Origin of the sequence: Halostagnicola kamekurae (assembly GCF_900116205.1) — an archaeon.
GTDB classification, from domain to species: domain Archaea; phylum Halobacteriota; class Halobacteria; order Halobacteriales; family Natrialbaceae; genus Halostagnicola; species Halostagnicola kamekurae.
Genome location: NZ_FOZS01000004.1, coordinates 172,800 through 230,470 on the forward strand (window position 1 = coordinate 172,800; position 57,671 = coordinate 230,470).

Annotated in this window: 38 protein-coding genes and 5 pseudogenes (1 of these 43 only partly in view); 24 read left to right on the forward strand and 19 right to left on the reverse strand. The window is 58.0% G+C overall.

The features are described 5' to 3' along the window. Window positions 1-908 precede the first annotated feature (908 nt). Window positions 909-1,226, forward strand: a pseudogene (locus BM348_RS17035) (PEP/pyruvate-binding domain-containing protein); the annotation flags it as partial. 718 nt (window positions 1,227-1,944) lie between these two features. Here the strand turns inward: BM348_RS17035 and BM348_RS17040 are convergent. Continuing rightward, the gene (locus BM348_RS17040) at window positions 1,945-2,799 is read right to left on the reverse strand and encodes a VOC family protein (RefSeq protein WP_092906748.1); all 855 of its coding nucleotides are present in this window, start codon (window positions 2,797-2,799) and stop codon (window positions 1,945-1,947) included. A 619-nt stretch (window positions 2,800-3,418) separates the two neighbouring features. Between BM348_RS17040 and katG the strand changes: the two genes are divergently transcribed. Then, window positions 3,419-5,575: a catalase/peroxidase HPI gene (gene katG, locus BM348_RS17045; RefSeq protein WP_092906750.1), complete on the forward strand. Its 2,157-nt coding sequence runs from the start codon at window positions 3,419-3,421 to the stop codon at window positions 5,573-5,575. Window positions 5,576-5,695: 120 nt separating this feature from the next. On the opposite strand, the gene BM348_RS17050 is transcribed toward katG, so the two are convergent. The 7 genes from BM348_RS17050 to BM348_RS17085 all read right to left on the reverse strand — a co-directional run bounded on the left by BM348_RS17050 (window position 5,696) and on the right by BM348_RS17085 (window position 14,074). Beyond that, window positions 5,696-6,715 (reverse strand): AI-2E family transporter, encoded by a 1,020-nt coding sequence (locus BM348_RS17050; protein ID WP_092906752.1) that lies wholly within the window; start codon window positions 6,713-6,715, stop codon window positions 5,696-5,698. A 980-nt stretch (window positions 6,716-7,695) separates the two neighbouring features. Continuing rightward, window positions 7,696-8,286, reverse strand: coding sequence for a hypothetical protein (locus tag BM348_RS17060; protein WP_092906754.1), 591 nt, complete (start codon window positions 8,284-8,286; stop codon window positions 7,696-7,698). A 101-nt stretch (window positions 8,287-8,387) separates the two neighbouring features. Beyond that, window positions 8,388-8,972 carry a hypothetical protein gene (locus tag BM348_RS17065; protein WP_139231223.1) on the reverse strand — a complete coding sequence of 195 codons (585 nt, stop codon included), beginning with the start codon at window positions 8,970-8,972 and terminating at the stop codon, window positions 8,388-8,390. A 209-nt stretch (window positions 8,973-9,181) separates the two neighbouring features. After that, window positions 9,182-9,751: a DUF7344 domain-containing protein gene (locus BM348_RS17070; protein WP_092906758.1), complete on the reverse strand. Its 570-nt coding sequence runs from the start codon at window positions 9,749-9,751 to the stop codon at window positions 9,182-9,184. A 1-nt stretch (window position 9,752) separates the two neighbouring features. Continuing rightward, window positions 9,753-11,309, reverse strand: coding sequence for a signal peptidase I (locus tag BM348_RS17075; protein WP_092906760.1), 1,557 nt, complete (start codon window positions 11,307-11,309; stop codon window positions 9,753-9,755). An 84-nt stretch (window positions 11,310-11,393) separates the two neighbouring features. Beyond that, window positions 11,394-12,527 carry a DUF5305 domain-containing protein gene (locus BM348_RS17080; RefSeq protein WP_092906762.1) on the reverse strand — a complete coding sequence of 378 codons (1,134 nt, stop codon included), beginning with the start codon at window positions 12,525-12,527 and terminating at the stop codon, window positions 11,394-11,396. Between the two features lie 140 nt (window positions 12,528-12,667). Then, window positions 12,668-14,074, reverse strand: a complete 1,407-nt coding sequence (locus tag BM348_RS17085; RefSeq protein WP_092906764.1) for an MEDS domain-containing protein — start codon at window positions 14,072-14,074, stop codon at window positions 12,668-12,670. A 209-nt stretch (window positions 14,075-14,283) separates the two neighbouring features. Between BM348_RS17085 and BM348_RS22585 the strand changes: the two genes are divergently transcribed. The 7 genes from BM348_RS22585 to BM348_RS17120 all read left to right on the forward strand — a co-directional run bounded on the left by BM348_RS22585 (window position 14,284) and on the right by BM348_RS17120 (window position 23,752). After that, window positions 14,284-15,360 (forward strand): DUF7504 family protein, encoded by a 1,077-nt coding sequence (locus tag BM348_RS22585; RefSeq protein WP_092906766.1) that lies wholly within the window; start codon window positions 14,284-14,286, stop codon window positions 15,358-15,360. An 83-nt stretch (window positions 15,361-15,443) separates the two neighbouring features. Then, window positions 15,444-16,013 (forward strand): response regulator transcription factor, encoded by a 570-nt coding sequence (locus tag BM348_RS17095; protein WP_092906768.1) that lies wholly within the window; start codon window positions 15,444-15,446, stop codon window positions 16,011-16,013. 383 nt (window positions 16,014-16,396) lie between these two features. Then, a complete protein-coding gene (locus tag BM348_RS17100) occupies window positions 16,397-17,386 on the forward strand; it encodes a hypothetical protein (protein ID WP_139231224.1) in 990 nt (329 codons plus the stop codon). 199 nt (window positions 17,387-17,585) lie between these two features. Next, window positions 17,586-18,635: a two-component system sensor histidine kinase NtrB gene (locus BM348_RS17105; protein ID WP_092906772.1), complete on the forward strand. Its 1,050-nt coding sequence runs from the start codon at window positions 17,586-17,588 to the stop codon at window positions 18,633-18,635. Window positions 18,636-19,198: 563 nt separating this feature from the next. Further along, window positions 19,199-19,744 carry a hypothetical protein gene (locus BM348_RS17110; protein WP_092906774.1) on the forward strand — a complete coding sequence of 182 codons (546 nt, stop codon included), beginning with the start codon at window positions 19,199-19,201 and terminating at the stop codon, window positions 19,742-19,744. A gap of 323 nt (window positions 19,745-20,067) precedes the next feature. Further along, entirely contained in the window at window positions 20,068-21,501 is a 1,434-nt protein-coding gene (locus BM348_RS17115; RefSeq protein ID WP_175507233.1) for a response regulator, read from the forward strand. A 118-nt stretch (window positions 21,502-21,619) separates the two neighbouring features. Beyond that, window positions 21,620-23,752: a PAS domain S-box protein gene (locus tag BM348_RS17120; RefSeq protein WP_217642038.1), complete on the forward strand. Its 2,133-nt coding sequence runs from the start codon at window positions 21,620-21,622 to the stop codon at window positions 23,750-23,752. A gap of 1,071 nt (window positions 23,753-24,823) precedes the next feature. Here BM348_RS17120 and BM348_RS17125 read toward each other — a convergent pair. Further along, the gene (locus tag BM348_RS17125; protein ID WP_092907222.1) at window positions 24,824-26,059 is read right to left on the reverse strand and encodes a methylaspartate ammonia-lyase; all 1,236 of its coding nucleotides are present in this window, start codon (window positions 26,057-26,059) and stop codon (window positions 24,824-24,826) included. 419 nt (window positions 26,060-26,478) lie between these two features. Between BM348_RS17125 and BM348_RS17130 the strand changes: the two genes are divergently transcribed. The 5 genes and pseudogenes from BM348_RS17130 to BM348_RS17150 all read left to right on the forward strand — a co-directional run bounded on the left by BM348_RS17130 (window position 26,479) and on the right by BM348_RS17150 (window position 32,659). Beyond that, window positions 26,479-27,243: an IclR family transcriptional regulator gene (locus tag BM348_RS17130; protein ID WP_092906780.1), complete on the forward strand. Its 765-nt coding sequence runs from the start codon at window positions 26,479-26,481 to the stop codon at window positions 27,241-27,243. A 197-nt stretch (window positions 27,244-27,440) separates the two neighbouring features. Continuing rightward, window positions 27,441-29,210, forward strand: coding sequence for a Na+/H+ antiporter NhaC family protein (locus tag BM348_RS17135; RefSeq protein ID WP_175507234.1), 1,770 nt, complete (start codon window positions 27,441-27,443; stop codon window positions 29,208-29,210). 205 nt (window positions 29,211-29,415) lie between these two features. Then, on the forward strand, window positions 29,416-30,402 hold the full coding sequence (locus tag BM348_RS17140; protein WP_092906782.1) for an asparaginase: 987 nt from the start codon (window positions 29,416-29,418) through the stop codon (window positions 30,400-30,402). Window positions 30,403-30,747: 345 nt separating this feature from the next. Beyond that, window positions 30,748-31,373: pseudogene (locus BM348_RS17145) on the forward strand (IS6 family transposase). A gap of 311 nt (window positions 31,374-31,684) precedes the next feature. Next, window positions 31,685-32,659: an ABC transporter substrate-binding protein gene (locus BM348_RS17150; RefSeq protein WP_092907226.1), complete on the forward strand. Its 975-nt coding sequence runs from the start codon at window positions 31,685-31,687 to the stop codon at window positions 32,657-32,659. 470 nt (window positions 32,660-33,129) lie between these two features. On the opposite strand, the gene BM348_RS17155 is transcribed toward BM348_RS17150, so the two are convergent. Next, entirely contained in the window at window positions 33,130-34,380 is a 1,251-nt protein-coding gene (locus tag BM348_RS17155; protein WP_092906784.1) for a serine hydroxymethyltransferase, read from the reverse strand. A gap of 102 nt (window positions 34,381-34,482) precedes the next feature. Here BM348_RS17155 and BM348_RS17160 point away from each other — a divergent pair. Both BM348_RS17160 and BM348_RS21485 read left to right on the forward strand, forming a co-directional pair. Then, a pseudogene (locus BM348_RS17160) lies at window positions 34,483-34,815 on the forward strand (Rid family hydrolase). A gap of 62 nt (window positions 34,816-34,877) precedes the next feature. After that, window positions 34,878-35,039, forward strand: a complete 162-nt coding sequence (locus BM348_RS21485) for a hypothetical protein (RefSeq protein ID WP_175507235.1) — start codon at window positions 34,878-34,880, stop codon at window positions 35,037-35,039. A 77-nt stretch (window positions 35,040-35,116) separates the two neighbouring features. On the opposite strand, the pseudogene BM348_RS17165 reads toward BM348_RS21485, so the two are convergent. After that, a pseudogene (locus BM348_RS17165) lies at window positions 35,117-35,407 on the reverse strand (molybdopterin dinucleotide binding domain-containing protein); the annotation flags it as partial. A 19-nt stretch (window positions 35,408-35,426) separates the two neighbouring features. After that, window positions 35,427-38,000 carry a GcvT family protein gene (locus BM348_RS17170; RefSeq protein ID WP_092906786.1) on the reverse strand — a complete coding sequence of 858 codons (2,574 nt, stop codon included), beginning with the start codon at window positions 37,998-38,000 and terminating at the stop codon, window positions 35,427-35,429. A 432-nt stretch (window positions 38,001-38,432) separates the two neighbouring features. On the opposite strand from BM348_RS17170, the gene BM348_RS17175 reads away from it, so the two are divergent. Beyond that, a complete protein-coding gene (locus tag BM348_RS17175) occupies window positions 38,433-38,876 on the forward strand; it encodes a GlcG/HbpS family heme-binding protein (RefSeq protein ID WP_092906788.1) in 444 nt (147 codons plus the stop codon). A gap of 550 nt (window positions 38,877-39,426) precedes the next feature. After that, entirely contained in the window at window positions 39,427-40,584 is a 1,158-nt protein-coding gene (locus tag BM348_RS17180) for a glutathione-independent formaldehyde dehydrogenase (protein WP_092906791.1), read from the forward strand. A gap of 225 nt (window positions 40,585-40,809) precedes the next feature. On the opposite strand, the gene BM348_RS17185 is transcribed toward BM348_RS17180, so the two are convergent. From BM348_RS17185 to BM348_RS17195, 3 genes are all read right to left on the reverse strand, one after another. Next, window positions 40,810-41,928: a CobW family GTP-binding protein gene (locus BM348_RS17185; protein WP_092906793.1), complete on the reverse strand. Its 1,119-nt coding sequence runs from the start codon at window positions 41,926-41,928 to the stop codon at window positions 40,810-40,812. 358 nt (window positions 41,929-42,286) lie between these two features. After that, window positions 42,287-42,712, reverse strand: coding sequence for an EamA family transporter (locus BM348_RS17190; protein WP_092906795.1), 426 nt, complete (start codon window positions 42,710-42,712; stop codon window positions 42,287-42,289). Window positions 42,713-42,922: 210 nt separating this feature from the next. Next, complete coding sequence (locus BM348_RS17195) at window positions 42,923-43,933, reverse strand: aromatic ring-hydroxylating oxygenase subunit alpha (protein ID WP_092906797.1); 1,011 nt, start codon at window positions 43,931-43,933, stop codon at window positions 42,923-42,925. A 1,109-nt stretch (window positions 43,934-45,042) separates the two neighbouring features. Between BM348_RS17195 and BM348_RS17200 the strand changes: the two genes are divergently transcribed. Beyond that, window positions 45,043-45,840 (forward strand): hypothetical protein, encoded by a 798-nt coding sequence (locus tag BM348_RS17200; protein WP_092906799.1) that lies wholly within the window; start codon window positions 45,043-45,045, stop codon window positions 45,838-45,840. A 93-nt stretch (window positions 45,841-45,933) separates the two neighbouring features. Here the strand turns inward: BM348_RS17200 and BM348_RS17205 are convergent, their stop codons facing one another. The 3 genes from BM348_RS17205 to BM348_RS17215 form a co-directional block, all read right to left on the reverse strand. Beyond that, a complete protein-coding gene (locus tag BM348_RS17205) occupies window positions 45,934-46,293 on the reverse strand; it encodes a hypothetical protein (protein WP_092906801.1) in 360 nt (119 codons plus the stop codon). A 52-nt stretch (window positions 46,294-46,345) separates the two neighbouring features. Beyond that, the gene (locus BM348_RS17210) at window positions 46,346-47,479 is read right to left on the reverse strand and encodes an aromatic ring-hydroxylating oxygenase subunit alpha (protein WP_092906803.1); all 1,134 of its coding nucleotides are present in this window, start codon (window positions 47,477-47,479) and stop codon (window positions 46,346-46,348) included. 460 nt (window positions 47,480-47,939) lie between these two features. Further along, on the reverse strand, window positions 47,940-49,163 hold the full coding sequence (locus BM348_RS17215) for a hypothetical protein (protein ID WP_092906805.1): 1,224 nt from the start codon (window positions 49,161-49,163) through the stop codon (window positions 47,940-47,942). A 233-nt stretch (window positions 49,164-49,396) separates the two neighbouring features. Between BM348_RS17215 and BM348_RS17220 the strand changes: the two are divergent. Continuing rightward, window positions 49,397-49,993, forward strand: a pseudogene (locus BM348_RS17220) (anthranilate synthase component I); the annotation flags it as partial. Here the strand turns inward: BM348_RS17220 and BM348_RS17225 are convergent. Further along, entirely contained in the window at window positions 49,928-50,917 is a 990-nt protein-coding gene (locus BM348_RS17225; RefSeq protein WP_092906807.1) for a succinylglutamate desuccinylase/aspartoacylase family protein, read from the reverse strand. The pseudogene BM348_RS17220 and the gene BM348_RS17225 sit on opposite strands and share 66 nt — an antisense overlap. Window positions 50,918-51,006: 89 nt before the next feature. Here BM348_RS17225 and BM348_RS17230 point away from each other — a divergent pair, with 89 nt between their 5' ends. The 4 genes from BM348_RS17230 to ilvA all read left to right on the forward strand — a co-directional run. Beyond that, entirely contained in the window at window positions 51,007-51,744 is a 738-nt protein-coding gene (locus BM348_RS17230) for a creatininase family protein (protein WP_092906809.1), read from the forward strand. 1,001 nt (window positions 51,745-52,745) lie between these two features. Beyond that, window positions 52,746-53,684 carry a bifunctional methylenetetrahydrofolate dehydrogenase/methenyltetrahydrofolate cyclohydrolase gene (locus tag BM348_RS17235; protein ID WP_092906811.1) on the forward strand — a complete coding sequence of 313 codons (939 nt, stop codon included), beginning with the start codon at window positions 52,746-52,748 and terminating at the stop codon, window positions 53,682-53,684. Between the two features lie 180 nt (window positions 53,685-53,864). Then, window positions 53,865-56,420 carry a GcvT family protein gene (locus BM348_RS17240; protein ID WP_092907228.1) on the forward strand — a complete coding sequence of 852 codons (2,556 nt, stop codon included), beginning with the start codon at window positions 53,865-53,867 and terminating at the stop codon, window positions 56,418-56,420. Window positions 56,421-56,451: 31 nt separating this feature from the next. Continuing rightward, on the forward strand, window positions 56,452-57,671 hold the 5' portion of the coding sequence (ilvA, locus tag BM348_RS17245) for a threonine ammonia-lyase (protein ID WP_092906813.1). It continues 25 nt past the right edge of the window; the window shows 1,220 of its 1,245 coding nt (coding positions 1-1,220); the start codon lies at window positions 56,452-56,454; its stop codon lies beyond the right edge, outside the window.

Consider the following 57,671-nt stretch of genomic DNA (forward strand, 5'->3'; position numbering starts at 1 on the left):
CTTTTGGAGCAACTCATCCGGAACTCACGCTACAGCCTTGCCCATTTTAACAACCATGGGGAAGGAAACACTTAAGTCGTGTCGTACTCATTTAATGTTCGTTGGCAAGCGCCAACAGTAGCAATCTGGTCATCCTCCCAAACCTGACCGGTAGCTACCGAACATGACACGAACCGGCGCGTGTCGATCGCGCCGGAATTTGCGTTCTGCGCGACTGTTCTGCGGCTTCGAATACCAGTGTCGTCACAGTAGTCGAGTCGCTCTCATCGAACGATCAACCGCCGCTCGAACGCATCCGGGTGGATGGCGGAGACTCACGACGGCGTTCGACGACGAACTCGGACTGTGCGAAGAGGATTCGTAGTCGGAACGGAGAGTGGCGACAGATTCGACCTATCAAAGATTTCCATAGTAACCCGCTTTGGTAGTATCGCCGATGACCAAAGCTACAGAACCACAGTGGCCGACAGAATATCGACCGGCACGGTAGCTCACGACGGATTACGTCTGGAAACATGGGTAGCGATTGATCAGTCCGAACTGATAACTCGAGCGACTCGAACAGACAGTAATTAAAACACGACCGATGGGTACTACCCGACAGATCGCATTGTGGCTGTGCAGTATCCGCGTTTCTAGCGCCGGAAAACGTTGGGAGATACTACTAATCGTGCCCTCCACGATCGGTTTGGAATTTCCGAATAGTAGCCTTTGAAAACAAGACTGTTTAGTTAATACTGGCTCGACTCGTTCGAACTAAATCAACTATTTACGCTCATATGAACGTAATTACACTGTAGTGGGATTCGTTTTTAGCGAATGTCAGAAGGTGGCCTGGACACGAAGTCTGGTTTCGATACCGATCCTGCCTAAAAAGCGATGGTGACTACACACTCGAGCGATCGTCTACAGCGAGGAGAACGGATTCGATCACAACGCCGGACGACGGAATCGAGGAGGCAACCGTCGAAGACGACAAGCAAGACGTACCCTCGCTGACGGCCAACGAAATCATCGATCTGACCGACCTGGCGAAGTACATCGAAAAGTACTACCACGAACCGAAGGGCATCGAGTGGGCGGTCGCAGAACATAACGGCGATAACCAAATATTCATCTTACAAAGTCGGCCGAAGAGGGCGTGGAAACAGGAAGACGGACATCAGAGCGCCGACAGCGAACGCGACACGAACGATGCGGCGAATCAGGTCCTCGATAATCTGTAATCGGTTCCGTTTGGTCCCTCTCTCGTCGGAGACCGTCGATATGGACGATCACCAGCGGTGATCGAAGGGGAATCCGAGCTCGTCCACCCCAGCGGCCCGAGAGACCCTATCAAATTGTAGTTCGTGAACCGAGGTGAATCATTGGTACCAATGATGGAACTCGTAGACAGCATATAGCCAAACTCATAATATTAATACACAATATCTATTCTATATGTGTTTGATATCCTATATTATATATCTACTGGAAAAAGCGGATAGAAAAATCGGTCAACAATCGAGTGGCGACAAGACGTTCGAATCCTCTATGACCGATTGGACGGTGATTCAAACCGACTGTCCGCGATGTTCGGTGTCCGTGCTGTCAGTCCCTCGAGTAACGCCTTCCGAAAGCGAGGGAGATGTCGCCGTGTCGCTTTTCTCGCCGATAGGACACGTGATTTCGAGCAGTACCGCTCGAGTGACCTCCTCGATTCTATCACATTTCCTTTGCAGCCGAAAAGAGCTATTAGAGGTATATTTTAAGTGATATACTTATAAATTAGTAATTTATATTATGTTGTATTTCAGTAGCGTTCGTCGAAACGGAGGCCAACTCCTCCGCATGGAACCAGTCGCCTTGCACACTGCTCCGGTATCCCCAATACGACGAGGGTGACCCGTTCGTTCGGAGATGGGGATCCGCGTGAACCCACGAGGCCGAAGGCCTCACCACGAATTACGCCGAATCGACTCGAATGCGAATCTCGATTTCGTCGGGGTCGTGAACCACGAGATCGCCATCCGTCTCGGTCACCGGTATTCCACGTTCTTCTAATCGCGATCGAACGGCGGTGAGCGCCTCCCGCTCCGGAATTATCACCTCGAACCACGACAGCCCGCGGCCATCGACGGGCGCCGTTCGTTGTTGCCAGGTGTTCGCGCCGATGTGGTGGTGATATCCCCCTGCAGACACGAAGGCAGCGGCGGGGACGGTCGTTTGTACGTCGAATTCCAGCGTCTCCACGTAGAAGTCTCTAAAGGCGTCGAGCGACGTGACCTCGAGATGGATGTGACCGATATCCGTCCCAGGAGGTGTCCGGGCGGCACCTGTGCCAGCGGCTTCGATAGTATCGAGAGCGAGCGGTTCGGTGCCGATCCGAACGCTGTCGTCGTCGCTGCGAGGCCACTCCTCGCGCGGGAGGTCGCGATAGATCTCGATCCCGTTCCCCTCCGGGTCGGTCAGGTACAGCGCTTCGCTGACCCAGTGATCGGATGCGCCGGTGAGCCGGGAGTTCTCCCGGATCCGGGCCAGCGCGTCGCCGAGTGCCGCCCGCGAGGGAACTCTGAAGGCCGTGTGGTAGAGTCCGGCGCCCGATCGCCGGCGCTCGGCCGCGTCTGGGTCCGCTTCCAAGACGAGCAGCGGTGTGTCCGCGACGCCGAGAACCGAACGTGTCTCAGATTCGTCGAGCACGCCGAGGCCGACTACGGTTCGATAGAACTCGGTCACCTCGTCGCGGTCGTTGACGCGCAACGCCGTTCGTCCGATACGCGTCTCCTGGGGGAGTGTCTCCGAATTCGGTGAGTCCTTCATAGTACTATCGTAGGGTTCGACGAGGAAGGCGAGGACGTCAGTTGTCGTCTCCCGTGTCGAGTGGCTCCCTCCGATCGGCCGACGGTCGCTTGCACAAGCCGGGCGGTCGGATTGGCTCGAGAGGACGATACAGTGTTGGTGAGTTCTGTACGGTTCTCACCGGCATCTCGCACCGTTTCGGCGTCGGTCCCGACGACGCCAACTCCGCGGACGACGAGCGAACCAGTCACGGACGGCCCTGCATCGCCAGTGACACCGGGGACGATCTCCGTCGGGATTTGCAGTTCCATTACGGTACCCCGTTCGTTCCAGACCTGTATATAGCTCAGGCAACAACGGTGTAACCAGGCGCTGGCGACGCCACTGCCATCAGCCCGTCACTGTCGAAGATACCGATGTAGACGGCGGTACGTAGATATTCGAGGACGCTCACCATCGAGTCGACGATCGCCGAGACGAGAACGGGGATAGTGACGTCGTCGACGACCCCTTCCTCGAGCGGAAAACCAGCGTCTCGTTATTGTCGTGCTCTAAGAAACGGCGTCGGAAAAGAGTCAGCCCCGCCGTAGGGTTACCCGCTATGGACAATCTTAATAGGAAAACTCCCCGCTGTATAGATATGACGTGGTCCAATCAGGAGTGGTGGCCAGATCTGTTACGACTGGACGTCCTCGACGACAACACTGCGGAGACGAATCCGTACGGTGAGGACTTCGACTACGACGAGGAGTTCGAGCAACTCGACCTCGACGAAGTAAAGTCGGACATCGAGGACGTGATGACGGACTCTCAGGACTGGTGGCCGGCCGACTACGGCCACTACGGGCCGTTTTTCATCCGGATGGCCTGGCACAGCGCCGGGACGTACCGGACCGCCGACGGTCGCGCCGGGGCCTCGGGCGGCCTCCAGCGCCTCCCGCCGGAGAGCAGTTGGCCGGACAACGTGAACCTCGACAAGGCGCGCCGGCTGCTCCAGCCGGTCAAAAAGAAGTACGGCAAGAAGCTCTCGTGGGGCGACCTGATCGTGCTCGCGGGGAACGTCGCACTCGAGTCGATGGGCTTCGAGACGTACGGCTTCGCCGGCGGGCGCGAGGACGCGTTCAAGTCAAACGAGGCCGTCGAGTGGGGGCCCGAGACCGAGTGGGAGACGACCTCTCCCGAGCGCTTCGAGGGTGACGCGGAGGTCGGTGCGCTCAAGAACCCGCTGGCGAACACCGTGATGGGGCTCATCTACGTCAACCCTGAGGGTCCCTACGGCGAACCGGACGTCGAGGGATCCGCGAAGAACATCCGCGAGGAGTTCAGCCGAATGGCGATGGACGACGACGAGACCGTCGCGCTCATCGCCGGCGGTCACACGTTCGGAAAGGTCCACGGCGCGGACGAGCCCGAAGAGCACCTCGGACCGGAACCCGAGGCCGCACCGATCGAAGAACAGGGCCTCGGCTGGGATCACGACTTCGAGGAGAAACCGGGGATGATCACCAGCGGCATCGAAGGCCCCTGGAACGACACGCCGACCCAGTGGGACATGGGGTACATCGACAACCTGTTAGAGCACGACTGGACGTCCGTCAAGGGACCCGGCGGTGCCTGGCAGTGGCGGCCGGTCGGCGACGACGTCGACTACGCGCCCGGTGCGCAAGACTCCTCGGAGACCGAAGAGCCGATGATGCTGACGACGGACGTCGCCCTGAAGCACGACGACGACTATCGAGAGATCCTAGAGCGGTTCCAGGAGAACCCCGACGAGTTCCAGGAAGCGTTTTCGCGGGCGTGGTACAAGCTCCTCCACCGCGACATGGGCCCACCCGAGCGGTACCTCGGCCCGGAAGTCCCCAACGAGACGTTCACCTGGCAAGACCCCGTTCCGGACGCCGAGTACGAGCTCGTCGGCGACGAAGAGATCGCGGAACTCAAAGAGGAACTCCTCTCCTCGGAGCTCACGCGCTCCCAGCTGGTCAAAACCGCGTGGGCGGCGGCGTCGACGTACCGCGACAGCGACAAGCGCGGCGGCGCGAACGGTGCGCGCATCCGGCTCGAACCACAGCGAAGCTGGGACGTAAACGAGCCCGACGAACTCGAGACGGTGCTCGAGACCCTCCAGGCAATCAAGGAGGACTTCAACGGCTCTCGAGCCGACGACGTGCGGATCTCGCTTGCGGACCTCATCGTGCTCGGCGGGAATGCGGCCGTCGAGGAGGCCGCGGCCGCCGCCGGCTACGACGTGACAGTGCCGTTCGAACCCGGCCGGACGGACGCGACCCAGGAGCAGACCGACGTCGAGTCGTTCGAGGTGCTCGAACCGAAGGTCGACGCGTTCCGGAACTACCTCGGCGGCGAGTCCGACGACCTCTACGACTATCCCGAAGAGCGGATGATCGACAAGGCGGAGTTACTCAACCTGTCCGTTCCGGAACTGACGGTGCTCGTCGGCGGGATGCGCACGCTCGGTGCGACCTACCGGGACACCTCTCGCGGCGTCTTCACGGACGAGCCGGGCACGCTAACGAACGACTTCTTCGTGAACCTCCTCGATATGGGCTACGAGTGGGAGCCCGTCGACGAGGATCGTGAAATATTCGAAGTCTGCGACCGCGAGACGGGCGACCTCGAGTGGGAAGCCACGCGCCTCGACCTGATCTTCGGCTCGAACGCCCGTCTTCGAGCCACCGCAGACGCTTATTTCGCCGACGACGCCGAGGAGCAGTTCGTCGAGGACTTCGTCGACGCGTGGCACAAAGTGATGTCCCTCGATCGATTCGACCTCGAGTAACGAGCCGACAACTATACCCGCCTTCTGATGTCGCAGTTTCTGTTCGATGACTTCGATGGGTCGTCTTCTCGACGGCGCTGGAACGAGACGGAAACGCTCGGAAGCGACACTCTGAACTAGTTAGTTAGCAACGTCGGTCTCTTCGAGCCGGGTCCAGTTATCCAGGCCGACTCGGAGGGTGGCTTTGAGCGCGCCGAGGACGACGGGGCCGAAGAAAAGCCCCATGACCCCGAACGCGTAGGCCCCACCCAGGATACCGAGGAGGATGACGGCGGGATTGAGGTTCGCGTACCTCTCGACGGCAAACGGGCGGAGATAGTCGTCGGTAACCCCGACGACGATAACGCTGTAGACGAACAGCCCGACGGCGAGCAGCGGTTCGTTGGTGAGGAACAGATACACTACCGCCCCGCCCCAGATCGGAATCGCGCCGACGAGCGGAACCATAGCGAAAACGATCATAACCGCGGTCCAGAACGCCGCATTCGGGACGCCGGTTGCAGCGAGCCCGATTCCGGCGACGGTCCCCTGGACGACGGCGACGAAGACGTGCCCGAAGAGAACGCCCCACATCACGTCGTCGATTTCGCTACGAAGGTCGCGCTGGATGTCCATCGGAAGCGGAACCGTTCGGTGAAACCACTCGAGCAGTTCGGTGCCGTCTTTGAGGAGATAGTAGACGAGAAAGACCGCCAGTGCGATCCCGATGAGGTGAAATGTGATCGCACCCACCGTTTCGGTCGACCGTTCTATCACCGTCGTTCCGATTCTCTGTCCGAGGCCGACGAGTTCGGAAGCGATATCGATTTCCTGACCGGTAACGTTCTCGAGTCGGGATTCGATCAGTTCGATCTCCAGCGCGTCAGCGTCGAGATCCTCACGGATTCGCTCGACGTTATCGGCAACAGTCATGAGAACGACGACGAACGGCGTGAGGAATCCCGCAACTGCCAGGACGACGAGGGAGATCGCGGCTACCATCGGCGAAACGTACGCTTCGAGGCGGATCTGTACCGGATAGAGGACGAACGCGAGGAGGACGGCACCGAGAACGTATTGGAGAAACGGCTGAATCAGTAATCCCGACAGCACGAGGAGGGACGTGATGAGAGCGAGGAGAAAACCCTTGCTGATGTTCATGCGTGACAATCAGGTAACCACTAATAAAAAGATTGACTCCGGTGATGGGCGGTGTTCAGATGCGGATGGATAGTGAGGCAGTACGTATTCGACGTATTCTGTGCCAGAAAACACACGCCTCAATAGCAGTATTAGTCGTAGTATCGAACAGATCAACTGAGAATAAATTTCGTGAGAAGCGACCCCGTGATCGCTGATGAAGCTCGCTAACCAGTTGCATCTTCCTGTATTACCATCTTTATATACTATTTCTATTATTGGTATGTTTGATGTAGAACGAGTACGATCCGCCATTCACGACCGGGTTGACAATCCGACCCACAGCCCGACGCCGGTCTAAGTCCGAATCACATTGGAGTTGCTGAAACTGCGATTCGACTCGATGACGAGCTATACTGGCAACACGCTACTGCCGATTCCGAAACAAACGAATCACTTCATCCGATGTTCGAACTACTCGAACATACGTTATTTCGCTCGTTTTTCGCGGAGTTCCGCGAAAAACACGACATCGACGATGCTGCGTTTCTCGTTGATACCACGGTACCGCCGAAAGACCTGTCAACGGCACGGGCCCCGATCCCAGTATGAACGCCGCGGGCCCCGGAATACTGTCAAACATATATTTATTAGAACATAACGACAAACTTCTTTGTTTTCAAATGCTTCAGCAATGCCAACGCAGAAACTGCGATTGGCTCACCTCGTTCGTCTTCGCGCGGAATCAGCTTGTCCGAACACGACCGGCGTCACAGCAGACACCGTGACAAGTTGCTTCTCGTCGGTGTGTCGTTCGGGTGCCACGGCATCGAGTCTGTACGTCGCTTTCGTATTGATTGCACGAGAGACCGATCTCCCGAAGTGAGTATTGTATACCGGTTATCGACGTGAAGATGGCTGAATCTGACCTTCGAACGGAAGCGACGTCCGAACATCACGAACGACTTCGCCGCGAGCCGATCGTCGTGATCTCCGCGCAACTATTCGGTAGATGGTAGTTGGACTGTCAGCCCGAACGTTTCGATCGTTTCGAGCGTGCCTGACTGGTGCGAATCGAGTTCGATACCGACACAGATAGCCTCGCGGGGCCCGAGCCGTATCGGTTCAGCATCCAGGAGATCCCATCCGCTCTCGTTCCGCAAGGGAATCGTGTACGGAAACCGAATCGCATCGGTCTGTCCCATTCTCGCGCCCTCGGTCCCCGCCGAGTCAGTATAGAGGTTCAGCAGTATCTCGACCGTCGCTCCGTCTGTCGTGGGATCCCCGACCCCGCCGAGATTTGCGATGACGAACGCTGCCCGTTCGGTACGGAGTCGGCCGCGACTATCCAGCCCGCCGATGCGGGTCACCGAATCGTCGTTGAGAGAATCGACACTGATAGTCTCGAGCAGGCCGTTGTCGTCTCCTTCGACTACGTTCGACTCGACGACGCCGATATCGTTGTTCTCGAGATCGCCGAGCCGATGAGCGGGGTTATCGGGATCGACGATGGTGCGGACGCTGACCTGGTCGGACATCTGCCGACCGACAGTGGATGTTCGAACCCAGTTGCCGGTCTCTTGTTCGTTCACACTCGTGAACGCGCCGCTAGCTAGCAAACCACTGCTGCCGAAGAGAAGTGTCGACAGGCCAAGGAAAAAATTGCGGCGCTTCATGGGGCTTTTCGGGTCGTTTAGTCCTCTGAGTTCGCGTGGACCGTGATACTGTAAACCTCGTCGTCGTCAGGCTCCTCGTACCCACCGTCACCAGTGTCGACTTTCAGACCGACATCGAGATCTGACTCACCGACTTCGACGGTGGCCGCGTTCTCCTGGTCCAATGGGGCGTCATCGTCTGTTCCCTGGTAAAAAGTAACACCAGCGATGTCATGTGAAAAGTGCACTGACACGTCCTCAGTTCCGTTATTTCCGATCGTGAAGAGAGCATCGAACGTCGTGGTCGCGTTCTCGTTGAGTCCAGCGCTTTCGGTATCGTCGCCGGCTCCGATCGAAATCTGCACGACCTGGGCTTCGTCTTCCTCACCGCTCATCTCTACGTACTGGCTATCCTCGGGAACAGTGAACTCGAGGAGCGCCTGACTATCGTCGGCGACTTCGACGTCGAAATCACGTTCTGCTTGGACCGTGTCAAACGCACCCGAGGCACCGATCAGTCCGACTCCACCTGCGAGCGTTCCAAGTCCAAATAGCGTTTTACGGCGGGTAACTCTCATATGACGAATGAGAGATGTCCGTGCGAGCACTTTAATCACTTTCATTGTAAATGTTCGCGGGCGCTGCCTGAAGCGCCGCAGGTGCAGGCTGAACGGCTATCTGGCTGGGCCTGTACCGTATCGAAGACCAATCAAACACGGCATTTGCGCTTGACACTGGTACAACTGTAATCAGTATGACTGCAGCAACACCATTCCTCGAACGAACTGCGCCAAACCTGTTATTTGGAGCGGGGTTTTGACTGTCGTCTGTCTTACTCCCCGTCGTCGAGCTCGAGCGACCGATCCGAGTGACCGAACTGTACTTGCTTCGAAGTTCGATGCTGAATCAGCGACGAGCAGATGAATACGAGAAGTATACCACCGATCAGAGCGGGGTATGAAACCTGCTCTGGAAGGACGCCAACCGACTTTAGCAGTACCAGCCCGCTGCTAATTACCGATATACCGAGATAATAGATGCTCCACGAGATATCGGAGTCAGCTATCAATTCGATGTGGAGATCGAGGTTTCGCGCTTTCTCCGTGGCGTCGATGGATTTGTCGTCGATCTCGAGCAATCCCGCTCGCTCGAGTTTTGGAAGGTGATGTTGACTGAGCGATGTGTAAACGCGTTTCCGTTCCGTCTGTGTGACCGCCGAGAGCGGCTTGTCGTATTCCCAGGCGGCAACCTGCGAAGCGAGATCCGAAATGGAAACCTTCCCCTCCGATTGTAAACAGATTTGGAGGGCATACCGTCCTCGGTGGCTTCCGAGAGCGTCGAACAGAACGTTCTGTCGTTCGTAACTCGGCGTTTCTTCTTTGTCGTGTTTCTGCTGACTCATGCTAGTGATCACCGCCGATTTCGTCGTCCGAAACCGTTTCGTGGTTTCTGGCGTTCGCCCGCCGATCACGATTTATCTGATCCACTCGAAGTACCGGTGGCGCGTGTTCCCCAAGCACCCGTTGACATTCGACTCGCGTGTAGTGATCCTCGGACGAACGCTCGAGAAACGTCCGAAGGAGTCCGCTCGTCCAGGTCTCCCCGTCCAACCCGACCTCGCTCGGAGCTGTCTCGAGAACTCCATCGAGCCATTCATATCGGCGAATTGAGGGCTGATCGAGGGTAGACTCGACCGGCGGAGTTGACTCGTCCCGTACTGGTGGTGGCGCTGTGACGGTCGGAGTCGGCTCCTCGCGTTCCCATCTGGGACTCGGAACCGTCCGTTTCGATCGACTACGCACGGTCCACGGGAGTCGCCGTTTGAACTGCTGTCGTATCGAGAGCCCACGGGACCGGGAACGGAGACGGAGCCGTCCCGTTCCGATCGCTAGCATTCCGGTGATCGACACGACGAGAGCGACCGGGAGATTTATCGCCACCAGTGCAACGACCGGGTGGACACCGTGGAGTGTCGCGATCAGGGACGGTGGGAGCAAGACGACGTACCGACTTTCTTTGACGTACCGATAGTGCGTTCCAGTTTCCGCAGGAGCGTCCATCGTAACCGAAACGTTCGCCGTCGACTGTCTCGAGACGTACTGCTCCGGCTGAGAGATATGAACGCCGTCCCCTGCCGGTTCTAAGATTGCGAACACTGGGATCTGTCCGCCGTTTTCGATCGAGTATGTCACGTCGTCGGACGTTCCTGCTTCGATTATCTGTTCGTCGGTGTCGTCCGGGTTCGCAGAGCTAACGATCTCGTACTGATACACCCCTGATGGCAACAACATCGACAGGTTGAGTGGCACGATGACGACCAGTATCACGACGAGAACGACGAGAGTCCCGTCTCGAGTTATTTTCCGCTGTGAACGCGCTCCCCGATGGTCGGTCGCTGTGGTTCCAACTGACGTGAGAACCAAAAAGAGTAGACTCACACCCAACAGACCGGTCACGAACGTCTGGTTTCCGGGGGATTCGAGTCCAACCGTCGAAAATAGCCTGTTTTGAAGTGTCTCAGTCGCTCCTGAAACCATCTCTTTCGCGGTCCCTAACTCGGGTATCGTAACGAGTTCACCGCCGATCGTGAGCCCGACAGATTTGATTTGCCCCTCCTGAACTGGAGGCTCGTCGCTTTCTTGATCAGTGAAGGGATTCGCATCCCCTTTCGTGATATATCCCTCCTCGGTGATATCGTCGACGCGGTGGGTCGTCAGGCCACCCCCGTCACCGAGTTCTTCGGCCTCGAACAGGATTACGTCGCCCTCCTCGATTTCACCGGCGAACTGGGACGGGACCGCAACGTAGCCGTCCCCCGGTTCTAACGTCGGTTCCATACTTCCCGTTTCGACGAATACGAGCATCGGTTGCCCCAACAACTGCCCGAGAAGTAACAGTGCGATGAGAACGAGGAGCAAGAGAAACAGGCCAGACTGAACCCGCCGCTGTATCGAACTCATGTGTGGTGTCGACTCCCTCCAGTGGGACGAGATCGAATCTGGCGAGCGTCGTCCGTCGGCGTGTTCCCCTCGAACCGGAACCGATTAGAACTCATACTGTTCGAACTCGTCGATGGTCTCGTCGGCGTAGTTGAGCAGCCAATCTCGAGCGGGTGAACCCGGATGGACGTAGATGTAGCTGTACTCTTCGTCGAGGACCGTGCTGACACCGAGTTGCTGATCTTCGATCACTCGTTTGTTCGTATCGATAGCGACGTCGATCAATCCCGTGAGATTGTCGACGAGTATCGTCGATTCGTACTCACGTTCGGATGGGAACGTTCCCGTCGTGATCCACTCGTCGAACCGCTCGCGATCGCGTTCGAACTCCAACTGTTCTCGTTCCGCGTCAGTGATCTCGAGTGCGCCCGTGTTGCGTGCGACGAAAAGCCCAATGAGACCGACCAAACTGGTAGCAAATACCACGACCGATCCAACCGATTGGAGCGGTGACGGCGGGACTTGGGTTCTGACCCGCTCGGTCGTCGGGTGCGTTTCGTCGATACCGCCGACTTCGGTGACGCTGAACGTCGAAGGACCGATATCGAGCGGGAGAGCGCTCTCGTACGAATGGTTCACTCGCTGGCCGTCGACTTCCCCCGTGAGTTCACTCGTCGAGAGGACGCGAACATTCACCGACCCATCGCTCGCGCCGAGTTCGTTTTCGATCTCGACAATGCGTTCTCGAATCGGTTCGATATCCACCTGGAACTCCACGGCGTGGGTATCCTGAGGCGACATCGAAGTCGTTCGCTCCGTTTCCAGTGTCTCGGTCGTCTCCCAATACACCGCTTGGTCGTTCTCTCCCTGACTCTGAATTCGAAGCGAGATCTCCGTGGTGACGGTGAGATTGCCGCTATCTGCGGTATAGTTATACGAATACACGCCAGCCAGCCCGGAGGAGACGTTCGAATAATACAGCGGCCGGTTCTCGAGTCGCTGGCCGGCCTCCCAAACGCTCGTGTTTTGCGTTATAACCGTGCTGTGATCGTATGTCGTCGTTTCTTCCCACTGGTTGACGGTTCGCTGGTCCGTCTCGTACGCGGGTGTGACGTTGATCTGATACGCCCAGATACCAGAGAGGGTAGTCAGGATGAGTACCAGGACGATTACGGGGATAAACCACTCCGTCAAACCGGCGCGAACTCGCGGAGAGAGATCATCCGTATTCATCGTCATCGAAGGTTACTCCGCTCTCGGTGTGATGGGCGTAACCAGTAATGTATACTACCACGGTTCGTTTATATATGTTCTCAAATACAGTCTGAGTGACAGCCAATTACAGACATGGGATGGCGCCACGAGAGATGTCATTTCGATTACGGCGTATCGGTGTCAGTTGAATCGGCATCGAAAACGGTTGGCAACGATATTGTAAACAGCGTCTCGTCTTGGCTCGACTGGATCGAGAGGTTTCCACCCGATTGGTCTACAATCCAGTGAACGATCCACAACCCGACTCCGTCCCCATGATTGAGTGGTGTTTCTTCACCCTCGACGATCGCTGAGAACTCCGCCTGTGGGAACTGGTTTCCGCCAGCTTTGAGTTCGAGTGATATTGACGGGTCGGAGTCAGATCGCGGGCTCTCTGCTGTGAGTGTGATCGAATCACTGTATTCGACCACCGTCTGTAGCAGGGTTCGAACGGCAAACTCGAGGTCCTCGTTCGCCCGGACCCACAAGTCTGGGCCAACACGCATCGAAATCGAACTCTCAGGGTTCTCTCGTCGTACATCCTCAACGACGCGACTGACAGTCCGGGAGAGGGGAATCGGATAGATGGGATCGGACTCGTGATTCAGCGACGTCTGAAGCTGATTCACAGAATCGGCGATAGTCAGGAGGTTCTGTGCGGTCGTCCGTATCTGATCGGCCCGGTCGGCCAGTTCTTCTGTCTCGAGTGACTCCTTGAGAGTGGTGCTTTGGCCGAGAATGAGGGTTAAATCGTTTCGGATGTTATGACGCATGACACGACTCAGTACGTCGAGGCGCTGTTGACGTCGATGGGTCTCATCGTACGCCGCAGAGAGGTCTGTGAGGGTCTGTAACATCCGTTCGAATTTGGCTTCTGGTTTCTCTGCCTTGAGAAGGGGTTCCGGTCCGGTATAGTATGAATTTGGGCGGAGTTTTCCACGGTAGACGATATCCGAGTACGCATGAACGATATCGATCAAATCGCTGGCATCGAATTTCGTCATATCGTACTGGGCGAGTGCAACGCACGGAAGATCCGCAGCGGAGTCATTAAAACGCGATATCGCTTTCAAGAGTTCGCGGATCGAGCGATTCGACGTGTGAATCCAACTCATCTCAGCGGTGATCAAGAGTCCATCGAACCCACGGTTTAGACTTTCCTCGACCATCTCGAAGACGAAATCGAGGATCCCATCGCAGTCCAGCGATGACTTTCTCCCTTTCTCGGTAAGCGTTTCGACGACGAATTGCTCATCGGGGATCGATTCGTGATCGACGCCGAATCGAGCGAGTGCCGAACGGAGTTCGTCGCTCGAACTTTCGGATGCTAAATACAAACAGCGTTGGTTTCGCTCGAGTCCGGATTTGACGAACGGCATCGCGGCAGCCAGTCGTTGTTCACGGTTATCGAACAACACCGCGAGATTAGCAGTATCGAATGCGGTCACGACGTTAGAGCTCTGACAAACCCGATCGAAATCTACAGAGTGGGCGTTAGATGCCGCAAAGAGGTGATTTTCTGTTGTATCCATATACGGTCCCAAATGACATTGGCTGTCTCTCAATTTCTAACTTTGTCATATGTATCTTTGGATACTCCGACAAGTGCTTGTCAATGACTCCGACTCGTGAAAGAATCGCTGAACCGACTGCCCTTATTACTATGTGATGGTAACATAACCCAAGGCCACACGAGATATGAGGGTTCAAGTGGGTTACCGCTGTAATGTAAACAGGATCTATGTCACGTCAAACTCGAGTCTTGGCCGTCGCCAATGATCGGTCATCGTTACGACACTGGACCGAGGTACTCGAGGAGTACGAGGACATAGAAGTTCGATCGGCACAGGGGGTTTCCGAGGGTCTTTCGGTAATAACAGAGGCGGATATCGACTGTGTGCTGGTCGATCTATCGACGCCACAGTTGAATCTCGAGTTCATTCGGACGGTCGCTGACCGCAATCCGGAGCCACGATTATTACTCGTTACCGAGGACGAAGCAGACAAGACGATTAACAACGCGATCGAAGCCGGTGCAACTGATTACGTTCCGAAAGCAACTGCGAACTCGTCAGACGGAAGATTCTCCCAGATACTACATGAATCGACTGAACCCGATCAAGCCGAATCGAACACGAGTTCGCGCACATCAACACGGATCGACGTGGTTGCACCGAGCGAGTCGGAAACTGATGCCGAGTCCGATTTACCGTCCGACTCGGCCTCGCAGGATGAGCAATCGGGATCGCCACCACTCGAATACACCCCGCAAGCGGGGACGAGTACGCTGGTCCAATCGAAATCGAACGTCGAAACCCAGTTTTCGTGTTCGAGCGTGGCCGAGACAAACGGCCCAAAGCGAAGTGTCGTGATCCGGTATACACAACTCGGGGAACAGGAGCTGTCGCGGATCGTCACCCAATGTGAGCAGACCACACTGATAGCTATTGGGTACTCGCAGTCAGTTCCCGACCACATCGAAGACGAACTCGAGGTGATCGAGATTACCAGTCCGACGGACCTCACTCGACTCGGAATCGTAACGACTGGCATCGTTCAAAACTGGGAGACGGACCGGGCGGAAACGGTGCTTTGTTTCGACGGGGTAAACGTTTTGCTTCGGTATAAATCGGTCAGGCAGGTGTTTCAGTTCTTGCACGTGTTCCTCGCGAAACTGCAATCGTCTCAGGTGACGTCTCATTTTCACATCGATCACGGGGCCGAAGACCCACAGGATGTCAACTCTCTGAAACCGATTTTTGACAACGTTATCGAACTACGCTCTGAGGGGGTCGTGGTCGAATCGGAACTCGAATGACTTTCGGCGGATTCGAAAGATATTCCAACCAACCAAAATTGCCAATACAATTTTCACGGATGACGCTGAAGGGGTAGATACGAATGGCGACATCACCGACGGTCCTAATCGTCGAAGACGAACGTCTTCTGGGCGAGCTGTTCGAGACGTGGCTGGAATCAGCCTACACCGTCCGCGTCGCAAACGATGGGGAGCAGGCACTCGAGATGCTCGACGACGAAGTCAGTATGGCGCTTCTCGATCGGCGGATGCCTGGACTCTCAGGGGATGCGGTACTCGACGAAATACGTAATCGGGGGTACGACTTCCCGGTCGCGATGGTAACGGCGGTCGACCCGGACTTCGATATCGTCGAAATGAGGTTCGACGACTATCTCGTCAAACCAGTGTCGCGAGAGACGCTTCTCGATCTCGTCGACAGCCTGATTACGCTGCCGTCATACACGGACGCCGTCCAGCAGTACTTTCAGCTTTCAACGAAGAAGGCCGCCCTCGAGGCGAACAAATCGCAGGCCGAACTCAATTCGAGCGAGGAGTACGAAAAACTCCTCGAGAAACACGCTGAGGCGAAGAATCGAGCCGATACCAGGGTCGAATCGATCTCGGATCAGATTTCCTTCTCCGATCTCGACGATAAATCGTATTTCTCATAAACGATCGCTGACCGAGGATAGACGGGGGATATCGTGAGGACATTCGTCTACTACCGGTAGAACGTCGTCGCCGGCTACAATTCGTTGTCTTCCCGGGTATCCTCGATAGCGAGCGGAGGAGCGAATCGAGCGAGTAGACGAACCAGTTAGTGTAAACTATACGGGGATAAGACTCATCTGCATTGAGATCCCTAGAACAGGGTAAGTTACGACTCGACTATGACACGGCTATGACACGGCGGCGTCGGAAACGCGGACGCTCAAGCGGGTTGCGTAGCCGCCGCTCTGTGTTAGCTCTCGCCGCGAGTGCTCTCGGGATCGGAAGCGTGTACGGGAGCGAAGCGTTTTCGGGTTCAACCGCCCGCAGATCGTTAGGGATCGGGGTGAGCGACGACAGCCGGTCGCTACTGGCTATCGAGCCACAGGATCCCGTTGTAGGGGGCGGTGACAGAACGAAACTGTTCCAATTGACGAACAACTTTGCGGGAGCACTCGACGACATCTCTGTCGAAGTCGAAAACCCGAACGCCGTCGAACTGGACTTCCATGCGTTTACTACACCGGAGCCGCTCGAGCCTGGTGAGTCGGGAGCGATACGTGCGAGTATTTCGGCTGGGTCGAGCGTCACCGAAACGGTGGGTATAATCATCCGTGCGTCTGGTGATGGTGAGTCGGTTGTGGCAAGACGAGACCTAACGATTTCATATGAGTCGGAGTCCAACTCGGGAGTGAGCGCCCGTGTCGATGACCTCACGTCGATAGATACGGATGATCCGGTCTTTTATGTTTCATACGACACACACGGTAGCGCAGGCAGCGTACGAATCACTGCCTCGGACCAGAATACGCACGGAGCGAGTGATACGGAAACCGTCATCGGTGAGCGAGGGGGGACGTTGCTCCAACCCGGCTGGAACGCTGGCGCGACGTTTGACATCACGATCGAAGCTGTGGATGACGGGACGGTAACCGAGGACCGAACGCTCGTTACCATTGCAGATACGCAGAACCCGAGTGGCAACGACGATCTCGGACTGGCGGAGAGTGCTAGCCTCAAAACGGCGTCTATCGCGGACAGTTCGAGTCCCACCCGAGACGCCGTACACTTCGACTTTAGCTACGCCGTCACGCCCTCCGGAAGTTTCTCCGAAGTCGGCTTATACACGCTCAACACCAGTGGAACCGGCGGGGTCGCTGATCGAACCCGCGATCACCGAAGCGGCGATAGCATCTCCGTTTCGACAAACTACGGTGCAAATACTCCGTATAAATTGGCACTCCTCGTATTTGACGGAGATGGCGTCGTCGTGGATAGTCACATTACAACAGATGTTGCGGACGGAGTACCCCAGAACGGCCCGATAGGGGGATAAGCGAGGGAGTCGAGCGATACATCTTTTCCCCATCGAACGTGCGATGACAAAGAGAAAGTCCCTATAAGACGGATCGTGCTTCGTAGTTCAACGTTTGTCTCAGAATATTCGAGTAGATATTAATTTATTGAGCTATAACAACCATTGATAGTCGGCGGTAGAGTTTTATGGATGGGGCGATAATTATACTTAGCAATAGATGGCCAAAGAGACCGATGAAGTTCGCTCTGCTGAGTTTTACCGAACGCTCGTCCGAAACGCTGCGGAAGGGATGTTAACAATCGATAAGAATAGTGACATCGTGTACGCGAACCCGGCCATTGAGGATATTCTCGGATATTCTCCCGAGGAATTGATCGGTTCTTCGAAGATGAAGATCATCCCCGAGCGCCTCCAGTCTGCACACGCGAATGCATTAGCATCCTACGTTGAAACGGGAGAACGGAACATCGACTGGAACGGCTTCGAACTACCAGCACTTCATAAAGACGGCCACGAAGTACCGACACTAATCAGTCTCCGTGAACACGATCACGATGGGAAACAGTACTTCACCGGCATTATCCGGGATATAACCGAGCGGAGACATCGCGAGAACCAGCTACGCGACCAGAAAGATCGTCTCAATGAGTTCTCGGAGATTCTCACTCACGACATTCGAAATCCCCTCTCGATAGCCCAAGGGCATGCAGAATTAGCCCAAGAGGAGCACGATATTCCAGAAGCAGAGCAAATCATCGAATCGCTCGAGCGTATCGATTCGCTCATCGAAGATGTAAATGCACTCACGCAGAATGGCGATACGATCGTCGACGTGGAACCGGTTGCTATCGAGACTTGCGCCACCGAAGCATGGCGGAACGTGAGTACTGCAAGTGCGGAGTTATGCGTCGAAGGAGCGCTCGGGAGGGCCAACGCAGACGAAAGTCAACTGCACGGGTTTTTCGAGAACCTGTTTCGCAATGCGGTTGAACACGCGGGAACCGATGTCGCCATCCAGATCGGACTATTACCGGATCGGAAGGGGATGTACGTCGAAGATACTGGTTCCGGAATTCCAGAATCAATACGTGGTGATATCTTCGAATACGGGTACACGACGAATGATAATGGGACGGGGTACGGACTTTCGATCGTCCAACAGATCGTAAACGAACATGGGTGGGAAATCGCCGTGACTGAAAGCGATGCAGGTGGCGCTCGCTTCGAAATCACAGGGATGGAGTTCGTTGACGCAACTGATCGATAACGGTGTGTGGGAATCTGACCCATCTCACCCCTCGTCGGTTTCGCCACCGCCGCATACGAAACCCGTCACAGCGCTGGAACCGTTGACCTACGGCAGACGATTCGTCGATACGGGGAATGAAACCGTCGACTTCGTTGTACTGATCTCGGCAGACCAATTCTGTTCGGCTAAGCGACGTGATTTCGTACAGACTCGAGCGCTCGGCTAGGTCGATACCTCCGGCGAGGCTGTAGCCCTCGGGCGCGTCGAGATGTAGGAAACCAGCTGGCTGTCGTAGTCTCGTCGGCTTATTTTAGGTTTCGATGCATAGACTGTTTATTCTGTATGGTATGGAACATTGACGATTTCCAGAATCGATTTTTGTACTGCAGTGATAGGTTCGGAATCGTCGACACTTGCTTCAAACGCCTCTTCCCAACTAGTAATGGTGGATGAAGCTTGTCCGACACCAGCTGTGGCACCCACTTTTTTGTCCGATTAGTATAAGAACACCTCGTGGGGAACGCACTATGTCACTAGCAGACCTGCAAAGACCAGCTACTCGGCGTGAACGGTATCGATATATGGCCACTGCCGCGACCCGCCCATTCGCGATTGGAGCCACTCTCTTGCCACTTGCACTTCCCGTCTTGGGCTATCTCTCGAGCGATATTCGGATCATGTTCACCATTCATCTCTTTCTCGGCGCGTTCTGGTTCGGAACGGCGGTCCTCGGTGCGGTCGTTCTCGGACCGGTAATGGGGGGTCTTTCTGCGGAAGCAAACGTCGAGTTCGCCAAAGGTTTCGTTCCCAGAATGACCCTCCTTATGGAACCGGTTTCCGTTGGCGTCATCGGTTCTGGAATCGGTCTCGCGAGTATGATGGGACTCTGGGCCTCTCCGTCACCGTCCCTATGGGCGGCACTCGTTCTTGCTATCGCATTACTCGTCCTTGGATTCGGTCCGCTTCACAAATTCACGGTCGGTATGTTCGACGAGATTGCCGCCGAAGAGACCAATCACGAACGGCTTGCCGCGTTAAACAAGAAGTATGGAATGCTGAGTCTGGTCGAACTCGTCTTGATGATCGCGATCGTAGCGACGATGTCTGGCCTTCGATGGGGCTTTTGACTCCACAATTCGCCTGTGTCGTGATACCATCGACTCCGTCGGTATCGATGGCAGAGTTAGGTGTTCGGGCAGTCGTGTGATAGAAGGCGGACTCGGTCGAATTCACAGTCGCGTCAATTTCCCGAGGAAGCGTTGTACCTCCATCCGAACGCGCTATTGATCGGTACACGAACAGTTGAGTGTCGATTGAGATTCCAACTCGAGGATGTATGTGGTTCACTGAACGGAGCGTAGCTTCTGATAGGTGTCCACTAGTTTTATCTGTCTTTCCCAACGATAGTCGATATCTGAAAAACAGAGCCAATTCAATGGTCGTACTTACTATGTCGGCTGAAATCACACGAGTCTTACACGTCGATGACGACCCTAATTTCAGTGACGTTGTTACGTCATTTCTCGAATCGGAAGATGAGGCGCTCGAGGTCGTTACCGAGACGTCCGTAGAGGATGGACTCAGCCAACTCCAGAAGGGCAGCGTTGATTGTGTCGTTAGCGATTACGATATGCCGGAAACGAATGGGTTAGATTTTTTCGAGGCGGTTCGAGAATCACACCCGGAGATGCCGTTCATCCTCTTTACCGGTAAGGGGAGCGAAGAAATCGCAAGCACGGCGATCAGTCGCGGCGTCACCGATTACTTACAGAAGGCAGGGGGGACCGAGCAGTACGAGGTGCTTGCAAACCGCATTCGAAACAGCGTCGACCGGCACCGAACCGAGCGCGAGCTCCGCCGGAATCGGGAATTTCTCACGCGCGTTCTCAATCTCAATCCGTCGGCCATCATCGTGCTAGATGAGTGCGGAGAAATTGTTCGAGCAAACGAACGCGCCGAAACGATTCTCGACCTCCCCGAATCAGAGATAACGAGTCGCTCTTTCGATGACGCCGAATGGGACGTCGTGGATGAAGACGGGTGTTCGATTTCGAAGGACGCGTTGCCGTTCGGGCGTGTACGTGAGAGCGGCGAATCGGTATACGAAATCCAACACGGTATCAGACGGGCCGATGGAGACGTCGTATGGGTCTCGATAAACGCCGCCCCGCTGTGGGACGAACACGACGAAATTCAATACGTGGTCACGGTCGTGTCCGATATAACATCGAGAAAACGGAAAAATCAGTCCCTGAACGCGACTATCATACAACTCGAGGGATTCGGAAATGTCCTCTCTCATGACCTCGGAAATATCCACCAAATTGCACACGGCCGTCTCGAACTGGCACGCGATACGGGCGAGCAAGAACACTTCGAGGCTGTCGAGGAGTCGATAGACCGAGCCGAAGGGATGTTAGACGAACTGACAACGGCAATGCAGGCCGGCAGTATCGTAGAGGAGGTTGCCACGGTTGCGGTGGATGACGTATTCGATCGAGCATGGCAATCTCAGGCAACAGCGGACGCAACGAGGGAAGTAGAGGAAGGCATTCGGATCGAAGCGAACGAAATGGCATTACAGCGGATGTTCGAAAATCTGGTCCGCAATGCGTTTGAACACGGGGATAATACGGCAACAGTTCGAGTGGGCTCACTCGCAGATGGTTTCTACGTCGAAGATGATGGGCCGGGAATCCCGAAGGACGAGCGTGAAAACGTCTTCGAGCCAGGATATACGACGAAAAAAGGTGGAACCGGAACAGGACTCGTTAGCATTCAACAGATAGCTCTCGCGCACGGATGGGATACGGAGATTCGAGACGGGTCTGATGGAGGTGCTCGATTTAACTTTACAACGTCGAACCGGGCTGCTGACCGATGAGGTCACAAACGAGCTCGAACACTGCTGGACGAAAACCAACTGTGGTATGTGACACAACCGATAAGACGATTATTGTCGACCAGTATACGACACTATGTACGGCGAGGACAGAGTAGACATGGATTCAACACTGCTTCCTGATTCGAAGACGATCGAAATCCTCCATATCGACGACGATTCCAGCTTCGCGGATCTGGTCGCAACGTTTCTCGAGCGCGAACGCGACAGCTTCAGTGTCCACACCGAGACCGATCCCGAAGCCGCCCTCGAGAGACTCGAGATGCGCGAGTCGGCTTTCGACTGTGTCATCAGTGATTACGAAATGCCCGGTCTCGACGGACTCGAGCTTTTAGCGCGTGTCCGTGAGACCCATCCCGATCTTCCGTTTATTCTCTTTACGGGCAAAGGCAGCGAAGAGATCGCCAGTGAGGCAATCACTGCAGGTGTTACCGACTACTTGCAGAAAGCCGGCGGAACCGAACAGTACCGCGTCCTCGCCAACAGGGTCCAGAACGCCATCGAACGATACTGGGCCGAACGATACCTAAATAGAGGCCTCGAAGCCATTGAAACCGCACAAGACGGTATCGGAATTCTCAGCAACGAGGGGTACATCGAGTACGCGAACGCCGCCTACGCTGACCTCCTCGGCTACGAGCGTGAGGAACTCGTCGGGCTCCACTGGGAGGCCCTCTACCACGAGGACGATATCGACCGCGTCTACGACGTTCTCATTCCGGACGCCCGCGATGGGCGCTGGCACGGCACCACATCGTTCGTTCGGAAGGATGGAACGGAACTCGAGGTCGAGCACACGCTCTCGTATACTGACGACGACTCGCTCATCTGTACGTTCACACCACCGACGCGTGCTGACGGAACGACGACCAACCTATCCGCGAAGGAGCAAGCGATGGACGAGGCACCGATCGGAATTCTCCTGACAGACCCTCATCAAACGGACAATCCGATCATCTACGCGAACGACGAGTTCACCGAACTCACCGGCTACGAGAAACCAGAGGTGATTGGGCGGAACTGCCGATTCCTCCAGGGTCGGGCAACCGAGGACGATCCGATCGCGAAGCTTCGAACCGCGATCGACGATCGGGAACCGGCTACTGTCGAGTTACGGAACTACCGGAAAGACGGCACGGAGTTTTGGAACCGTGTCCGCATCGCACCGTTGTTCGACGACGACGGTGACCTCGATCTCTTCGTCGGGTTTCAGGACGATATTACGGACCAGAAACTGTACGAGGAACGATTACAGTCACAGGCGTCCCGCCTTGAAGCGATCTTCGAGCACTCGCCGGATATGATCGCCGTCCACGATATCGACGGCGGTATCCGCGGCGTCAACCAACGACTGTGCGAAGAACTCGGATACACGCGGGAGGAACTCCTCGACCGAGACGTCTGGGACCTCGATCCGACGGCGGATCCCGACCGATCGCGAGCGTTCTGGGAATCGCTACCACCGAACACGCCACAACGGTTCGAAGGGAAACTCGAGCGGAAAGACGGATCGACGTTTCCGATCGAGATCCACATCATCCGTCTCGACCTGGACGGCGACGATCGGTTCTTTGCAATTGACCGCGACATCAGCGAGCAAGTGGGGCGCGAACGCGAACTCGTCCAGCAAAACGAGCGGTTGGATCGGTTCGCGAGCGTCGTAAGCCACGATCTACGGAATCCATTACAGGTCGCGGGTGGACACCTTGAATTGCTGCGCGAAGATTGTCATAGCGACCACATAGACGAGATCAGCGACGCGTTGGGTCAGATGGAGACGCTGATCGAGGACTTACTGCTGTTCGCGCAAGCGGGCGAAGAGACGATGGACATCGAACCGGTACGGTTACCCGCAATCCTTCGGTCGTGTTGGGAGACGATCTCAACGGAGAACGCGACCCTCAGGGTCGAAACCGAACGGACACTCAGGGCAGACCACGATCAACTCTACCAACTCCTTTCGAATCTCGTACAGAACGCCATTGAACACGGTGGCCCCGACGTGACGATCACGGTTGGGGACACAGAAACCGGATTCTTTATCGCCGACGACGGCCCCGGGCTTCCAGAGACGGACGGCGCGGAGATATTTAACGCAGGCTACACGACCGCCGCCGATGGTACGGGGTTTGGCCTCAATATCGTCAAGGAGGTCGCCGAGCGCCACGGGTGGGATATTACAGCGACGAACGAACAGCGAGGTGGTGCTCGGTTCGAAATCGAACTCGAGTGAACCACGCGCACAACCGTCGTCGATGAGTCGGATCCGGCCACCGCCGATTGATATCGGTTCAAACCGATCAGACAGTTTGTACCACCGTAATCTCGTCGTTTCGTCGATCGAGTATCCTTTCGTCACAATTTCGCTTTTATAACTTTACTACTGAGCGAGCCTGTATCCTACCACGTCGGCCCCACCGAACTGGTCTGGACCGTACAGTTTCCTGTCTCCGTCACGGGCCAGGCGCTGACCAGGTTTATTCACGCTTTCGCCTTTTCGCTCGAAGTTCTTCCGTGGCGTTTCGACCCCGTCGAAAGTCGAGAGACGGTACTGAATCTGTTCTCGGTCTTACCCTCACCGGAATGCTAAATAATTTGGCTGTTACAATAATCAGACATAGAGAATTGTTTAGATCCTTCAAAATAGTGGACGGGCGTGATTGGTGCTGTATAAATGACTATGCTGACTAGTTAGCTCGATTTTTACTAGATAAAGCACTTCTATAGAGGTTTCGAGCTGAATACCATGATTGATGGATCAATACTTCTGGAAAGCAATCGATCACCTGCCGTCACTATCGACGAGAGACCTCACTTAGGAATACCGCGTATCTCGAGCGATGAGTACAGCAGCAAGACGACGTGAGGTAGCCGGTAACTGCAAACAGAGGGACCGAGCCAAACTAAACTGAATTGCAGTATAATAACAATTCTATGTATTGAGTTTATTGACAAATACAAGAGTGGTTGGTTCTCAAAGAGTATCCGCTCCAAACTTCACGACCCGCGGTCCACCAGTACACAGCCGTTCCCCTATGGACGGGCCGTCTCACTCGAACTCTAAACTACGTGTATGCAAGAAAGACGGTCGGCGTTGTATCCCCCTTCTGCTTGTGCCTTCGGCGCTCGCTGAGGAAGGGGGCTTAACGCCTCAATTCAGCTAAAAGAGGACTCTCGAGTCATTTATTAGTATATAAATATGATATCTCAGAAAGATGGTATCGAATATTCAACTCCATTAGCTAGGCGGTGTCCACCCTAACTCTACAAAACTCAAAATAATTTGATCGCTACTTGAAGGTCGTCAATTGCTTATTCGATAGGACGTCCGAGCCATCTCGTTGGCAATGATCTGATATCCTTCATCGACCCCCATTCCGGGCTTGGCCAGTATCTGTTCCGGTTGCGTTGCGAGCGCCATTTGTGCACAGACCCGAGCAGAGACATCTGTTTCCGCACAGCTTCCGCCTAAGTATGCACGCGTATCGGTGTTTTCGCAGTATTGGACAGCATCGATACTTGCAGTGATTTCACCGAGATCGGGCGTCTTGATCTGGGCAACATCGACGGCGCCGGAATCGACAAATGCAGTGACGTCATCGTAGGTATTACAAAACTCGTCGGCGATGATATCTACGGGCACCGAACACTCGGTTAGGGCGTCTCGGAGTGCTCCGAGCACGTGGATCTGCTCGTCGCGTGATCCTGCTTCGATCGGGCTTTCTATTTGAAGTGAATACGGCGATGCAGCATCGTCGAGCGCTGCGAAGTAGTCTATAACCTCGTCACGATCGTACGGAGGTGCAAAGATTTCGCCAACCGTCCCGTAGATATCTACGTGAAACGTTGGGTCGTACTCTGGAGAACCGAGTTCGGTCACTCGATCGCTAAGCCAATCCAGATATCCAAGGAGCCGTTCTCCCTCTTGGCCGATCTCGTCTACCGAATTAAACAGCCCGTGGGGAAGAACGGGAACCTCTTTGAGAATCATTTTTTCGGCGTTTCGACGGCGGTCACTGCCGCTTTGACAGAAGATTGGAACCGGTTGGGGCGAACGGTCGATACTGTATTCGTCAGTGATTACCTCCGTCATCGTCTGTGCAGAAGCCGTCGCTGCGGCATCCAGTAACGCTTGGGAGACCCCGTATCGGACTGCCGTGTGTAACTCTTCCGTGTCAGCTATGTCGCTCAGAATCTCGACATTGGTCGTAAACGCACTGGCATCTCGACCAACGAGGGCCTCCGAAATCGTCGTCTCGATTTCGTCAAGGTGGTCCTCTGCAGTGAAAAACGCATCGCGACCACCGAACCCGGAGTATTGGACCGCTGTACAATCACCGAGAGCGGTTCGACCGTCTTCGAGTTCGATTATTACACTCGCTGCTTCGGCCGGCTGACGGACATCGGTAAATCCCGGGGTAATTGCTTTTCCTTTGTACAGAAATCCGTCTCGTTCTGCATTCGACACGATAGCTTCCTTATCGTCGAAGTAGTACCCACCTGTCGTTACAACTGCGGTTACGTTAGCTATCTCTGTCATTTTCCGTCCATGTAAGTATTTATTGAGGGGCCATATATAAATTCCTATTATAGACCAATCGTTGATTTGCGCTACGTCCAATTTGATGGCGAATTCAATTCTATAATACATAGAACGATTCCTGACGCAGTTCTTTGTTGGGCTGGCGAGGAAAGCGTTATTTACATTCATATGAGTGTATTATGGGTGGTGGTACGAGGCGGGCAAATTAGCCGTGTTCCAATTCAGCGACTCGGATGCGGTGAGGAAGGCGGTCAGTCTTCCCAAAGGAGATAAAATCAAAAGGCACGGGTGCCAGGACCCGTACTGAGCAAGGGAGGAGTGTCCTGCTATTAATATCACCAATAGATGGTTGCTACGGTGAATAACGAAAATTCTATGATACATGGATTTATAAGGCCTGGAGAGAAAGAGACAGTATGAACGAAAGTCAACTTTTGACGACGACTGAAACATCGTTGGTGGTGATCGAGGCGATTCAGGAACTCGACGGGGCGACGCCGGCCGAACTCGCGGCGATGCTCGAGCTATCCGAAAGCACCATCTACAAACACCTTTATACCCTCGCGAAACACGGCTACGTCGCTTCGGATGGGGACGAATACCGACTCGGGGCGCGGTTCTATCACATCGGAATGTACGTCCGGAACCGCAGCAAAGTATTCGAGCTGGCGGGCAAGTACGTCATCGAACTCGCTGAGCAGTCGAACGAGGAATCCGATTTCGGGATCGAGGAAAACGGTCGCATCGTGACGCTGTTTGATTCGGTCGGTAGTTCAGCCAAGCCAAGTTCTCGGCTCAACAACTACGAGTATATGCATACGACGGCCATCGGGAAAGCGATCCTCGCTCGATTGCCGGAGTCACGCGTCGACGAAATCACCAGCCGGTGGGGTCTCCCGGAACTCACCGAGGAGACGATCACATCGCGGGCGGAGCTCGATGCCGAACTTGAGCGCACTCGGGAACGGGGCTATGCCATCAACGATCAGGAATCAATTCCGGGCAAACGCGTCGCCGGTGTTGTCGCCGAGGGTCCCAATGGGGCCGTCATCGGCGGGTTCACCATCTCCGGTCCGGCGTACCGAATCGAGGATGCCGACCTCCACCAGGAATTTCCCGACATTCTGCAGCGAGTTGTGCCGGATTTCGAGACGGAACTAGTCTCACAGGGGCTCCTGTAGTCGTTTTCGAGATCGACAAAAGAACCGATAACCGACCGATTGTGGCCGCGATACTCACAAATCGAAATGCTGTATACATCTATTCTCCAGCTATATATGTTGGATATCCTATAGGGGACGCCACTGTGTGTCCATCTGATCGCTTCCTTATCCTCATTCAAAAGATTAAAATAGTGTAATTCTCTCATTGAGTGTGTATGTCATACGAATCGCTTCCGGTTGCAGCACTCGCACTGGCACCGCCGGTTCTCGCGATCGTACTCGCGATGTATACGCGGCAGGTGCTCGTGTCGTTGTTCGCCGGGGTCTGGATTGGTGCGTTGATGATCGCCGACTGGAATCCGATCGCGGCGACGGCGCTATCGATGGACTGGCTCGTCGAAGTCGTCAGATCGCCGTTCGATACCAAATTCTTACTGTTGATCATGTTCATGGGCGCTGGTGCCGCGTTCATTTACAAATCAGGTGGTATCATTGCGCTCCAGAACTGGATCGGTCATCGGGTAAATACGGCACGTGACTCGCAAATCCTAACGTGGCTCATTGGGATTTTCATTTTCTTCGACTCGTATACGAGCACCATCGTGACCGGGAACGCGACTCGCGAGCTATCTCAGGAAAACAACACCTCCCGAGAGATGCACGCCTACGTGCTGGACTCGACGACCTCGCCGGTTACGACCTTCGGACCCGTATCAAACTGGATTGGATATCAAGTATCGATGATCATCGTTGGGTTCGAAGCCGCCCAGTTCACCGCTGAAGAAGTCGGTCTCACCGCATTCGGGCTCTTCTTGCAGAGCATTCCGTGGAACATCTACTGTTTCCTAGCGTTCTTCATGGTTGGGTTCATTTCGATCACCCAGCGGTTCTATGGTCCGATGCTGAACGCTGAGTGGCGTTCGCGCAAAGAAAAAAAGACTCGCCGGGACGACGCGACGCCCCTCTCGGATATCGAGACCGACGTTGGTGAGCCAAGCGAGAAGAACCCGACGCTGATCAATTTCTTCGCGCCGATCCTTTCTCTTCTGGTGGTCGGACTCGTCTCGATGTGGTGGCTCGGTGGAGGCCATCAGTCCGGCGTCGATATCGCGACTGCGTTCCAGGAAACCGATGTCGCACTCGGCCTCCTATACGGTTCATTCGCGTTCATGGCCGTCGGCATGCTCGGTTCCATCGGATTCGGAACGATGGACCTCGAGGAAGCGAGCGATACCGTAATTAGCGGGTTCAAGACGATGATGATCGCGGCGGCGATCATCGTGCTGGCCTGGAGTATCGGCCACGCGGCTGAACAGGTTGGGACAGCCCAGTACATCGTCGACGTGATGGTCAACAGCGGCGTCCCAGGTTCGTTCCTGCCGCTACTGATCTTCCTCGCCGCGATGTTCATCGCGTTTACGACGGGAACGTCGTGGGGAACGATGGCTATTCTGACGCCGCTCGCGATTCCGCTCGGCTACGAACTGTCTGGACTGTCGATCCTGCCGGTACTCATGGGCGTCCTGTTCGGTGGCGCGATCTGGGGCGATCACGTCTCACCCATCAGTGATACGACTGTCATGTCCTCGATTTTCGCCGGTTCGGATCACATCGATCACGTGCGCACGCAGATTCCGTTCGCGATGACCGCAGCAGGTGTGACGGTACTGATGTTGCTCCTGTACGCGGTCGGTGTGACATCGCCACTGGTGTTGCTCCCGCTCTCAGTCGTCATCACCGTGGGCGCCGTTATCGCGCTGAACAAGTTCGATGCTCGCCGCAAGAACTTGCCCGAAGTCATGCCGACTACCGAGGCCATCGACAACGGTGAAATTGATGTCGATGCGATCGAAAACGGAACCAAAACCGACACAACACAGATCAATGGCCGGTACAATTTCGTCGAATCAATCCCGATGACCGCAGTCGGGATCGTTATCGCGTATCTCTGTCTGGTATTCGGGTTCATGACCCTCGGCTTCTAGCGGGAGGGTTTACTTCTGTTTCATCGTTTTTGACGAAGAGAGAAGTAGAGATGTGGCTCAAATAGATATCTGGTTACAGATACAACACGAGCTATCCGACACAGTATTCTCCGCGCCGTAAACGGCGAGGGTCCCCGCTGACAGGGGGTTGGCGTGGTCGATGTCAATCATAACCGATATACGTTTTGTTCGGACAGTACGATGTATGTCGACTGTGTACGTCATTGCCACCGGCGGCACGATCGTGAGTACCTCGAGCGACACCGGGACGGTCCCGACCGAGTCGGTACAGGAGTTAGTACAGACCTATCCCGAGAGCTTTGAACACGTTGATATCGAATTGGAACAACTCACGCAAACCCCGAGTTCAGAGCTGACGATCAACGATCTCGTGAGACTGAGTGATCGTGTGCGAGCCGTCGCCGACGAGATGGACGGCGTCGTCGTCCTCCACGGGACCGATACGATCGAAGAGACCGCATACTACCTCGATATCGTGCTCGACGTTGACGTACCGGTCGTCCTCACTGGAGCACAACGGCCGTACGATAGCCGTAGTCCCGACGGACCGGCAAACCTTCGTGGGGCCCTCGCGGTAGCGAGTCACGATCACGTTCGGACGGGTGCCTACGTCTTCTTCAACGACCGTCTTCACGCAGCGCGACCAGTGACGAAAGACCACAGCAGCAATCTCGACGCGTACGATTCGGGCAACTACGGCCCAGTCGCCGATAGGACACCGAACGGCCTCTGGTTTTACCGCCGTCCCGTGAGTCTATCGGTGACGATCCCCACACGAGAGATCACGGCGACCGTCGAGGTCGTGCCGACATCGACGGACACCAACGGAAGACAGATCGACCACGCCATTGATCGCGGTGTCGATGGAATCGTCGTCGACGCGCTCGGACTCGGAAATGTTCCCGCGGACGTTGCAGATTCCATCGGAGACGCTGTTGACGATGATATTGTCGTCGTTATTACGACGCGGTGTCACAACGGAGTCGTCTCGCCCGTGTACGGTTCCAAAGGGGGTGGTGCAGCTCTCGAAGAAGAGGGTGTACTGTTCGCATCGAACCTTCCCGCCCACAAGGCCCGAATCAAACTCCTAGTAGCTCTGTCACAACAACCAGGCGATACGGTTTTAGAGGCGTTTGATTCCAGTCAAATCGATGGCCACGGGTATGTGTGAAAGATGGTTCTGAAAGTGATAAATGTTTAATAGGTGGTTAGTAGTTGGAACGTATTCGTGTAGCCGATCGCTCCGCGACGGCAAATTCCCGTGACACAGTAAGTGGGGATGGATCTGGCGATAGCTTCGCCCACGAGTTTGCTCGCTTTTGCCGCCGACCAAGAAAGCACTAGGAGAAACGGGAATTCGACCTCCCCCGAGAACGACCGTATCCCTTCGAGGATAGGCGTAGACCTCACCGGCGAATTCGTCCGAAATAGTATCGGAATTTTCCATATAGTTGTAGGAGGCAGTGTCTAGTTAGCCCAGTTTGAGAAGCGAGCAGCTCAGAGAGCTAATTTGGCTATGTCACTCGCAGACCTGCTCAATGAGTCCTACGCGGCGGAATTTGATGAAGCTTGGAGCGTGAGCGGACGGCGATTGCGTCAGGGTGTTCGCCGTCCGGTTCCACGCGACTGGTTGTTCACTTCGAGAGACACAAGCAATTCTTCACTTGATCGGCGTCGAACGGTCTCATCAAGCAATCTGGCACTAGGTACATCGGCTGGCTAACAGCGTTCCAGACCCGCGACTGCGCAGCCGCCGCGGGTTGCAATTAATAAAAATCTGTCAAGATCAACGGCAGCTGGTCTTGGGTATACGATGCAATTAATCTAGACTCACACCTAATATTTGATGTCGCAGTGTTCTGACGGCGAGGCACTGATCCAGTCGTTGCGTTCCTGCATCGATTGACCGAGCAACACGATCTCTCCGAAGCGGTGCTTCTTGTCGATGGCTACGGCTATCTGACTGTCCTCTCTCGATTAGGCTTGCGCGGTCACCTCCACTACGACGAGCGAAACCTGATCGAAAAGTGGTTTTAGACGTTCAAGATGCGGGTTGACCGCTTCCATCATTCGTGGGTGGGCAGTCGGGCGAGCGTCAGAGAATGGCTTGATTAGTTCGTACACTACTATCACACACAATGACAGTACCAATCACTCACCGGACAGACTCCAGTCGAGGTGCTAAACTAGACAGTACCCTCAAACTAGATGTGAAAACTACTCGCTGAGGAATTTTTTGGCTCGCCAAAACCGGAACCACTATCAACTATTAGGCCAGCCTAAATCATATGGTGGATGATTCCAGCGGTGACGAGGCACCAACACGGCGTGACTACATGAAGTACGGCGGGGCAATTGTGGGTACTGGTTTATTTGCAGGCTGTTTGGATGCTTCCCAGTCAGAGAACGCCGGGGGTGAGTTAGATGATTCATACACTGTTGAAATCGAACCAATGGGTGCAGTCGAGTTCGACGGCCCACCCGAGCGATGGACCGCATTACTACCAACTTTCGCGGATATGGCGTTCGCACTAGGCGGTGGACAGACGCTTGGCATTCAGAATCACGATCGATTTGCGAACGAAGCCTTCGAAGACCTTCCAGGTGTAGAATTTAACGTGGATGAGATCGTAGAACTGGTTGCAGACGGCGTGAGTAGGGAGCTGTTCTATAAAATGGACGCGGATGCCCACTTCATAGACCCACATCTGCTACGACTCTGGTACGGCTGGGATCAAGCTGACGTTGATGAAGTTAAGAGAAGCCTCGGTCCTTTCTTTGGCAATTTTATCCGTCGACATAGTGACGACTGGCACGATTATCGCTACTACACCTTGTATGAAGCCTTTGGATTAATGGCCGAGGTCTTTCAGGCACAAGAGCGATATCAAGCATTTGTTGAGCTCCATGAGAGAATGCTCAAGTTGATCGATGAGCACTTGCCGCCGGCCGACCAGCGACCGACTGCCTTACTTGTCTTTCCAGCCGACGGATCAGGATCCCAATTCTATCCGTTTCGGATTGATGATGGCGGAGTCAGCACCAAGCAGTGGCGCGAACTCGGTTTGACCGATGCACTTGCGGAGACGGATGTAGGACACTATAGTTTCTCTGACAGAGGGACACTTGATCTAGAAGCCTTGATCGAAATCGATCCCGAGGTACTATTAGTGCGAAACTACGGAGGAACGTCCGAATCTGAGTTTCAAGAAAAAGTTGTCAAGCCAATACAAGAGGAGACCGTATCTGACAGTATACAAGCAGTTCAGAACGATGCCATCTACAACGCTGGCTACCTCGACCAGGGACCAATTATCAATTTCTACCATACCGACCGGGCGGCGAAAGATATCTATCCAGATTCGTTCGAGGACGTTACGCTATTCGACCGTGAACGCATTGCAGAAATCGTCCAAGGAAATATCTGAGAAGGTTTACAAATAAATTACTTACCGAGGAACGGCTTCTGTTTCAGGCAGTGATGACGAGCTTCTCGAGTTCGTCCTCGGTGTACTCAGTGCGAAATTCTTCCATACTGGCCCTGTTGAAATCCTATTGGTCCAACACTTTCCCTACTGAAACAGCCGTTGGATGGGTGTGCGAATCCATCGAGGTATCCGATAGTGGTTAGCGGGTATACGAAACAGAGCTAAGGTCAGTGTGGTCACTAAACGCTTTGGACTAGGTTTTATCTGAATGGCAAGGGTACTGAACCTCACTCTCGAGGCAGCACGTGAAATCGAAGCTAAGAAACCGATCGATGGCGAGTAATCCTGCCGAGCCGTAACCGGTGGCGACAAACGCCCCAGTTTCTCCGGAACGTTGCCGATGATCGGCCGGCCGACATTCGAGACGGGCCACAGCCCGACGCGGACCTCGAGGAGCGATAGCCTACCCGCTACCCGTAGATGGGAAACTCCTGGCAAAGGTGCTCGACTGTCGAAGCGACCCGTTCGTGAACGTCGTCGTCTTCGGGATTGTCGAGCACGTTAACGATAAGGTCGGCGACGGTTTTCATCTCTTTTTCTCCGAATCCACGGGTCGTGAGCGCCGGCGTACCGACGCGAATCCCGCTGGTCACCATCGGCGACCGCGTCTCGCCGGGGACAGTGTTCTTGTTAACGACGATATCGACGTCGGACAGCAGCTCTTCGGCCTCCTTTCCCGTGATATCGGGGTGGGAGTCACGGAGGTCGACGAGCAGTAGGTGCTTGTCCGTTCCACCACTCACCAGCGAGAGTCCTCGGTCGTTGAACGTATCGGCGAGCGTATTCGCGTTAGCTATTGTCTGTATGGCGTAGGACTGGAACTCATCGGTGCCCGCTTCTGCGAACCCTGCGGCCTTGCCGGCCACGCTGTGCATCAGCGGCCCGCCCTGCGCGCCGGGAAACACTGCGGAGTCGACGTCGTCCGCGAACTCCTGGTCGCACATGATGATGCCGCCGCGGCCGGCGCGGATCGTTTTGTGGGTACTCCCGGTGACGAAGTCCGCGTGCTCGGTCGGCGACGAGTGAACGCCAGCCGCGATGAGGCCAGTCACGTGAGCGATGTCCGCGAGGTGGTAGGCGTCGACGTCGTCCGCGATATCGCCGATGCGTTCGTATTCGAATTCGCGGGGATACGCCGACGAGCCGCTGACGATCATGTCCGGGTCGAATTCGCGCGCGTGACTCTCGAGTTCGTCGTAATCGATGTACCCCGTCTCGGGGTCGACCTCGTACTGTTCGACGTCGTAGAGCTCTCCCGAGAAGTTGACGCTGTGACCGTGAGAGAGGTGGCCGCCGTGGGACAGCGACAGCGACAGTATCTTATCGCCCGGTTCGAGCGTGGAGAAGTAGACGCCCATATTGGCCTGCGTGCCGCTGTGGGGTTGCACGTTGGCGTGGTCGACCTCGAACAGTTCCTTCGCGCGTTCGATCGCGAGTTCCTCCACCGTGTCGACATGCTGGCAGCCGCCGTAGTACCGGCCGCCGGGGTATCCCTCGGCGTACTTGTTCGTGAGGACGCTCCCCTGCGCTTCGAGCACAGCTTTCGAGACGTGATTCTCGGAGGCGATCATCCCCAGTGTCGATTCCTGCCGCTCGCGCTCGAGGTCAATGGCTTCGGCGGTGTTCGGATCTATCTGCTCAAGCGATTGGTTGAACGCCATAGATAAATGTCGATAATGGACGGTAAGTATCTTGCGTGCAGCGGGTATCCAACCTCAAAAGATAATATGTCTTATATGATGTGCGGGTGACCTCCGGCAGCCGTGGGAGGTCAGGTGACGACGAACGGTGGGCTGCTTTCCACCGGGAGTCAGTTCCCGCTTACGACCGACGGCGAACTCCTCGACGATGCGCCGGTCGACGAACAGATTCAACAATATCTCGAAAACGTCAGCGCGATTCTCCGGCCCGAAGGGGGACCGTTGGACGACGTCTTCAGGTGACCCTATTCCTCGACGATAGTGAACTTTCGACGAGTTCAACCAGTCACACAGCGAGTTCTTCGATGAAGCGCCGCCAGCCAGAAGCGCCGTCGAGGTCGCCGCGTTCCCAAAGGCGCCGTAGTGGAGATCGCGGCTCTTCCTGTAATCGAGTAGTCTCAGTCGGATTGCCCGGGATGACCGATACGCCTTTTCCATTCGGCGTGGTATGGTCGACCATGTGTCAATACTGTAGCTACCGGTACCACGACGGCTGGACGCAGTTATTACAGTACGACGACGTGTATCAGAATACGATCAGCACGGAGTCGGAGGCGACGTACGGGTTCCACGAATCGTGGGACGAACTTCGAGAGGAAGTCGGCTACGGCGCAGCCTGACGGTCAACTCGGCTGACCGCTCCGATACAAGAATGTTACTCGGATAGAAGCGTTGACGAGCGAGACGCCCGCGACGATCAGTCGTCGCTGGCTGTGGTTCTGCCGTTGCTATCGGCTCCCGCGTCGGGCGCCCGCAACGTGTCCGGATCAGCGTCCGATCCGAGCGAGTCGACGCGGACGCTGGACACCTTGTACTCGGGAATTCCGGTGTGTGAGGTCGAAGTTCTCCTGGGTGAGCTTGTCGACCGCGCCGGCAGCGAAAACTGCATCGGGATGAATAGCGTCCCGTTACTGATGCGGTCGGTCACGGTGGCCTCGACGACGATGGCTCCGCGGCGAGACTCGACCCGGATGTACTCGCCGTCGGCGACGCCGAGTGCGCTTTTTCTAGTCGAGCAGCGGTTCCTCGCGAACGGTGGCGTCGTACCGTTCGCCCTCGTACAGAATCTCGAGTTCGGTCCCGGGCTCGGCGTACTCCGGTGGGAGGTATGTGTAGACGACGCAGGCGCCGACCGTGTAGCCGTACTCGGCGCTGTGTGCGTAGCCGATCGATTCATCACCGTCGAAGATTGGACGGTGAGGAAGGATCGTCGCCGCTTCGTCGTCGAGGGTCAGGCACGCGACCTTGTGGGTGATGTTGTCACCCTCGGCTGCTGCAACGACCGCTTCCTTGCCGATGAAGTCGGTCTCCAGGTCGGTAGCCCACCCGAGGCCCGCTTCGTAGGGGTTGTGCTCAGTGTGGAGGTCCTCTCCCCAGAGCCGGAACCCTTTCTCGATGCGCAGCGCGTTTAGCGCGCCGTTGCCGTACGGGCGAATGTCGTACTCTTCGCCGGCCTCCATGAGATGTTCCCAGAGTTGCTCGCCGTACTCGGAGGGCGTGTACAGCTCCCAGCCGAGTTCGCCGGCGTAGGACACTCGGAGCGCGGTGACGGGCACGTTCTTGACGAAGAACTGCTGACTCGTGAAGAACGGGAACGCCTCGTCGGAGAGATCCACGTCCGTCACCTCCGAGAGCACCTTCCGCGCGTTCGGACCGGTACAGACCATCGCCGCCAGGCTCGAGGTAACGTCGTTGACGACCACGTCCTCGGGGGACTGCTCGCGGACCCACGCGACGTGGTTGTTTCCGACCTCGCGACCGGTCGTCAGAACGAGATAGCGGTCGTCGTCGACGCGCGTGACGGTGATGTCCGCACGGATGCCACCCTCCTCGTTACACATCAAGGTGTACCGGACATCGCCAATGTCGAGGCTCATGTCGTTCGTACAGAGGCGCTGAACGAAGTCTCCGGCGTCGCTGCCGACGACCTCCATCTTATTGAACGAGGTCATGTCGTGGAGGCCGACCTTGTTGCGGACGTGTAGCGCCTCCGCGCCCTCGATGGGCGACCAGTACTTGCCTTCCCAGCCCTCACGGTCCGGAATCTGGTCGCCGTACTCGGCGAGCAGGTCGGCGTTGGATTCGAACCACTGCGGTTCCTCCCACCCGGCTTCGGCCCACAGCTCGGCGTCGAGTTCCTTGTGGCTGTGGTACATCGGCGTGCGGCGGATGTCGCGCTGATGATCCGTCCAGACCCACTTCGGGTGCATGATGTTGTAGACGATGCGGTACTCCTCGCCGCCGATGTCCCGTGCGAAGTCCCAGCTACCTTCGTGGTCGTCGAACCGATTGACATCGCAGTGCCGGAGGTCGATCGGTCCGTCGGAGAGACGGGGGACGCCGTTTTCCATCCACTCGGCGAGCGCTTTGCCGGCGCCGCCGGCGTGAGTGACCCAGATTGCGGCCGCGGTCCAGAGCCCGTCGTACTTTTGGACTGGTCCCATTACCGGTAGGCCGTTAGGGGATTCCGCGAACATGCCGTTGTACTTGTGTTCGAGTTCCTTCCCCTCCGTGGCCGGTAGCAGTTCGTTGCTGGCCTGTCGGGGGGCCTTGTCCGGTCGATCCGGGTGGGTCGCGTTGTTCATATGGTACTCGGTGAATTTGTGGACCGAGCCCTGTTCACCGCCCTCCTCGTTGCCGCCGAGCTCCCGCGGGTCCGGAACGACGGGTTCGTGGTTGTACGACCCGATCCCGTACGAATCCCCGTGGGTACGGAAGTACATCGCGTTGTCCTGATCGCGGAGGATCGGCCGGTCGGGGCCCGCGAGCAGGCGATCGGTCTTCTCGCCGGAGACGTCCTTGTAACCCTCGTACAGCGGGTGGTCGCTGACGTCGATCTGGTTGTCGGCGAGCTCCTCGAGCGGCTCGGTCATCGTGTACTGATGCTCGACCGGCGTCACCGGGAGGTGAACGTCGAGTTTCTCACCCAGCTGACGCGCCCAGATGTTCGTCGCGATGACGACTTCGTTACACTCTATAGTCCCGTTTTCGGTGATAACAGAGCTGACCGAGCCGTTCTCGGTCTCGACGTCTTCGGTGCGGGTATGCGGAACGAACGTCGCTCCCCGGTCCATGGCTCCTCTGGCGAGGGCAGCGCAGGCGACGACGCCGGACACCTGGCCGTCAGTCGGCGAGTAGTACCCTCCCTGAATCGCGTCGCTGTCGACGAGCGGCAGCTTCTCTTCTACTTCCTCGGGCGAAAGGATCTCCGAGTTCGGGAGGCCCCAGGATTCGGCCCACTCGACGCGTCGCTGGAGGAAGTCCATCCGCTCGTCGCTGCGAGCGACCTCGATACCGCCGACTTCCTTGTAGGCCTGGACCCCGTTGTCGTCCTCGAGTTCCGAGTACACGTTCCGGCTGTACTTGGCGAACTTCGAGAGGATCTTCGACTCGGAGGTCTGGAACATGATTCCCGGTGCGTGGCTGGAAGATCCACCAGTGGTTGGCATCGGGCCCTGATCGACGACGACGACGTCGTCTCGGCCGAGTTCGGTGAGCTGGTACGCCAAGTTACACCCGACGATACCGGCACCGACAATAACAGTGTCCGCTTGGTCCGGTAAGCTATCGTCTGCGTTCATAATCGTACACTTCGTGGTGCCAGTCGAGTACAAATATAATTATCGCCAACTCGGATTTCCCCAAAACGTGGTCGCAGAATTATACGTAGAGTTTCGGGGAGGGGGCTGCAGATAACGGTGATATCACTGTATTTCACGCCACCATCGCCGAGCGACGGCGCTCTATCCCGTGCATGGACAGATCAGTCGAGACAGTGGCCAGGCTACGGAAAAGCACAAAGTGACATTGCAGAGTACGTTTGGCGATAGTGAGGGTGAATCACGGAGTGACGGGATCCCTTTGAAGCTATCTGAACCAAGCAATCAAAACCCGAAGATACGTACATAGTTGCACCAATTGCCCATAATTCACCACGGATATACAGAAATCATACATCATGTCGGGAAAATAATAGCAAGTTATTTCATGGAAAGTCTTCATCTTCCTCTTGCATGGTAGAGTCCATTCCGCTGGAGACAGCGAAAAAGCTGATAGAAGCGACAGAAGAGAAAGCGGACGAGATCGACAATCCGATGGTGATCACGGTCGCAAACAGCGAGGGGAATCTCATCGCCCAGCACCGCATGGACGGCGGTTGGTTGGCCTCCGTGAGCATTTCGCGTAACAAGGCGTACACGGCGGCCGCCCTGGAGATGCCGACACACGAACTGGCGGAGGCATCCGAACCGGGCAACTCCCTGTACGGCCTCCAGACGACCGACGACGGCCAGATCGTCATCTTCGGTGGCGGCTATCCGCTCGAGCGAGACGGCGAGGTCGTCGGCTCGATCGGCGTCTCCGGTGGTGCCGTGAGCCAGGACCGCGAGGTCGCCGAAGCTGGTGTCGAACGGTGGAACGAACTGCTCAAAGAGGAAGCGGTCACGGCGAACGACTGATCGCCGGGAGACTCGGAGACACCCGTTCGGGAAGCAACTGAACTCCCGACGTCTCTCAGTCGCGCTTCTGTGTCTCAACTGAAGCGCAATTCTTACCGGTTTGTATCGAGGTTCAGTATCACGGGTGATGTCAAACGCGTCACCGGCGAAGTCCTTCATTGGAACGGGATAATCCGGTAGCCGCTGGACGAAAAACACCGGATGAAATACCCGACGACGATACTCGGACGAGTCAAACGAATCCCTCTCTCAACGCCGATCTCTCCGTTCCAGTAGCGGAAACGGCCATCACCGCTGCTGGAGACGTCGCTGTCGCTCGAGACTGCTGCAACCAGGGACACGATACGTTGTTTTAGCGCCGACGCCGCGACCGCCAGTGGCCAGCGAACTCGACGGAGAATCCACGAAATGGTGGTGTACAGACATGTGGGGCGAACCCCTCGGCACTACAGATTGATATTTTTATATATTGAGCTTTCACTACCGAAGAGTGTCATGAATATAAATAGGAGCCGCTCGTAGACTCCAGTGGAGATACCGATCAATGTCCATGAATGCCGTCGTTTACAAAGGTGAACGCGAGGTAGCAGTCGAAGAAGTCGAACAACCACAGATCGAGCACCCAAACGACGTCGTAATCGACATCACGACGACGTGTATCTGCGGATCCGACCTCCACATGTACGAGGGACGGACGGCCGCAGAGTCAGGGATCGTGTTCGGGCACGAGAACATGGGGATCGTGACCGAAGTCGGCGATGCGGTGACCTCCCTCGAGGAGGGCGACCGGGTCGTCGCGCCGTTCAACGTCGCCTGTGGCTTCTGTGAGAACTGCGAGAACGGCTATACCGGCTTCTGTACGAACGTCAATCCCGGATTCGCCGGGGGCGCGTACGGGTACGTTGCGATGGGGCCGTACAAGGGCGGTCAGGCCGAGGAACTCCGCATTCCGTACGCGGACTTCAACGCACTCAAACTGCCCGACGGAGACGAACACGAGGACTCGTTCGCACTGCTCGCGGACATCTTCCCGACCGGCTGGCACGGCACCGAACTCGCAAATCTCGAGTCCGGTGACTCCGTCGCGATCTACGGCGCCGGCCCGGTGGGCCTGATGGCGGCCTACAGCGCCAAGCTCAAAGGTGCCGCCGAGATTTACGTCGTCGACCGCGTTCCCAGCCGCCTCGAACTGGCCGAGGAACACTGCGACGCGACGCCGATTAATTTCGAGGAGGGCGACCCGGTCGAACAGATCAAGGATATCCACGGCGGCGGCGTGGACAAGGGCGTCGACGCCGTCGGATATCAGGCGATCGATCCGGAGAAGCAAGGCGACGACGCGTACGATCCCGCTCGCGAGAACCCGGCTGTCGTCATCAACAATCTCATCCGGACGGTCCGACCGACCGGCGAACTCGGGATTCCGGGATTGTACGTCCCCGACGATCCCGGCGCACCGGACGAGATGGCCGCACAGGGCCGTCTCGGCATCGACTTCGGCCTCCTCTTCGAGAAGGGACAGGCGCTCGGTACCGGCCAGTGCAACGTCAAGGAGTACAACCGCGAGCTCCGCGACATGATCGTCGAGGGGCGCGCCGACCCCAGCTGGGTCGTCTCCCACCGCGTCGACCTGGAGGACGCACCAAAGATGTACGAGAAGTTCGACAACCGCGAGGAAGGCGTCACGAAGGTCCTGCTGGAACCGTAGCCCTCGCACGATCAGCCACTTCCGTTTTTTCGCATCACCACGGTACCTTCCGTGAGAGAGCAACGAATCACTTCACAGCCTTCGTACCCTAGATACAGGAGAGCTAGGACGAGACGCGGATACGGACGACGCAACCGATAGCCACCGCGGTGGTCAACGGCGACTGCGGGGATTCGATGGGCGTCGGAACGCCCGGCAACGAGATAGATCGGGCCCGGGAGGAGATCAATTGGATTTGCGGGGGAAGGGATCAGTAGAGTACTCGTCGGTCCGTTCGTCAAACGACGCCAGACAGTCGTCGAGTTCGGTGGTCACGGCCGCTTCGTCGAGGTCGCTGCCGATGAACACTAACCGCGTCACCGGATCGTCGTCGCCCCACTCGCCGATCGGGCCAGCCTGGACGGACGGACCGGCCTGACTTACCCCGAGAACCGTCTCCGGGCGGCTCGCCACCCACGCGAACCCTTTCGCGCGGATAATCTCGCCGTCCCAGTCGTCGAGCCACGCGTCGAACCGCTCGGGGTGGAAGGGGCGGTCTCGCCGATAGACGAACGACTCGACGCCGTGTGCCTCGGCCGCCGAAACGGCGTCGTCACTGTGGTCGTGATCCGGATGCTCGTTCGCTGTGTCTCCGGCCAAGGCTCGCTTCCAGCCTTGCTGTCGCCGTGCCGCTTCGAAGTCGAACGATCCGGTGTCGAGAACGGCGCTCGGGTCGACATCGCTGTACGTCGTTCGATGAAGCGTCGCACGCGGCTGGAGTTCGCGGATGGCGGCCTCGATAGACTCCCGGGCATCGTCGGGTACCATATCGCACTTGTTCAGCAACAACACGTCGCAGAACTCGATCTGATCGACTAACACCTCGGTCAGCGGGCGCTCAGGGTCCGGGGCGGCATCCGGAAGGGATTCCTCGGAATCGAACGCTTTCCAGAACCCGTAGGCGTCGACGACCGAGACTGTCGTATCGAGGCGGAACCGGTCCGGAAGGCTGTCCGCTTCTGTCCCATCCGTGAGCGCGCGAGCGATGGGAATCGGTTCGCTGATTCCCGACGCCTCGACGGCGAGGTAGTCGAACGAGCGCTCCTCGGCCAACCGCGTCGCTTGATCGACGAGGTCGCCCTGGAGCCGACAGCAGATACACCCGTTCGAGAGATCGACGACGCCCTCCTCCGTCTCGTCAGCGATCAACTCCGCGTCGACGTTGACCTCGCCCATGTCGTTGACGATGACGGCGATTCGCCTTTCGCCGGGATCGTTCAGCAGTCGGTTGACAAGCGTCGTTTTACCCGCACCCAGCGGTCCACTGATAACGGTGATCGGAATCTCCGATAGAGACGTAACCATTCCGTATCACATCTCGTGCCGACGGATAATGAATCTCCCGTCACCGTCGGGAGTGATGGTTCGTCGTTTGCCCCTTTATCGGAAGTGGTCCCGTTATCGAAGTTCCGTGTCTGTGGCTGGCATCGCGGCGGAACAGGGACACGTCCGGTATAGACTCGCTCGCACCGTCCACAACACATAATTCACTTGGTGTGTTGCGGAGAACGGGAAAGCGTGCCGTTTCGTCTATCAAAATACGGAACCCCCCTCAGTCGATAACCCGTGGAAGGCCTGTCTTGCTCTTCCGTGGTGGAGGTGTGATTTGATTCGCCTGTATTCGGTAGCACCGACCCACATACGACCATCGAACAAATTCAGTCTATCGAGTGATCAGGGCGATACTGAGAGCCGCGAATGCGATTCCAATAAATTTCGTTATCGTCGCATCGTCTCCGAGAACAACGATACCAAGGATGGCCGCTACGACGAAGTACATGGCACCGAGAGTAGAGACCATCGTCGTTGACCCCTGGGTGAATCCGATGTACATCGAAATAAGGCCGATTCCGGTGAACAGTCCTGCCGCGCCAGCAAGCATCCCTCCTCTCGCAGTAACGGCGAGCGATGCGTCTGAAACGACGATGAATCCAAGCGCGAGGAAACCCGCTACGAGATACGAGATCGCAGCGGCAGTCCTCGGATCGATGGCCTCCGACGCGGCGTTGCCTAGGATTATCCAAATCCCCCATGACGTCATCGTAATCAAGCCGAACAAAATTCCCGAATCCATTTCAGTGAACTCCATCCGTACGGTCTTCGCGCCGGTATTTAATGAAAAACAATGTTCGATATGACCGGTGCTTAAATACTCGCTGCTAACGGTTGTTCTGCGTCTGAATAAGTCCCTTCGCACGTGATGTCTCGACAGCAACCCCGGATAATGAACCGCGGTGCTCCGAAAAACGGAACTCCATATTCGATCGACTGAGTCTCCCGCTCCGACGTTTCGAATCAGTTACGAGTTATAGGCCTCTTGAGCGAGCTGATGGAAGCGGTGGACGGTGTGTTCGTTGGGGCCGAGTTGGGCCTGGGCGAGCGCGCCGGTTTTGAGGCCTTGCCACTGGCGCTCGACCAGCTCGAAGTCCTCCTCTTGGAGCTGGCGGCTCGTGCGGACGAACTCGCGTTCCTCGTCGGTGAGTTCGCTGTCGCGGAAGTAGTAGTCCGCGATGAGTTGGAACCGGTCGGTGTCGATCGGATCGACGATGTAGGTGCCGTAGCCGTCGGCGGTGCCGTACATGTTGACCGTGAAGTTCGGCCAGAGGTAATGGAACTGCGCCTCGTGCTCGTCGTGGATCCGCATCTCGTCCTCGACATCCTCAGCGTGCGTGTAGTGGAGGACCCAGTGGTAGTCGTTGACCTCGAGTTCGGACTCGTTGAGCGAGATGCCTTTGATCCAGTCCTGGTGGTTGGCCTGGCAGTGGTCACACTCCGAGTAGTTGCTCGCGAACACCTTCCAGTTGCACTCGACCTCCGAACTGATCCGGGTGGCAAGTTCGTACTCCTCGAGGGGCAGCGCCTCGAGTCGATCCTTCATGACGCCGGCCTGTTCGGCCAGCGGCATCGGATCCTCGCTGAGGTTGACGAAGAGCAGCGGCCCGATGCTGTCGACGTGCATCGACTCCGCATCGGCGAGCTCGTCCGGATCGACGCGACGGGGATCGGTCATCGGCGCGTCCTCGAGGAGCACGTCGCCGTCGCGAGCGGAGAAGTTGGCCACGGCGCGGACGTCACCGTCGTCGTCTCGAGCGACGATCAGATTCCGGCCACCGAGGGTTCGCGTGAAGTACTGGCCGGGATCGCTGATGCTGTTGGCGTGGCCGGCGTACACCCAGTACTGGCCGAAAATCTTCTCTTTTTCCATCTCGAAGACGTCGCCATCGGTGAAATACCGGGCCGGCAGCGCGTTTGTCTCGTCCGTGATGTCCGCGCTCACCGCCTCGGTCTGGCTTTGGTTCCATTGCGTCATGCGGTAGCACATTTGGGGGCGTTCCGAAAAAGCGTTCACCAGTTATATGGAATCCCATTATATGGTCGGTTTCCGTCTTCGGATATCAGATAGCTCCGCGATATCGATTTGACCGTCTCGAGCCGGCGACTCTTACGACCGACGTTCTAGTGTCGAGCCGCTTCATGCGCTTGAATCGCTCCGATACCGCCGTATTTACGCAGGGATTCTCGGGAAACAGATCGTGAAACACAAAACCTTAGATGTCGAACCTTTTGTTGATGGAGCGCGATAGCTCTGGCTGCGTTTTCGAATGGAACTCCGAGTTCGGTGCGGAAGAGACGGAAATAGAACTGCTGCCGGATCCGTCCGATCACGGATGGACGACGGGATATCGCCTATACTTTTCGACTGCGTAAACGTGGGAGGCAGGATCGCAGTTTCGGTGTCCCAGTTCGCCACGGTCTATCGGCTACCACGACCTTGGACGCCCTCTTTCGGACGCTGCAATTCGGCACGCGATGGGGGTCAGCGGCAGATAATGCCCCCACGCGCCGATGTGGGCGACAGGTCCGCTGGCCGACGAGAACGGTTGAGTCGTTCGAACGTCGAGCTATCGATCGGATTTCTGTCATCCGTACGTGTTCGGACTCGACACTAGAACGTCGGTCGTAAACGCGACCTATTACAAGTATACGCATGTAATTCCTTATCGGCTCGAGATCGCTGACCGGAATCGTCCGTACGAAGCCGTTCGCTGTTCGATTCTATGATATCGAGACCGCGACCGGAGATCGGTGACCGTTCCGTGACGTTCGCGAACTCGCATAGTATCGAATCTGTCACGATGTGTTTCACGAACGCACTCGATCCGCTCGACTCGTCCGCGATCTCGGTCAGTTCACGATCAACGCGATAGCGATCCCGCCTGGTGCCAGCAGACAAGTTCGTGGGCGAACCGCGATGGTTCCCCAGGATCGAACCGGACGGCTCTGCAGGTGGTGCGGGTACCTCCCACCTCTCAGAGCGGAATGATTACCCTGACCGTCGGGCACGGTCAGTCGGCGTGAGTCGCCCGCCTGTCGGTCGAAGCAGTCAACTATTTCGGTCGACGGGCGAGAGAACCGAGTATGGACGACGGAAAACAGGCCACGTTCGGCACGGAAGGGGAACTTCGAACCGACGAGACGGACACGACCGACGCCGGCTCCGATGCCGGGCCCGAGCACGACGACTTCGGCGACGAACTCGGTGAGAACGAGACCAAGTCCGGAGCGAACCGCTACGTCGTCTCGAGCCTCCTTCAGAAGGCGGTTCGGCGGTCCGACGAGGAGGTCGCGGCGTGGGCTGCGTGGGAACTGGTCCGTTCGGGCTACGCCTGGAACTTCTGGGACCGGATCAACCTCTACGTCGTCGAGGACTTGCGCGCCGGAGACGAGGTCGCGCTCACGGTGGCCCGGTACGAGGAACTGGCCCGCGAACGGTGGACGCCGGACTCCTGGCGCGGGCGGCTCTGTGCGGTCCACGCGGCCCTAGCGGCCGCTCGAGCGCCGTCGTCTCGTGAGGCCGCACACGCCGACGATTACTTCGGCGAACTCTCCGAAGAACGCGCCGCCGCACGCGAGGAGGACCGCGAGCCCCGCTACGACCACCCCGTCGACGAACTCGAGCCCGGCGAGACGTACGACGCCGTCTTCGACCAGCACACCTACGAGGGGAAGCGGCTCGGCCGCGACGGCGCCTTCTTCAGGACTCACGGCGGGCGAGTCGGGCCCGAGGGCGAACCGCAACTGAGCCGTCAGTGGCGGATCCGGAGCATGCGGCTCGAGGACCGCGACTACACCGAAGACGAACTCGTTCGAGCGGTGGAACCGATCGATCCCGACGAGAAGTGGCCCGAGACGGACACGACCGATTGCGAGGAGTGACCGCCGTGACGAGCGACGGTGGTGAACGAGAGTCGTCTGGCGTTTCGAATCGAACGCGAGTCAGTGAGCCGGGAGACGAACGAAAATGGTCGGTCAGAACGCACCGAGGTGATCGTCCTGCGGTTCGTACAGGCCGCCGGTCATCCGCACCTCGTGGATCTCGTCTAACGTCTCGCCGATCGAGACCCCTCGGTCGGACATCACCCCCGCGACGACGCCGATCGGGACGCCGTTCTCGTACTGCTCTTGCAGTTGCCAGATGACGTCCTTGAGATCGTCGGTAGCGACGTCGGCGGCGAGATCAATCTGTGCGCGTTCGAACTCCACGTCGTGGCCCGTCACGCGGTAGTGACGGCGGTAAAACTCGATGATTTCGTTCGGCGTCTCGGTTCGTAGATCGACGTCGCACTCCGGGCAGGACGCGACGTACGGTGCCTGATCTTGGGTACTCATGGGTTCTGAATGTCGTGTTTCAACGTCGGTCGGTTATACAGAGGCGATACTATCACGAGTCGTAGGCTTCCTGCGCGAGTTGGTGGAAGCGGTGGACGGTGTGTTCGTTGGGGCCAAGTTGGGCCTGCGCGAGCGCACCGGTTTTGAGGCCTTGCCACTGGCGTTCGACCAGTTCGAAGTCCTCCTCCTGGAGCTGGCGGCTCGTGCGGACGAACTCGCGTTCCTCTTCGGAGAGTTCGCTGTCGCGGAAGTAGTAGTCCGCGATGAGCTGGAACCGGTCGGTGTCGATCGGATCGACGATGTAGGTGCCGTAGCCGTCGGCAGTGCCGTACATGTTGACCGTGAAGTTCGGCCAGAGGTAGTGAAACTGCGCCTCGTGCTCGTCGTGGATCCGCATCTCGTCCTCGACGTCTTCGGCGTGGGTGTAGTGGAGGACCCAGTGGTAGTCGTTGACCTCGAGTTCGGACTCGTTGAGCGAGATGCCCGTGATCCAGTCCTGGTGGTTGGCCTGGCAGTGGTCACACTCCGAGTAGTTGCTCGCGAACACCTTCCAGTTGCACTCGACCTCCGAGACAATCCGAGTCGCGTGTTCGTACTCTCCCAGCGGAAGGGACTCGAGTCGATCCTTCATGACGCCGGCCTGCTCGGCCAGTGGCATCGGATCCTCGCTGAGGTTGACGAAGAGCAGCGGCCCGATGCTATCGACGTGGACGTCGTTGAGTCCGTTTGACTCGCAATCGAACTCCTGTATTTCGTCGTCCTCGAGATCGGGGTTCAAGCCCGCTTCCTCGAAGCTTCTGGGCGTACTCTGAAGGTTCCCGTTCAGGTCGTACGTCCAGAGGTGGTACGGGCACCGAATTCGCTTCCCCTCGCTGGGATCGGTCATCGGGGTATCCTCGACCATCTTCGAGCCGCGGTGGGCGCAGACGTTGTCGAACGCCTTGATATCCCCCTCGTGACCGCGGACGATGATCAGTTGGCGTTCGCCGATAGTTCGCGTGAAGTACTGGCCGGGATCGCTGATGCTGTTGGCGTGGCCGGCGTACACCCAGTACTGGCCGAAAATCTTCTCTTTTTCCATCTCGAAGACGTCGCCATCGGTGAAATACCGGGCCGGCAGCGCGTTTGCATCGTCCGTGATGTCCTCGCTCACTGCTTTCGTCTGGGAGTCGTCCCACTGTGTCATACGATACCAATAACACAATGGGACCTAAAAACGGTTAACCAGTGATATTGAACATGAATATAAGTGGATAACCGACCTGGGGAGAGGACCCGTTTTTCCGTTCCGATAACGCGGTCCGTTCCGTTTCGGGGCGTCGCGGATGATTCCAGCGTCCGCGAGCATCGGTAGATGAACGCGCCGGAACGAGGTTCCCGTCCGTTCGATCACGTCGTCCACGGGCTCGGTCGCCTCGAGTCGTGACTTCGCGCGTACGGTCGTCGAAACCGATCGCGTCGCGGTCGAGGAGAGATTGCGGCACGTCGAGACGAGTCGGCCAGTGTCCTGTGCAGCGTGTCCCTGTCACGGGCACCAAGTCCATCTCGGTGGCCCATGGTTTACTGGGCGTCTGAGAGCGGGAGCAGTGGGAAAGGGGGTGATGCGCGCTGTTAGCGCTTCGGGAGTCCTCCGACGGCGGCTCATGTTACTGGCCGTCGGTGACGCTCTCGCGGATCCGATCGGCGATCTCGTTTCGCGAGGGGTGTCGCGTGGGTTCGTCCGAGTCGTAGACGCGTTTCATGACGAGATCGAGCAGGTTCAGCTGCTCGAGCAGTTCGCGAGTTCGACCGCGCTCGAGGCTGAGATTCCGGGTGACGTCGTGTAACGTCATGGACGACTCGAGCGCGTCCATCAGTTCGTTGATTTCGACGTCTTCGGGAAGACCGATCCCGTCGGCGAGGAGCTGTTTCTCCGGGACGGACGCGGCCGAATCGTCCGCCGTCGCCGGTCGATCGGGTTCGCCGTCGGTCGCCGGCTTCCGGTCTTCAGCGGCGGTGCCGTTCTGCTGGCCGGTCGTCGTTTCCGAACCGTCGGTCGTCGCGTCATCCTCGTCCGATGCGTTCGTCTCGTAGGACGTCGGCTCGTGGATGCCAGCGTCGATCATGTATCGCCGAACGGTCTCTGACGCGACGTCCATCTCAAGCACCTCCGCCATCGCAGTGAACGTATCGAAGGAGTCGTACAGACACGCGAGGTACTCGACGTCGTCGTACGGTGGCAGGTCTTCGTTCCGTGCGGCCGCGATTGCGCGCTCGGTCTCGTCGTCGATCGTGACGTCGCTCGTCACCGCGTTCGGAGCCGGATCTGAGGGGGATCGATCGCGGGAATCGGGCACGCGTTCGTCCTCGCTTTCGGTCGCCGACTTCGACTCGCAGGTCGTTACCGTCCCCTCGAACGAATCGACCGGTGCCTCGCGATCCGGGCGATCGCACTCGATGGGGTCGGTCGATTCGCTTCCGTTCTCGTCGGACTCGGTATGCCCGTTTGCGGTCTCACTGCTCGGCTCCGCGTTCGCCCCGATACTGAGGTCGAACGTGACGACGACGGTCCCCTCCGAGGTGACGGTTGCTCCCTCCGTGACACACGACGCGTCCGCGGGCACGAACTCGTCTATCTCCGGCACCGCTGATGGCGGAAACTCGAGGCAGAAACCGCCGTTCTCCCCGACCGTCGCCGCTCGCGGTGTCGCTTCGGTCTCGCTGGCCGACACTCCTGCGGCCGAACACAGTGGAACCACGACGTCGATCGTCATGCTTGGTTCGTCACCGTCCCCACGAACCGTCGCGTCGACGCGATGGATCTCGCCTCCGTCCGCCTCGTATCGTTCGATCGTTCGAGAGAGTTTCTCAATCGAGTCACAGACTCCCATGATACTCGTAATCACACACCTATTTGGGATAAGGGTACATGAGGAATAGTTCACCCATTCATATGTCTCTCGGAAAACCCGTCCTAGAACGGTGATACGCTCCAATCGTCGTGGCACCCGTTATATCGTGGTGTGGCTACTCGTGACACAATATTTTCATACTCTCCCCTTGCGCTCCTGAGACGAACGCTTCCGGGACGGCTGGCGGCCGATCCCGGTGGCGGGTATCTGTCATGAGCACGATTACGGTTATAACTGACAGTGAATCGTTCGCAAAGACTGCCGAGTGCGCACCGGACGGCGCTCGCGTCCCAGTCGAGGTACGCATCTCCGTCGGCGATCCGTTCGACGCTTACTGCAGGGCCCGGACCGACGAGGCTGACGGCTTCTACTTCGAGACGACCGGCGGTCAGTCCGGCTGGGACTACTTCGGTGTTGATCCCGTCGAACGAATTCGAGTAACTGCGAACGCGCTCGATCGAGACGGCGAGAGTCCAACAATCCGAACGATCGACGCGCTCCTCGAGCGCGAGCAGTTGGTGCACGGAGACTGCTCGGTGCCGTATCCTTGCGGTGCGTTCGGCTGGCTCTCCTACGACGTCGCCAGAGAACTCGAGTCGGTACCGTCGACGACGACCCCCGAACGCGGGTTGCCGCGGCTTCAACTGGGTGTCTTCGACCGGGTCGTCGCGTGGAGCGAACCGCGTGATGACGACGGCGGAACGGAACTCCGAGTGACCGCCTGTCCCGTGGTCGACGGCCGATCACGCTCGCTCCGCGATACAGGCGACCTTCTCGCCGGCGGTCACGACGGACTCGCGGGTGAGCGAGTAGATCACGCCGGCGTCGGTCGTCGTCACGCGCTGGCGTTCCTCGAACGTCGAGGGGCAGTACACCGTCCCCAGTTCGGTTCCCGCGGACACGCGATCACCGACGGTGACCTCCGGGTTCGGTTCGAAGAGCCCCGAAGCGTCGGTACCGATCCGTCCCTCGTCGTTTCGGAGGATCGTCTGCGACGGCGTCGGCCCCGGTTCCTCGCGGAGCATCCCCAGTTCCCCGAGGACGTTCCGGAGCCCGCAGACCCCGCGGTGTGCCGCGTCGTGATCGATCTGGCGACTGTTCGAGAGCTCCGGAACGATCGCTGGAATCCCGGCCCGCGCGGCGGCCGTTCGGAGCTTGCCCTGAAACGACTCGTCGGCCGCGCCGTCGTCCGCTGTGTCGTCTTCCGGTTCACCGTCGGACGGGGCGTCGGTCAGGAGATAGTCGGCCCCGAACGTTGCCGCGAGGGTCCGGGATTTCCGATTCCCGTGCTGGAATCTGACGTGCTCGAGCATGTCCGGGGTTCCGGTGTGCAGATCGATCACGACGTCAGCCGGTTCGATCACCTCCCACAGTCGAGCGACGATCCGCTCCTGGAGGGTTCCCGCGTCGTCGCCCGGCCAGACGCGATTACAGTTGGAGTTAACTGCGTCGACCGCCTGCGGCGTGACGTACGATCCGTGATCGAACGCGAGCGAATTGACGACCGGCACGGCGATCACCGTGCCGGCGAGGTCCGCGGTCAGCAGGTGACGGTGCAACCGACGCATCGCAGCCGTTCCGTTGAGTTCGATGCCGTGCTGTGCGGCCTGCACGTAGGCGGTCGGTCCGGCTCCGCCGTCGTACCGATGGACGGTTACCGCGACGTCCGTCCCGGACGGCAAGCGAGCGAGACGGCGCTCGGCGGTCGCGTGGGTGACAGTCTCGTACTCCATACTCGTTCAACCCCTCGTTCGGACTTGTAAGTTTGCACGTGTCTCGAGGAAGTATGTTTTATGCGACTACGCGTACAGCGATCGACCGTATGCATCTCGAGCGAGCGACGTGGACGGAGATAGACGCGGTCGAAACGGACCTCGCACTGCTCCCGATCGGGAGCACGGAGCAACACGGTCCGCACGCACCGCTGGGAACTGACACGCTCAACGCCGAGGTGGTCGCGGACGCGGCCGCGGAGCGGTACGAGGGGTCGGTCGCGGTCGCGCCCGCGGTCCCCGTCGGTATCGCTGCGGAACACCGGCAGTTCACCGGCACGCTCTGGGCCTCGGAGTCGACGTTCAAGTCGTATGTCCGCGATATCGTCGAGAGCCTCGCCCACCACGGATTCGATCGAATCGTTCTCGTCAACGGACACGGCGGGAATACGAGCGCCCTCCGGGAGGTCGCCGGTCAGATCACTCGATCCGACGACGCCTACGCCGCGCCGTTCACGTGGTTCGACGAGGTCGGCGAACACAGCTCCCGTATGGGCCACGGCGGGCCGCTCGAGACGGCGCTGGTACAGCACGCGAATCCAGGAGCCATCCGCGAGGACCGCCTCGAGGAAGCCGCCGAGAACGGAAGCGATCGCTGGGGCGACTGGCAAGGACGGGTCAATCTCGCGTTCGACTCGGCCGAGTTCACCGAGAACGGCGTCGTCGGCGATCCGCGCGAGGCGAGCGCAGAACTGGGCGAAGAGCTGCTCGACGCGGCGGCCGACGCGCTGATAGCGTTGCTGAAGACCGTCGCTGACCGGGATCTCGACCGTCCCGCCCACCGGTGACCGGATCCCGCGACGGCGTGGCCGATCCCCGACTCTCGATGAGACGGTCCTCGCCGTCGGTGTCGCCGCGAGACCGTCGCCTCGAGCGTTCGCTTTTCACATGGTTATCGCTGTTATTCGATCGAGCGATCGCACCTCATCGGCATCGGTCGCGAAACTCCATCCGTTAGCACGCTGACCCGCTGTTGGCGATCGGTGACCGTCTGGACAGCTCTCGTTGTCTGTCTTTGGTATCGTACAATGGAGGTTGTAAATACACGATCTAGTTTGCCGGGTTCGGCAAAGACGGTTATCGTCGGCATCGGCATCGTCGAATGCAGCACAACCGCTGTACAACCCTGAACGCGAGCGCGTGCTGTCGTAACGTCGTCGGTCGGTTGACGGGTCCGCCACACCGCATGAACGCGTTCTTCCGGATCATTGTCGCTTTTCACTCCCTCTCACTCGCGTAGCCGACCGGGTCTCGGTAGCGATTGGATCCGCTCGGCGTCGTTCATTGTTCGCTACTGTTGACAGCTCGAGGTGACACCGTCAGCACCCACTCGCCGAAGTACGAGGGAAGGCGGAACCCAGTAAGGCTGAGGACCCGGGAACCGGGGCAGGGCCCGGGAGACGGGGCGGTGTCGCTGGTCGCGGTTGCGGACTCCACCGTCCCGGTTTCGGCACCACCGTCTGGCGCCGTTCGGGGAGACCGCAGAGAGACAGATAAGTTTCCACCGCAAATACTACTGGTGTACAAATAAGTTCGCCGAACCTGACCGTGAGACCGATCGTAGCGACCGATTAGAGACACGGGCGTCTGCTCGGACGATCCGGTTTGGGAACGGAGCGGCGATCAACACGTGGATTAATTATCCTTCCTGAAATCCATTCAGTCGGCATCACTGCGGGTCGATGCGGTCCGTTTCGACGAGCGATGGCACCGACACCCGAGCGAGGTTCGGGCCTAGCGCCTCGCCTCCTCGAGCGGACAGCCCGTAGCGATCGAAACGAGATCAGCTATGACACAGATTATCGACGGAAACGAGATTGCGGATCGTATCACTGCAGACCTAGAACCGTGCCTCGAGACACTCGCGGACGCCGGCGTGACGCCGGGACTGGCGACGGTCCTGATGAGCGACGACGGTGCGAGCGAGACCTACGTCTCGATGAAGCGGCGGGCCTGCAACGACCTCGGGATCGAGAGCATCCACCACGAACTCGATCCGGACGCGCCCGCCGACGCGCTGTTCGATCGGATCGACGAACTGAACGGCGATCCGGCGGTCCACGGGATCCTCGTGCAGTTACCGCTCCCGAATCACGTCGACCGACAAGCCGTCCTCGAGCGGATCGATCCGCGGAAGGACGTCGACGGGTTTCACCCAGAGAACGTCGGTCGATTGGTCACCGGGGCGCCGCGGTTCAAGCCGTGTACGCCCCACGGCATCCAGAAACTGCTCGAGGCGGAGGACGTCGAGACCGAGGGTGCGGACGTCGTCGTCGTCGGCCGGTCGAACATCGTCGGGAAACCGATGGCGAATCTCCTCGTCCAGAAGTCCGATACCGGGAACGCGACGGTGACGGTCTGTCACTCGCGCACGGACGATCTCGTGGCGAAGACGCGAGACGCGGACATCGTCGTCGCGGCCGCCGGCGTTCCGGAACTGATCGATGGCTCGATGCTCTCGCCGGGAACGACCGTGGTTGACGTCGGCGTCAACCGCGTCGACGTCTCCGAACGACGTTCGGAGGACAGTCAGACGGAGTCTGACCAGTCGGATACGGAGAAGGGGTACGAACTCGTCGGTGATGTCGAGTTCGAGAGCGCGAAGGAGAAGGCCGACGCGATCACGCCGGTCCCTGGCGGCGTCGGGCCGCTCACGATCACGATGCTCCTCTACAATACGATCAAGGCGGCGAGTCTGCGAGCTGACGTCGACGTATCGCTCCCGTGACCGTCGTCGCAGACGCGGTGGCCCGATCGAACCGGTGACGATGCCGCGTTCGCAAAAACGTATCAACAATATTTTCTTTTGTGGAATTCGCGAATTGCTCCGCAAAACGGCCTCGCTCGCCGGTTTCACTTAAGGCAACGGTATATTTATGAGAGGGACTGTGTCATGTGTGGGTATCACATGAGTACAGATAGCTTGCCATCGAGAGCGAAGACGGTGATCATCGGCGCCGGGGCCGTCGGGTGTAGTATCGCCTACCACCTGACGGAACTCGGTGCAGATGACGTGGTCGTTGTCGATCAGGGACCGCTTCCGGTGACCGGCGGTTCGTCGACGCACGCGCCGGGAATCATGTTCCAGACGTCGCCGTCGAAGATCCAGACCAAGACGGCCCACTACACGAGCCGACTGCTAAAGGACGCGGGCGTCTACACCGAGGTCGGCGGTATCGAACTCGCCCGCTCCGAGGAACGGATGGACTTCCTCCAGCGACGCGTCGAGTGGGCCACCTCGTACGGGCTGCCGGAGCCGGAACTCCTCGAGCCCGAGGAGGTCACGGAGCGTCTCCCGCTCGTCGACGAGGACGAGATCCTCGGCGGGTACTACTCGCCGACCGACGGTCGGGTCGATGGAACCGACGCGTTGCAGTGGTACATCGAGACGTCGTCGGCGCGGTTCTTCGGCGACACCGAGGTGACGGACATCGAGGCCAGCGGCGGCGAGATCCAGGCGGTCGTCACCGACAACGGCCGTATCGAGTGCGACCGGTGCGTCCTCGCGACGAACAACTGGGCGTACCAGACCGGTCAGATGGCGGGCCTCGACCTGCCGATCGCTCCCGTCGAGCACCAGTACGTGGTCACGGAGCCGCTCGCGGAACTCGACGACGGTTCCAGCGACGTGATCGGCGACGCCACCATCGGCCTCGAGGTCCCCGGCGATAGCCAGATTACGGAGTCCATGGCCCAGCCGCCGGATCGGCCGGTCGGTCGGGACCAGGACAACTCGTTGTACTTCCGCACTCACGGCGACGGCTACGGTCTCGGCTCGTACAACCACGAGCCGCTGGTCGTCGACCCGGACGAGATGGGGACAAACGACGAGGACAGCCAGGCGTCGGTCCACACCTTCACCGAGAAGCACTGGACGAAGGCGACGCACCCGAATCGCGAGAAGTCGCCCCAGCAGGCGTTCGACGAACTGCTGCCCGCGACCGAGGACAAAGACTTCCGCATCACGGAGAACGGGATCTTCGTCTACACGCCCGACGGGATGCCGGTTCTCGGCGAGACGGCGGCGGTCGACGGGCTCTGGACCGGGTTGGCGATCTGGTGGACCCACTCCGGCGGCTACGGGAAGATCCTCGCCGAGTGGATGGAGAACGGCGTCCCGCGACTCCCGTCCGGACCCGTCGACACGAGCGGCATCCACGTCAATCGGTTCGAGCCCCACGCCGGGAGCAAGGACTACTTCACGGATCGCGGTGGAAAGCGCTACGAGCAGGTGTACAGCATCGTCGAACCGCGGTGGCAACCCGACGACCGCCGCGGACTGCGCGTGAGTCCGTTCTACGACCACCAGCGGGACCTCGAGGCCGAGTTCTACCAGAGCGGCGGCTGGGAGACGCCCCAGTGGTACGAGTCTAACGCGGACCTCGTCGAGAAGTACGAGGAGCAGATCCCCGAACGGGACGGCTGGCAGGGGATCAACCGCTCTCCCATCGAGGGAGCCGAGCACCTCCACACCCGCGAGAACGTCTCGATGTTCGATATGACGACGTTCAGTTCGATCATGGTCGAAGGCGAGGACGCCGGCGACTTTCTCCAGCGTATCTGTAGCAACGACATGGAGATCGATACAGGTCGGGTCCGCTACTCGACGATACTGAACGAGGGCGGAACCATTCTCGCCGACATCACCGTCGCCCGGATAGGCGACGGCGAGTACATGGTGACTACCGGCGGCGGCAACTCGCCGGGTATCCACGGCTCCTGGATCGAGGACCACGCGCCCGACACCGTCTCCGTGACGGTCGAGGAATCCGCGAAGTGCACCGTCGGACTGTGGGGGCCGAAGTCTCGGCTGCTGCTCCAGCGAGTCACCGATACCGACGTCTCTAACGACGAGTTCCCGTACTTCAGTTGCAAGCGGCTCTACGTCGGTGACATCCCCGTGATCGCGCTACGGGTCTCGTACGTCGGCGAACTTGGCTGGGAGCTGTGGGCCCCCTCCGAGTACGGACGGAAGCTCTGGACCACACTCTGGGAGGCCGGGCAGGACTTAGACGTCAGGCCCATGGGCGGTGGCGCCCTCGAGTCGATGCGCCTCGAGAAAGGGTTCCGCCTGTGGGGGACTGACATCGACACGGACGTCAACCCGCTCGAGGCCGGCCTTCCCTTCGCCGTCGACCTCGACACCGAGTTCATCGGGAGAGAGGCGCTCGTTGAGGCCAAAGAGGCGGGCATCGACACCGAGGTCGCCTGCCTGACACTAGACGATTCGACGGACGCGATGCTGAGCGGCCGGCCGGTGTTCGCTGACGGCGAGGCCGTCGGCTACGTTCAGGCCGGCGACTACGGCTACAGCGTCGGCGAATCGATCGCCTACACCTACTTGCCCAGCGAGTACGCCGACGCCGGGACGTCGGTGCAGATCGAGTGCGAAGGGGAGACCTATGACGCGACGGTCCGCGACGAGCCGCTGTTCGATCCCGGCCGCGACAAGATCATCCGGTAGCGTTCGACGACCAACAGCCACAAATTCAATCATGAGCGAATTTCACGACGGAGAATCGTTAGTTCGGTACGCGGACATTGAACGAGCACGCGACCGCCTCGACGACGAGACGGTCGTCAAGCGGACACCAGTCGAGCGGAGCACGTCGCTCGGCGAGATGGTCGACGCGGAGGTGTATCTGAAGATGGAGCACCTCCAGTGGACCGGCTCGTTCAAGACCCGTGGGGCGTACAACAAGATCAGCCGGGCGGTCGACGACGGAGCCGACGAGTTCGTCGCCGCGAGCGCGGGCAACCACGCACAGGGCGTCGCTCTCGCGGCGACGAACTGCGGCGCGGACTCGACGATCGTGATGCCGACCCACGCCCCGCAGGCGAAGATCGACGCGACGCGGAGCTACGGCGCGACGGTCGAATTGGTCGGGCAGGACTTCCAGGAGGCGATGACGTACGCCCAGGAGTACGCCGCCGACAACGACGTCGAGTTCGTCCACGCGTACGACGATCCGCTCATCGTTGCCGGACAGGGGACGCTCGGTATCGAGATCCACGAGGACTGCCCCGATGTCGACACCGTCGTCGTCCCCATCGGTGGCGGGGGACTCATCAGCGGCGTCGCCACCGCTCTCGAACGCCTCTCTCCCGAGACGCGCGTCGTCGGCGTCCAGGCCGAGGGGGCCGCGACCGTCCACGAGAGTCTCGACAAGGGAATCCCGGTCACGCTCGACGAAGTCGATACCATCGCCGACGGGATCGCGACCGGCGGGATCTCCGACTTGACACTGGGACTCATCGAGGACCACGTCGACGTGGTCGTCACCGTCTCCGACGCGGAGATCGCTAACGCGCTCCTGCTGTTGCTCGAGCGCGCGAAACAGGTCGTCGAGGGCGCGGCCGCCGCGTCGGTCGCGGCCGTCCTGAGCGACCAATTGGACGTCAGCGGTGAGACCGTCATGCCCGTCCTCGGCGGCGGGAACCTGGACATGACGATGCTGCAGACGATCCTCATCCACGCGCTCACGGAGCGGGGACAGATCCTGCGGCTTCGCGTCCGAATCGACGACATGCCCGGAAAGATGGACGTCATCTCGGGAGTCATCGCCGACCACGGAGCGAACATCCAGACGGTTCGGCACGACCGCGCGGTCGAGGACCTCACCGTCGGCGAAGCGTACCTGGTGTTTCAGATCGAGACCAGCGGTGCCGAACACGCTGCGACGATCATCGATGCAATCGAAGAGGAAGGGTACGT

What these genes read in the sequence shown, in the direction of transcription:
- BM348_RS17040 (WP_092906748.1), bottom strand. Translation starts at nt 2,799, where the DNA reads ATGAAGGACTCACCGAATTCGGAGACACTCCCCCAGGAGACGCGTATC.
- katG (WP_092906750.1), top strand. Translation starts at nt 3,419, where the DNA reads ATGACGTGGTCCAATCAGGAGTGGTGGCCAGATCTGTTACGACTGGAC.
- BM348_RS17050 (WP_092906752.1), bottom strand. Translation starts at nt 6,715, where the DNA reads ATGAACATCAGCAAGGGTTTTCTCCTCGCTCTCATCACGTCCCTCCTC.
- BM348_RS17065 (WP_139231223.1), bottom strand. Translation starts at nt 8,972, where the DNA reads ATGAAAGTGATTAAAGTGCTCGCACGGACATCTCTCATTCGTCATATG.
- BM348_RS17070 (WP_092906758.1), bottom strand. Translation starts at nt 9,751, where the DNA reads ATGAGTCAGCAGAAACACGACAAAGAAGAAACGCCGAGTTACGAACGA.
- BM348_RS17075 (WP_092906760.1), bottom strand. Translation starts at nt 11,309, where the DNA reads ATGAGTTCGATACAGCGGCGGGTTCAGTCTGGCCTGTTTCTCTTGCTC.
- BM348_RS17080 (WP_092906762.1), bottom strand. Translation starts at nt 12,527, where the DNA reads ATGACGATGAATACGGATGATCTCTCTCCGCGAGTTCGCGCCGGTTTG.
- BM348_RS17085 (WP_092906764.1), bottom strand. Translation starts at nt 14,074, where the DNA reads ATGGATACAACAGAAAATCACCTCTTTGCGGCATCTAACGCCCACTCT.
- BM348_RS22585 (WP_092906766.1), top strand. Translation starts at nt 14,284, where the DNA reads ATGTCACGTCAAACTCGAGTCTTGGCCGTCGCCAATGATCGGTCATCG.
- BM348_RS17095 (WP_092906768.1), top strand. Translation starts at nt 15,444, where the DNA reads ATGGCGACATCACCGACGGTCCTAATCGTCGAAGACGAACGTCTTCTG.
- BM348_RS17105 (WP_092906772.1), top strand. Translation starts at nt 17,586, where the DNA reads ATGGCCAAAGAGACCGATGAAGTTCGCTCTGCTGAGTTTTACCGAACG.
- BM348_RS17110 (WP_092906774.1), top strand. Translation starts at nt 19,199, where the DNA reads ATGGCCACTGCCGCGACCCGCCCATTCGCGATTGGAGCCACTCTCTTG.
- BM348_RS17115 (WP_175507233.1), top strand. Translation starts at nt 20,068, where the DNA reads ATGTCGGCTGAAATCACACGAGTCTTACACGTCGATGACGACCCTAAT.
- BM348_RS17120 (WP_217642038.1), top strand. Translation starts at nt 21,620, where the DNA reads ATGGATTCAACACTGCTTCCTGATTCGAAGACGATCGAAATCCTCCAT.
- BM348_RS17125 (WP_092907222.1), bottom strand. Translation starts at nt 26,059, where the DNA reads ATGACAGAGATAGCTAACGTAACCGCAGTTGTAACGACAGGTGGGTAC.
- BM348_RS17130 (WP_092906780.1), top strand. Translation starts at nt 26,479, where the DNA reads ATGAACGAAAGTCAACTTTTGACGACGACTGAAACATCGTTGGTGGTG.
- BM348_RS17135 (WP_175507234.1), top strand. Translation starts at nt 27,441, where the DNA reads ATGTCATACGAATCGCTTCCGGTTGCAGCACTCGCACTGGCACCGCCG.
- BM348_RS17140 (WP_092906782.1), top strand. Translation starts at nt 29,416, where the DNA reads ATGTCGACTGTGTACGTCATTGCCACCGGCGGCACGATCGTGAGTACC.
- BM348_RS17150 (WP_092907226.1), top strand. Translation starts at nt 31,685, where the DNA reads ATGGGTGCAGTCGAGTTCGACGGCCCACCCGAGCGATGGACCGCATTA.
- BM348_RS17155 (WP_092906784.1), bottom strand. Translation starts at nt 34,380, where the DNA reads ATGGCGTTCAACCAATCGCTTGAGCAGATAGATCCGAACACCGCCGAA.
- BM348_RS21485 (WP_175507235.1), top strand. Translation starts at nt 34,878, where the DNA reads ATGTGTCAATACTGTAGCTACCGGTACCACGACGGCTGGACGCAGTTA.
- BM348_RS17170 (WP_092906786.1), bottom strand. Translation starts at nt 38,000, where the DNA reads ATGAACGCAGACGATAGCTTACCGGACCAAGCGGACACTGTTATTGTC.
- BM348_RS17175 (WP_092906788.1), top strand. Translation starts at nt 38,433, where the DNA reads ATGGTAGAGTCCATTCCGCTGGAGACAGCGAAAAAGCTGATAGAAGCG.
- BM348_RS17180 (WP_092906791.1), top strand. Translation starts at nt 39,427, where the DNA reads ATGAATGCCGTCGTTTACAAAGGTGAACGCGAGGTAGCAGTCGAAGAA.
- BM348_RS17185 (WP_092906793.1), bottom strand. Translation starts at nt 41,928, where the DNA reads ATGGTTACGTCTCTATCGGAGATTCCGATCACCGTTATCAGTGGACCG.
- BM348_RS17190 (WP_092906795.1), bottom strand. Translation starts at nt 42,712, where the DNA reads ATGGAGTTCACTGAAATGGATTCGGGAATTTTGTTCGGCTTGATTACG.
- BM348_RS17195 (WP_092906797.1), bottom strand. Translation starts at nt 43,933, where the DNA reads ATGACGCAATGGAACCAAAGCCAGACCGAGGCGGTGAGCGCGGACATC.
- BM348_RS17200 (WP_092906799.1), top strand. Translation starts at nt 45,043, where the DNA reads ATGGACGACGGAAAACAGGCCACGTTCGGCACGGAAGGGGAACTTCGA.
- BM348_RS17205 (WP_092906801.1), bottom strand. Translation starts at nt 46,293, where the DNA reads ATGAGTACCCAAGATCAGGCACCGTACGTCGCGTCCTGCCCGGAGTGC.
- BM348_RS17210 (WP_092906803.1), bottom strand. Translation starts at nt 47,479, where the DNA reads ATGACACAGTGGGACGACTCCCAGACGAAAGCAGTGAGCGAGGACATC.
- BM348_RS17215 (WP_092906805.1), bottom strand. Translation starts at nt 49,163, where the DNA reads ATGGGAGTCTGTGACTCGATTGAGAAACTCTCTCGAACGATCGAACGA.
- BM348_RS17225 (WP_092906807.1), bottom strand. Translation starts at nt 50,917, where the DNA reads ATGGAGTACGAGACTGTCACCCACGCGACCGCCGAGCGCCGTCTCGCT.
- BM348_RS17230 (WP_092906809.1), top strand. Translation starts at nt 51,007, where the DNA reads ATGCATCTCGAGCGAGCGACGTGGACGGAGATAGACGCGGTCGAAACG.
- BM348_RS17235 (WP_092906811.1), top strand. Translation starts at nt 52,746, where the DNA reads ATGACACAGATTATCGACGGAAACGAGATTGCGGATCGTATCACTGCA.
- BM348_RS17240 (WP_092907228.1), top strand. Translation starts at nt 53,865, where the DNA reads ATGAGTACAGATAGCTTGCCATCGAGAGCGAAGACGGTGATCATCGGC.